Origin of the sequence: Marinobacter guineae, from assembly GCF_002744735.1 — a bacterium.
In the GTDB taxonomy this organism is placed as follows: domain Bacteria; phylum Pseudomonadota; class Gammaproteobacteria; order Pseudomonadales; family Oleiphilaceae; genus Marinobacter; species Marinobacter guineae.
In genome coordinates this window covers 1,090,646-1,148,316 of sequence record NZ_KZ319340.1, presented here as the reverse complement: position 1 = coordinate 1,148,316, position 57,671 = coordinate 1,090,646, and the positions used below count along the sequence as shown (strand labels likewise).

The 57,671-nt window shown below is 58.8% G+C and carries 50 protein-coding genes (1 of these 50 cut by a window edge); 25 read left to right on the top strand and 25 right to left on the bottom strand.

The genetic code is table 11. The features are described from left to right. Both CLH62_RS13240 and coaD read left to right on the top strand, forming a co-directional pair. Window positions 1-310, top strand: partial view of a GMC family oxidoreductase gene (locus tag CLH62_RS13240; protein WP_099618605.1) — the final stretch only. 1,283 nt of this gene lie to the left of the window's left edge; 310 of the gene's 1,593 nt are visible here — the last part of the coding sequence; the start codon falls outside the window, past its left edge; its stop codon occupies window positions 308-310. 262 nt (window positions 311-572) lie between these two features. Beyond that, a complete protein-coding gene (gene coaD, locus CLH62_RS13235; protein WP_099618604.1) occupies window positions 573-1,055 on the top strand; it encodes a pantetheine-phosphate adenylyltransferase in 483 nt (160 codons plus the stop codon). Between the two features lie 51 nt (window positions 1,056-1,106). Here coaD and CLH62_RS13230 read toward each other — a convergent pair whose 3' ends face one another. The 5 genes from CLH62_RS13230 to CLH62_RS13210 all read right to left on the bottom strand — a co-directional run bounded on the left by CLH62_RS13230 (window position 1,107) and on the right by CLH62_RS13210 (window position 7,195). Beyond that, entirely contained in the window at window positions 1,107-2,402 is a 1,296-nt protein-coding gene (locus CLH62_RS13230) for a DUF945 family protein (protein ID WP_228152843.1), read from the bottom strand. Window positions 2,403-2,417: 15 nt separating this feature from the next. Next, a complete protein-coding gene (ppk1, locus tag CLH62_RS13225; RefSeq protein ID WP_099618603.1) occupies window positions 2,418-4,559 on the bottom strand; it encodes a polyphosphate kinase 1 in 2,142 nt (713 codons plus the stop codon). Between the two features lie 67 nt (window positions 4,560-4,626). Beyond that, complete coding sequence (gene hemB / locus CLH62_RS13220) at window positions 4,627-5,643, bottom strand: porphobilinogen synthase (protein ID WP_099618602.1); 1,017 nt, start codon at window positions 5,641-5,643, stop codon at window positions 4,627-4,629. 141 nt (window positions 5,644-5,784) lie between these two features. Next, window positions 5,785-6,813, bottom strand: coding sequence for a lipase secretion chaperone (locus CLH62_RS13215; protein WP_099618601.1), 1,029 nt, complete (start codon window positions 6,811-6,813; stop codon window positions 5,785-5,787). A gap of 160 nt (window positions 6,814-6,973) precedes the next feature. Continuing rightward, window positions 6,974-7,195, bottom strand: coding sequence for a hypothetical protein (locus tag CLH62_RS13210; protein WP_099618600.1), 222 nt, complete (start codon window positions 7,193-7,195; stop codon window positions 6,974-6,976). A 272-nt stretch (window positions 7,196-7,467) separates the two neighbouring features. Between CLH62_RS13210 and CLH62_RS13205 the strand changes: the two genes are divergently transcribed. The 4 genes from CLH62_RS13205 to panP all read left to right on the top strand — a co-directional run bounded on the left by CLH62_RS13205 (window position 7,468) and on the right by panP (window position 12,251). After that, window positions 7,468-8,100, top strand: a complete 633-nt coding sequence (locus tag CLH62_RS13205; RefSeq protein ID WP_099618599.1) for a TetR/AcrR family transcriptional regulator — start codon at window positions 7,468-7,470, stop codon at window positions 8,098-8,100. Window positions 8,101-8,102: 2 nt separating this feature from the next. Continuing rightward, window positions 8,103-9,803, top strand: coding sequence for an isovaleryl-CoA dehydrogenase (locus CLH62_RS13200; RefSeq protein ID WP_099618598.1), 1,701 nt, complete (start codon window positions 8,103-8,105; stop codon window positions 9,801-9,803). A 232-nt stretch (window positions 9,804-10,035) separates the two neighbouring features. After that, the gene (locus CLH62_RS13195; RefSeq protein ID WP_099618597.1) at window positions 10,036-10,380 is read left to right on the top strand and encodes a DUF503 domain-containing protein; all 345 of its coding nucleotides are present in this window, start codon (window positions 10,036-10,038) and stop codon (window positions 10,378-10,380) included. A gap of 194 nt (window positions 10,381-10,574) precedes the next feature. After that, on the top strand, window positions 10,575-12,251 hold the full coding sequence (panP, locus tag CLH62_RS13190) for a pyridoxal-dependent aspartate 1-decarboxylase PanP (protein WP_099618596.1): 1,677 nt from the start codon (window positions 10,575-10,577) through the stop codon (window positions 12,249-12,251). Between the two features lie 171 nt (window positions 12,252-12,422). Here the strand turns inward: panP and CLH62_RS13185 are convergent, their stop codons facing one another. Together CLH62_RS13185 and CLH62_RS13180 are read right to left on the bottom strand one after the other, a co-directional pair. Then, entirely contained in the window at window positions 12,423-12,689 is a 267-nt protein-coding gene (locus CLH62_RS13185) for a hypothetical protein (protein ID WP_099618595.1), read from the bottom strand. A gap of 96 nt (window positions 12,690-12,785) precedes the next feature. Next, window positions 12,786-14,345, bottom strand: a complete 1,560-nt coding sequence (locus CLH62_RS13180; protein ID WP_099618594.1) for an inorganic phosphate transporter — start codon at window positions 14,343-14,345, stop codon at window positions 12,786-12,788. Window positions 14,346-14,554: 209 nt separating this feature from the next. Between CLH62_RS13180 and CLH62_RS13175 the strand changes: the two genes are divergently transcribed. The 3 genes from CLH62_RS13175 to CLH62_RS13165 all read left to right on the top strand — a co-directional run bounded on the left by CLH62_RS13175 (window position 14,555) and on the right by CLH62_RS13165 (window position 18,855). Then, window positions 14,555-15,670 carry a GGDEF domain-containing protein gene (locus CLH62_RS13175; protein WP_099618593.1) on the top strand — a complete coding sequence of 372 codons (1,116 nt, stop codon included), beginning with the start codon at window positions 14,555-14,557 and terminating at the stop codon, window positions 15,668-15,670. 81 nt (window positions 15,671-15,751) lie between these two features. Next, a complete protein-coding gene (locus CLH62_RS13170; protein ID WP_099618592.1) occupies window positions 15,752-16,198 on the top strand; it encodes a flavodoxin in 447 nt (148 codons plus the stop codon). A gap of 98 nt (window positions 16,199-16,296) precedes the next feature. After that, window positions 16,297-18,855: an EAL domain-containing protein gene (locus CLH62_RS13165; RefSeq protein ID WP_099618591.1), complete on the top strand. Its 2,559-nt coding sequence runs from the start codon at window positions 16,297-16,299 to the stop codon at window positions 18,853-18,855. Window positions 18,856-18,863: 8 nt separating this feature from the next. Here the strand turns inward: CLH62_RS13165 and CLH62_RS13160 are convergent, their stop codons facing one another. The 3 genes from CLH62_RS13160 to CLH62_RS13150 all read right to left on the bottom strand — a co-directional run bounded on the left by CLH62_RS13160 (window position 18,864) and on the right by CLH62_RS13150 (window position 21,234). Next, complete coding sequence (locus tag CLH62_RS13160; RefSeq protein ID WP_099618590.1) at window positions 18,864-19,718, bottom strand: acyl-CoA thioesterase; 855 nt, start codon at window positions 19,716-19,718, stop codon at window positions 18,864-18,866. A gap of 131 nt (window positions 19,719-19,849) precedes the next feature. Next, the gene (locus CLH62_RS13155; RefSeq protein WP_099618589.1) at window positions 19,850-21,004 is read right to left on the bottom strand and encodes an NAD(P)/FAD-dependent oxidoreductase; all 1,155 of its coding nucleotides are present in this window, start codon (window positions 21,002-21,004) and stop codon (window positions 19,850-19,852) included. 62 nt (window positions 21,005-21,066) lie between these two features. Continuing rightward, window positions 21,067-21,234, bottom strand: a complete 168-nt coding sequence (locus CLH62_RS13150) for a rubredoxin (RefSeq protein ID WP_048496576.1) — start codon at window positions 21,232-21,234, stop codon at window positions 21,067-21,069. A gap of 266 nt (window positions 21,235-21,500) precedes the next feature. Between CLH62_RS13150 and CLH62_RS13145 the strand changes: the two genes are divergently transcribed. From CLH62_RS13145 to phoR, 5 genes are all read left to right on the top strand, one after another. Beyond that, window positions 21,501-22,058 carry a hypoxanthine-guanine phosphoribosyltransferase gene (locus CLH62_RS13145; protein WP_099618588.1) on the top strand — a complete coding sequence of 186 codons (558 nt, stop codon included), beginning with the start codon at window positions 21,501-21,503 and terminating at the stop codon, window positions 22,056-22,058. Next, window positions 22,039-22,623 (top strand): chorismate--pyruvate lyase family protein, encoded by a 585-nt coding sequence (locus tag CLH62_RS13140; protein ID WP_099618587.1) that lies wholly within the window; start codon window positions 22,039-22,041, stop codon window positions 22,621-22,623. Before CLH62_RS13145 ends, CLH62_RS13140 begins: the two co-directional genes overlap by 20 nt. A 69-nt stretch (window positions 22,624-22,692) precedes the next feature. Beyond that, complete coding sequence (ubiA, locus tag CLH62_RS13135) at window positions 22,693-23,580, top strand: 4-hydroxybenzoate octaprenyltransferase (protein ID WP_099618586.1); 888 nt, start codon at window positions 22,693-22,695, stop codon at window positions 23,578-23,580. 76 nt (window positions 23,581-23,656) lie between these two features. After that, the gene (gene phoB, locus CLH62_RS13130) at window positions 23,657-24,349 is read left to right on the top strand and encodes a phosphate regulon transcriptional regulator PhoB (protein WP_099618585.1); all 693 of its coding nucleotides are present in this window, start codon (window positions 23,657-23,659) and stop codon (window positions 24,347-24,349) included. Between the two features lie 53 nt (window positions 24,350-24,402). Beyond that, complete coding sequence (phoR, locus tag CLH62_RS13125; RefSeq protein ID WP_099618584.1) at window positions 24,403-25,722, top strand: phosphate regulon sensor histidine kinase PhoR; 1,320 nt, start codon at window positions 24,403-24,405, stop codon at window positions 25,720-25,722. Here the strand turns inward: phoR and CLH62_RS13120 are convergent. Further along, the gene (locus CLH62_RS13120) at window positions 25,719-26,600 is read right to left on the bottom strand and encodes a response regulator (protein WP_099618583.1); all 882 of its coding nucleotides are present in this window, start codon (window positions 26,598-26,600) and stop codon (window positions 25,719-25,721) included. The genes phoR and CLH62_RS13120 overlap by 4 nt on opposite strands. A gap of 258 nt (window positions 26,601-26,858) precedes the next feature. Between CLH62_RS13120 and CLH62_RS13115 the strand changes: the two genes are divergently transcribed. The 3 genes from CLH62_RS13115 to CLH62_RS13105 all read left to right on the top strand — a co-directional run bounded on the left by CLH62_RS13115 (window position 26,859) and on the right by CLH62_RS13105 (window position 29,897). Further along, window positions 26,859-28,109, top strand: a complete 1,251-nt coding sequence (locus CLH62_RS13115) for a lytic murein transglycosylase (protein ID WP_099618582.1) — start codon at window positions 26,859-26,861, stop codon at window positions 28,107-28,109. 61 nt (window positions 28,110-28,170) lie between these two features. Next, complete coding sequence (locus CLH62_RS13110) at window positions 28,171-29,199, top strand: metal-dependent hydrolase (protein WP_099618581.1); 1,029 nt, start codon at window positions 28,171-28,173, stop codon at window positions 29,197-29,199. Between the two features lie 5 nt (window positions 29,200-29,204). Then, window positions 29,205-29,897, top strand: a complete 693-nt coding sequence (locus CLH62_RS13105; protein ID WP_099618874.1) for a pseudouridine synthase — start codon at window positions 29,205-29,207, stop codon at window positions 29,895-29,897. 2 nt (window positions 29,898-29,899) lie between these two features. On the opposite strand, the gene CLH62_RS13100 is transcribed toward CLH62_RS13105, so the two are convergent. The 3 genes from CLH62_RS13100 to ilvD form a co-directional block, all read right to left on the bottom strand. Then, a complete protein-coding gene (locus CLH62_RS13100) occupies window positions 29,900-30,379 on the bottom strand; it encodes an asparaginase domain-containing protein (RefSeq protein ID WP_099618580.1) in 480 nt (159 codons plus the stop codon). 18 nt (window positions 30,380-30,397) lie between these two features. Further along, window positions 30,398-31,351: a D-alanyl-D-alanine endopeptidase gene (gene pbpG, locus CLH62_RS13095; protein ID WP_228152842.1), complete on the bottom strand. Its 954-nt coding sequence runs from the start codon at window positions 31,349-31,351 to the stop codon at window positions 30,398-30,400. Window positions 31,352-31,440: 89 nt separating this feature from the next. Then, complete coding sequence (gene ilvD, locus CLH62_RS13090; RefSeq protein WP_099618579.1) at window positions 31,441-33,129, bottom strand: dihydroxy-acid dehydratase; 1,689 nt, start codon at window positions 33,127-33,129, stop codon at window positions 31,441-31,443. A 303-nt stretch (window positions 33,130-33,432) separates the two neighbouring features. Here ilvD and CLH62_RS13085 point away from each other — a divergent pair, with 303 nt between their 5' ends. Beyond that, window positions 33,433-35,850 carry a phosphoketolase family protein gene (locus CLH62_RS13085; RefSeq protein ID WP_099618578.1) on the top strand — a complete coding sequence of 806 codons (2,418 nt, stop codon included), beginning with the start codon at window positions 33,433-33,435 and terminating at the stop codon, window positions 35,848-35,850. Here CLH62_RS13085 and CLH62_RS13080 read toward each other — a convergent pair. The 5 genes from CLH62_RS13080 to ald form a co-directional block, all read right to left on the bottom strand. Beyond that, entirely contained in the window at window positions 35,831-38,557 is a 2,727-nt protein-coding gene (locus CLH62_RS13080) for a cation-translocating P-type ATPase (protein WP_099618577.1), read from the bottom strand. The genes CLH62_RS13085 and CLH62_RS13080 overlap by 20 nt on opposite strands. Window positions 38,558-38,665: 108 nt before the next feature. Continuing rightward, window positions 38,666-40,411 (bottom strand): alkaline phosphatase D family protein, encoded by a 1,746-nt coding sequence (locus tag CLH62_RS13075; RefSeq protein WP_099618576.1) that lies wholly within the window; start codon window positions 40,409-40,411, stop codon window positions 38,666-38,668. 222 nt (window positions 40,412-40,633) lie between these two features. Continuing rightward, window positions 40,634-41,245 carry a Yip1 family protein gene (locus CLH62_RS13070; RefSeq protein ID WP_099618575.1) on the bottom strand — a complete coding sequence of 204 codons (612 nt, stop codon included), beginning with the start codon at window positions 41,243-41,245 and terminating at the stop codon, window positions 40,634-40,636. A 185-nt stretch (window positions 41,246-41,430) separates the two neighbouring features. After that, a complete protein-coding gene (locus CLH62_RS13065; protein WP_099618574.1) occupies window positions 41,431-42,003 on the bottom strand; it encodes a glutathione S-transferase N-terminal domain-containing protein in 573 nt (190 codons plus the stop codon). A 22-nt stretch (window positions 42,004-42,025) separates the two neighbouring features. Continuing rightward, the gene (gene ald, locus CLH62_RS13060; RefSeq protein WP_099618573.1) at window positions 42,026-43,144 is read right to left on the bottom strand and encodes an alanine dehydrogenase; all 1,119 of its coding nucleotides are present in this window, start codon (window positions 43,142-43,144) and stop codon (window positions 42,026-42,028) included. Between the two features lie 156 nt (window positions 43,145-43,300). On the opposite strand from ald, the gene CLH62_RS13055 reads away from it, so the two are divergent. Then, window positions 43,301-44,104, top strand: a complete 804-nt coding sequence (locus CLH62_RS13055) for a dienelactone hydrolase family protein (protein WP_170005800.1) — start codon at window positions 43,301-43,303, stop codon at window positions 44,102-44,104. 122 nt (window positions 44,105-44,226) lie between these two features. Here the strand turns inward: CLH62_RS13055 and CLH62_RS13050 are convergent, their stop codons facing one another. The 5 genes from CLH62_RS13050 to cysZ all read right to left on the bottom strand — a co-directional run bounded on the left by CLH62_RS13050 (window position 44,227) and on the right by cysZ (window position 51,277). Further along, a complete protein-coding gene (locus CLH62_RS13050) occupies window positions 44,227-44,433 on the bottom strand; it encodes a cold-shock protein (RefSeq protein WP_044389091.1) in 207 nt (68 codons plus the stop codon). Window positions 44,434-44,671: 238 nt separating this feature from the next. After that, on the bottom strand, window positions 44,672-45,052 hold the full coding sequence (crcB, locus tag CLH62_RS13045) for a fluoride efflux transporter CrcB (protein ID WP_099618571.1): 381 nt from the start codon (window positions 45,050-45,052) through the stop codon (window positions 44,672-44,674). A gap of 17 nt (window positions 45,053-45,069) precedes the next feature. Beyond that, a complete protein-coding gene (locus tag CLH62_RS13040) occupies window positions 45,070-47,520 on the bottom strand; it encodes an acyl-CoA dehydrogenase (protein ID WP_099618570.1) in 2,451 nt (816 codons plus the stop codon). A gap of 129 nt (window positions 47,521-47,649) precedes the next feature. Further along, window positions 47,650-50,511 (bottom strand): RNA polymerase-associated protein RapA, encoded by a 2,862-nt coding sequence (gene rapA / locus CLH62_RS13035; protein WP_099618569.1) that lies wholly within the window; start codon window positions 50,509-50,511, stop codon window positions 47,650-47,652. A gap of 16 nt (window positions 50,512-50,527) precedes the next feature. Then, entirely contained in the window at window positions 50,528-51,277 is a 750-nt protein-coding gene (gene cysZ / locus CLH62_RS13030; RefSeq protein WP_099618872.1) for a sulfate transporter CysZ, read from the bottom strand. Between the two features lie 97 nt (window positions 51,278-51,374). Between cysZ and CLH62_RS13025 the strand changes: the two genes are divergently transcribed. Continuing rightward, window positions 51,375-51,779, top strand: a complete 405-nt coding sequence (locus CLH62_RS13025) for a VanZ family protein (protein ID WP_099618871.1) — start codon at window positions 51,375-51,377, stop codon at window positions 51,777-51,779. Between the two features lie 449 nt (window positions 51,780-52,228). On the opposite strand, the gene CLH62_RS13020 is transcribed toward CLH62_RS13025, so the two are convergent. Next, on the bottom strand, window positions 52,229-52,882 hold the full coding sequence (locus CLH62_RS13020; protein WP_099618568.1) for a class I SAM-dependent methyltransferase: 654 nt from the start codon (window positions 52,880-52,882) through the stop codon (window positions 52,229-52,231). A 133-nt stretch (window positions 52,883-53,015) separates the two neighbouring features. On the opposite strand from CLH62_RS13020, the gene mnmH reads away from it, so the two are divergent. From mnmH to CLH62_RS12995, 5 genes are all read left to right on the top strand, one after another. Continuing rightward, on the top strand, window positions 53,016-54,119 hold the full coding sequence (gene mnmH, locus CLH62_RS13015; RefSeq protein ID WP_099618567.1) for a tRNA 2-selenouridine(34) synthase MnmH: 1,104 nt from the start codon (window positions 53,016-53,018) through the stop codon (window positions 54,117-54,119). Window positions 54,120-54,263: 144 nt separating this feature from the next. After that, window positions 54,264-55,097: a mechanosensitive ion channel family protein gene (locus CLH62_RS13010; protein ID WP_099618566.1), complete on the top strand. Its 834-nt coding sequence runs from the start codon at window positions 54,264-54,266 to the stop codon at window positions 55,095-55,097. A 161-nt stretch (window positions 55,098-55,258) separates the two neighbouring features. Beyond that, on the top strand, window positions 55,259-55,816 hold the full coding sequence (locus tag CLH62_RS13005; RefSeq protein ID WP_099618565.1) for an aminoacyl-tRNA deacylase: 558 nt from the start codon (window positions 55,259-55,261) through the stop codon (window positions 55,814-55,816). A gap of 84 nt (window positions 55,817-55,900) precedes the next feature. After that, window positions 55,901-57,196: an FAD-dependent monooxygenase gene (locus CLH62_RS13000; RefSeq protein ID WP_099618564.1), complete on the top strand. Its 1,296-nt coding sequence runs from the start codon at window positions 55,901-55,903 to the stop codon at window positions 57,194-57,196. A gap of 41 nt (window positions 57,197-57,237) precedes the next feature. Continuing rightward, the gene (locus tag CLH62_RS12995; RefSeq protein WP_099618563.1) at window positions 57,238-57,603 is read left to right on the top strand and encodes a histidine triad nucleotide-binding protein; all 366 of its coding nucleotides are present in this window, start codon (window positions 57,238-57,240) and stop codon (window positions 57,601-57,603) included. Window positions 57,604-57,671: the final 68 nt, after the last annotated feature.

Sequence of the window (57,671 nt, the reverse complement as noted above, 5' to 3'; positions counted from 1 at the left end):
AGTCCGCCTGATGCACCTGGATTCCAACTGGTACCACACCCTGGCCGATGCCAAAGCCGCCATCAACCGACTCCCCATGGAACCCCACCGCGTCCGTCTGTTCACCGCCCACCAGATGGGTGGTTGCGGTATGGGCATCAACCCTGAGAACTCCGTAGTCAACAGCTTCGGCGAACACCACCATGTCAGCAACCTCAGCGTCCACGACGCCTCGGTTTTCCCGACCAGCATCGGCGCCAATCCGCAGTTGTCGGTGTATGCGCTTTCGGCACGAAACAGCTCACGCCTGGCAAACAAACTGGTCAACTAACGACCACTCCATCCAGATCGGGGCGGCCTGCAACTGCGCACGCCGGGTCGATCGGGTGGGGCTTTCCGGAAATGTGCGGAGCCATGGATGGCGGAGCCAAGCGCACATGGATGTGCTCGTAGCGGTTTCCGGAAAGCCCCACCCGGTTGGCCCCGCCCCGAGGTTAATTCACCCACTGCAAAGTCCCGGAATCCCCCTCCGGCAACTACAGAACAACCAGGAATGCTGATATGATTGCAGCCAGCGAAGAAAGGAGCTGTGCATGTCCAAAGTCATCTACCCGGGCACCTTCGACCCCATCACCAACGGCCACACCGACCTCATTGAGCGGGCCGGCCGAATGTTTGATGAAATCGTCGTCGCCATCGCCTACAACCCCAAGAAACAGCCACTTCTGAACCTCGAAGAACGCTGCGAGCTGGTTCGCCAGGCAACGGCGCATATCCCCAATGTCAGCGTTACCGGCTTCAGCAACCTGCTGGCAGACTTTGTCCGTGAACAGGGCGCCACCGTGATCCTGCGGGGCCTGCGCGCCGTCTCCGATTTCGAGTATGAGTTCCAGCTGGCAGACATGAACCGCCGGCTTGCCCCGGAAGTGGAAAGCGTATTCCTGACACCCGCAAACCACCTGTCCTACATCTCCTCTACCCTGATCCGGGAAATCGCATCCCTGGGCGGCGATGTGTCGGAATTCGTCGATCCCGCGGTAGAGGCGGCCCTGAAACGGAAGTTTGACCGGGCCTGAAGACACAAAAAAGCCCCGATCACGGGGCTTTTTCTGATCCTGACCGATGATTCAAAGCAAAGGGGGCAACGGAATTTCCACGCCGTTCACATCAACCACCAGGTCCTTCATCTGCGCGTCCAGCACGAGTCTGTCACCCTCCTGAACCAGTAAGCCCTGCTTGATCAGGGGCGCCAGTTGCAGCTGCAGCTCCGGATATTTCTCTGCCAGGGCCAGGGGCAGGCTCAGATTCATTTCGCCGGCCAGGCGCTGCATCACCATCAGCATCTCGGCCTTCTGATCCGCCGTCAGCTCCGGATGGGAGATCTGGGCACTTCCTGTTACCGTGCCTTCCGGCGTTGTTATATACAACTCCGGAAAACCCACGGAAAAGCCGGACGCAGCCAAATTCCGTACGGCGGTATTCATCTGCCCCATGGCAGCCATCTGCTGCTCAAACTGCTCCTCACCGCCCGAGGCCTGAGTAACGGCCAGTGCCTGCATCGCCGACAGGCTTTCTGTCAGGGCACTCCAGGCCGCCACTTCCAGCCCCTCCAGCGCGAACACCAGCCGTTGGGGGCCATAAGCGTCATCGGAAAACGTGATATCGGCAACCTCGAAGGCCACACGCGAATCCAGCCGCTCACCCTCGCTAACGGCCTCACTGCTGCTCTGAACAGAAATGCCGCTCAGAGTAACCGACTGCTCCTGATCGGGCGTGACAGACACAGACTCAACCACAACCTCGCCAGAGCCGGTCCAGACCTCACCGGAAAGGTGGTTCATGGTCTGCTCCATCCGGAAGTCACTGACACGGACATCCAGCTCAGGACCAGACAATATCAGCGCGGGCCAAACTACCAGAGCCTCTGCCTGGGTGCCCGCGTCACTGATCTCGATTCTTGCCAGGCCGCCGCTGGTGGCCAGAGACTCGCCTGTTGCGGCGTCAGTGACAGACATACCCGGCACTTCCAGCTCAAGGGTCGCAGTACCCCAGAGCCGAGTCTCCAGGGTCAACCTTGGATTTTCCTCGGGAAACCAGTCCATACCCGGTGCAGACCAACCGTCGGCCGGCTCAAAGTCCATCAGGCTGCCTGTCACTCCATGGGTCACATCCGCACGGAAAGCCACCCGATTGGACTCGCCGGTTTCAGGATTCAACAGGCTTACGGAGCCCCTCAGTTCTGAACCGAGAAGGCCCCGGCGATACGCTTCTGTCTCCAGCTTCAGGAATGGCTGAGCACTGTTGGCCTCTGCCGTAGCCTGCTGCCACTGCTGTTCGGTGACATAACCCACCACCCACGGCAGTCCACCGGCCACAACCAGCACGCCGGCACCAGCAATCATCCATTTGGCATTCAAAAGCATTCTCCGTCTGGGAAATCAGTTTTTTCCGGTCAATCGCTCCAACAGCACCAGCTGGGCTGCCAAACGTTCATCACCCTCGGCGGGCTGGTTCTGGATGTAACTGCCGTCCGGTTGCAACACCCAGGACTGGCAGTTATCGGCCAGGTAGGTATCCAGGTCTTCACGAACACGGGCCGCCAGGGCCGGGTCATCCAGGGGAAACGCGGTTTCCACACGGCTCAGCAGATTACGCTCCATCCCATCGGCGCTCGAGCAGTAAACATCGGGCCGGCCGTTGTTGCCGAAGTAATACACCCGGGTGTGTTCGAGGAAGCGACCAATGATGGATCTTACCCGAATGTTATCGGAAAGGCCCGGCACCTCCGGGCGCAGACAACAGATGCCACGGATGATCAGATCAATCTTCACGCCCGCCTGAGAGGCCCGGTAGAGGGCCTTGATCATCCGGATCTCGGTCAGGGCATTGAACTTGATAATAATCCGGCCTTTCTCGCCATAGTCGGCTTCACGCTCGATCAGGCTGAGCAAACGGGAGTGCAGGGTAAACGGAGAATGAAACAGCTTCTTGATCTTCAGGGCTTTACCCATGCCTGTCAGCTGCTGGAACAGCTTGTTGACATCATCGCTGATGGATTCGTCACAGGTCATGAAACTGTAATCGGTGTACAACCGGGCGTTGCCAGCGTGATAGTTGCCCGTGCCCAGGTGCACGTAGCGCCGCAGACGCCCTTCTTCCCGGCGTACGATCAGGATCATCTTGGCGTGAGTCTTGTAGCCAACAACGCCATAGACCACGATCACTCCGGCTTCCTGAAGCCGGCTCGCCAGCTCAAGGTTTTCGGCCTCACTGAACCGGGCCCGCAATTCGATCACTGCGGTCACTTCCTTGCCACGCCTGGCCGCATCCGCCAATGCTTCCACAAGCTCGGAGTCCGCCCCGGTCCGGTAAAGCGTCTGGCGAATCGCCAGCACCTGGGGATCCTTGGCAGCCTGGCGCAGCAAATCCACCACCGGGCTGAAGTTCTCGAAGGGGTGATGCAAAAGAATTGGCTGCTTGCGGATGGAGTCAAACATCGAATCCTTGCTTCGGATCTGCTTGGGAATCGATGGCGAGAAGCCGGAATAGGTCAGGTCCGGCCGATCTACCAGACCACCAACGGCCATCAGCCGGGTCAGATTCACCGGGCCATGGACCTGGTACAGATCCCGTTCGGTGAGGCCAAACTCGGTCAGCAGGAATTGAACCAGCTCCTGGGGGCAGTTGTCCGCCACTTCCAGGCGCACGCCGTCGCCGAAACGGCGGCTCAACAACTCGCCTCGCAAGGCCGAAGCCAGGTCTTCCAGATCGTCTTCAAGCTCAAGGTCGGCGTTACGGGTGAGCCTGAACTGATAGCAGCCTTTTACTTCCATGCCCGGGAACAGTTCGTCGGTATGGGCGTGGATCATGGAGGACAGAAATACCAGGTTCTCTCCACCGTCACACACATCATCCGGCAGTCGCACCAGGCGCGGTAGTGACCGGGGCGCAGGCACGATCGCCATCCCGGTTTCACGGCCAAAAGCATCTTTGCCATCCAGCTCAACAATGAAATTCAGGCTCTTGTTCACCAGCCGGGGAAACGGGTGCGAGGGATCCAGCCCGATGGGGCTGACAACCGGCAGAATTTCCTCCTCAAAATAGTTGCGAACCCATTCGGCCTGCTGTGGGGTCCACTCCCGGCGCCGCACGAAATGGATGTTCTGCTGCTCCATCTCGGGAATCAGGACGTTATTAAGGATGTCGTACTGTTCGCGAATGTAGTCATGGGCAACACGGCTGATTTCCGCCAGCGCCTGGTCCGGCATCATGCCATCGGCGCCGATTGTCTCGCGGCCGTATTTCATCTGCTGACGCAACCCGGCAACACGGATCTCGAAGAACTCGTCCATGTTGCTGCTGAATATACAGCAGAAGATCAGGCGATTGATCAGAGGATGCGTCGTATCAAGGGCCTGCTTGAGCACCCGGTAGTTGAACTGCAGCTGGCTCAGTTCACGGTTGAAGTAGTTTTCATTGGCGTCCAGGTTGACCTCTTCGCCCACCGGAGGAACTTCCACTGGCGCAGGCACACTCAGCTCTCCACCCGTTGTCTGATTCTTGGCCGTTTCCGTTGTCATGTTTCCTCGGTTCCAGTCTTGTTCGCCGCCGTGGCATTGCACGCCGGCGATTGGTTTGTATCGGTTGTCAGCCTTGTGGTTCCCGCATCAGGCGGGCCGCACGCACGGCAAAATAGGTCAGGATACCGTCGGCTCCCGCGCGACGCATGGCCATCAGGCTTTCCATCATCACCGCGTCGCCGTCCAGCCAGCCATTCTGTGCCGCTGCCATGTGCATGGCATATTCACCACTGACCTGGTAAACAAAAGTGGGCACCTGCAGTTCCGTTTTCACCCGGTACACGATATCCAGGTATGGCATACCGGGCTTGATCATCACCATGTCGGCGCCTTCGGAAAGATCCATGGCCACTTCGTGCAACGCCTCGTCGCTGTTGGCCGGATCCATCTGATACGTGGACTTGTTGCCCTTACCAAGATTGGCCGCCGAACCCACCGCATCGCGGAACGGCCCGTAATAGCTGGAGGCATACTTGGCGGAATAGGCCATGATTCGGGTGTTCACATGGCCCGCGTTTTCCAGGGCCTCCCGAATGGCACCAACCCGGCCGTCCATCATGTCCGAGGGCGCAACCACATCGGCACCGGCGTCGGCATGGGAAAGCGCCTGATTAACCAGCGCTTCTACGGTCACATCGTTGAGTACATAACCCTCGTTATCAATAATGCCGTCCTGGCCGTGGGTGGTAAACGGGTCCAGCGCCACATCAGTGATCACACCCAGTTCCGGCTGCGCTTTTTTCAGGGCCCTGACAGCCCGCTGGGCCAGGCCGTCCGCATCCCAGGCGCCGGAACCGGACAGGTTCTTGTTCTCAGCGGGCACCACCGGAAACAGGGCCACGGCAGGAATTCCCAGCGCTACCAGCTCCGCAGCCTGCTCAACCAGAAGATCAATACTCAAGCGCTCAACCCCCGGCATGGATGGCACCTGCTCGCGCTGGCCCTCACCTTCCAGTACGAAAACCGGATAAATGAGATTGTCCGGTGTCAGCTGGTTTTCCCGAACCAGGCGGCGGGAAAAATCGTTGGCCCGGTTGCGGCGCAGGCGAGTAGCTGGGAAAACTCGGGGAGTCGGAATCGGCACGGACAACCTCCTGGATGGCTGAACAAAAAGTCTGATGGATAATCCCGGCGCCGGTCCGGCGCCCTTTGCCTCATCATACACGGCCAGCGACGCTGGTTGCAGACTCCCTCAGCAGGATAATCCTATTTGATGACAGGGCGATTACCGGATTGAATCCAGTGCCTCGGCACGGATTCGTTCGGTTTCGTTGAAGTGGCGGGCCCTGAGGCGATCCAGCGCCTCCTCCCGCTCCTGCGCCGCCAACCCGGACGACATCAGGCGGTCCCGTTCCACGGAGTACGCTTGCCAACGCAGGCTCCACTCCTGTTGTTCCTTTTCAAGCTGTGCCAGCCGGTCCGCCGCTTCAGCTCCGAAAGCCTCCTGGCGCCAGGCCCGAAGCGCCCGGGGATCGTCTGCCAGCTGCTGGCGCACCTGTTCATACTCTGCGAATTGACGGGTTTCCTTCCTGGCCTCGCGGAGCGGTTCCGGCAAGGATGATTCCGCCTTGCGAAGAGCCTCGACTTTCTCTTCAGCCGTCAGGCTCTCGTCCCGGGTAATTCGGCGCTTTTCCATCTGAAAACGGTCTACGGCTTCATCATCTGCGAAAAAGGCCTCCGCAGTAGCAGCGTCCAGCCAGGTTCGGCGCAGAGCATGGATCTCCGCTATTCGTCGCTGCACCTCATCCGGGCCAAGGCCTTTCACATCTCCATAGGTCTGTTCAAGTTCCGAAACGGCCAGTTTGTAATCGAGATAAGCGCCGAGGGTTGCCAGGGCCTGAGATCTCGCAGGCTCTTCGAGCCCTGCAAGGGCGGACTCAATGCGGGCCACCAGCTGTCCCAGTGATTCCTCTCCAAGGGCAGAAAGGAAATACTCGAACATCTGGCGCAAATGCGGGGTGGGTATCAGGTTGCCTAACCGGTCCGTTATGGCCCATCCGTCCGGAACAGACGTACCTGTCAGTGAAGCAGGCAGAATTTCCGGAACCGTTACAGCCGACGACCCGCCAACCAGCTTCGAGGGGGCGACCTGCTTTCCGGAAGACCGTTGTCCCGGAACCACGACCGCTTCACTTTCGCTGAAAGAATCGGCGGGGGGCGTGGCTTCCCGTGAGTCAGTGGCGAACAGCCAGAATGCTGCGACAACTGCTATGATCACCGGAAACATAACGAAAAATCGGATAAAGGACTTCATGGCCAAGGGCGGATCCGGAATTATCGGGTGATTGGCGCCTTGCCCCGGTTAACAGGACAGGATGGTATTGAGCGAGGATAAACCAGGCTGGCTGACCATAACGAGACCGGCATCAAAAACAGAGCCGGGGCGAACCCACCCCGGCCTGTACGGCCAGCGTTCAGAGGGATCGGTTGTTGAAACCGACGTCCACTTTGCGCGGGGAATCAGAACGGAAAGTGGTATCGACTTCCTGTATCTTGCCGCCGTGGTTCAGAAACGCATCAATGTCTGCCTGCAACTGTGCGCGAATCCGTGCACGGCCGGCAATGGAATGGTTGTCGTCACTGTCGCTGGCCCAGCTTCCGGCCTGCTCCAGGTTGCTTTCGTCGAATTCACTCATGACCTTTTCTCCATCAACGAAAACAGATGGTCGAGTACTGCACCCGCACAGGGAGCCTCACTCCGTGTCGACGAACGACCGCCTGCGGCTTCGTCTTGGCGTCTTTATAATCTGCTTTTTGTGACCACGCCATTTACTGGCAACGCCTTTTTTGTAATTTTTTGTAACTACCCATAAGATCATGAATATTATGGTTTAATTTGATCTCTATTTAGAGTCAGCAGAATTGACACAAAGAATGAATAATGATTCACTGCTTATAGGGAGCCGGAATGGCCTATCGAGAAACGGAGAAAATGCGCCAGCGTAAGGCCGAGGCGCGAAAACGGATTGTGGAATGCACCTACCAGTGCGTTGAAGAGGGTGGATTCCGAAGCGCAAGAGTTACTCGTATCGCGGGCCTTGCCGGCGTCGCTACCGGAACCATTTACCGGCACTTCGAGTCCAGGGAAGACCTGTTTGCGGAAATATTCCGGCTGGCCACCCAGCGCGAAGTCGACAAGGTTTCCGAAGCACTGGCCACCTCCGGAAACGCGGCCGAAAGACTGGAGCGGGCTCTGAGACAATTCGCCGAACGGGCTCTCAGGGGTCCAATGATGGCCTGGTCCCTGATCGCGGAGCCGGTGGACCCGAAAGTGGAAGAGGAACGACTGGCGTACCGGAAAGCCTACGCCAAGCTGTTTGAGAAAGCGGTCCGGGATGGCATTGCAGAAGGTTGCATACCGGATCAGGACGCACGCCAGAGCAGTACCTGCCTGGTCGGCGCAATCGCAGAAAGCCTGGTTGGCCCACTGTCACCAACCCAGACCAGCCAGTCGGCCTGCGCAACAACTGACGACAACGACTCGCTGGTCGATTCCATCATCCGCTTTTGCATGCAGGGGTTGACCGGCATCAGGAGGTAGCAATGAGTGCGCGGCAACCCCGGCCCGACATGCCGTCAACCGACCAGGACGATCGCTACCTGGCCACCACCCACGAGGTCTTCAACCAGCCACCGGTGCTGGAGAACTACAACCTGTTCCAGCAGGACATCGCTCTCCAGGAAGCCGCTCTCCGCGAAGGTGCCAAAAGTGCAACCGCAGACCTCAAAGCCTTCGGCGCCCTGGCAGGCGCCGCAGAAACCATCGACCTGGGCTTCCGCGCCAACGCCAACAAGCCGACATTCAACACCCATGACCGTTTCGGCCACCGTGTAGACGAAGTGGATTTTCACCCGGCCTACCACGAGCTGATGCGCATTGCCTTCGATAACGGCCTGCACAGCAGCCCCTGGAGCCAGCCCGGCCAGGGCGCTCACGTAACCCGCGCCGCCAAATACTACATGCACTCCCAGGTGGAAGCGGCCCATTGCTGCCCGGTGACCATGACCTTTGCCGCCATCCCGTCCATCCGGAAACAGCCGGAACTGGCCGCCGACTGGGAAGCACGGATCCTGGCCAACGACTACGACCCCCGAAATCTGCCGGACAGCCAGAAAAGCTCCGTCACCATCGGCATGGCCATGACCGAGAAACAGGGCGGCAGCGATGTCCGGGCCAACAGCACCAAAGCCTACCCGGTGGCTGCCAAGGGCGCCGGCCAGGCGTACGAACTGGCGGGCCACAAATGGTTCGTCTCTGCCCCCATGTGCGACGCCTTCCTGGTACTTGCCCAGACGCAGGGCGGCCTGTCCTGCTTTCTGATGCCCCGCTGGCGCCCGGACGGCACCAAGAACCCCTGGCAGGTCCAGCGCCTGAAGAACAAGATGGGCAACATCGCCAACGCCTCCAGCGAAGCCGAACTGCGCGGCGCCCTGGCCTGGATGGTGGGCGAGGAAGGCCGCGGCGTGCCCACCATCATCGAAATGGTGGCCATGACCCGCTTCGACTGCATGATCGGCAGCTCCGCCGGCATGCGCCAGGCCGTAGCCCAGGCTACCCACCACTGCCGCCACCGCAGTGCTTTCGGCGCACGACTGATCGAACAACCGCTAATGCAGAACGTCCTGGCCGACCTGGCCCTGGAAAGCGAAGCCGCACTGGCCTACACCATGCGGATTGCCCGTGCCCTCGACAACCAGGACCGGGAACACGAACGGCTCCTGGCCCGCCTGGCCACCCCAGTCGGCAAATACTGGATCTGCAAACGCACCCCCAACCATGCCTACGAAGCCATGGAATGCATCGGCGGCAGCGGCGTGATGGAAGACTGCATCATGCCCCGCCTGTTCCGCGAATCCCCGGTCAACGCCATCTGGGAAGGCAGCGGCAACGTTCAGTGCCTGGACACCCTGCGCGCCCTGCAAAAAGAACCCGAAACCCTCGACGCCTTCTTCCGGGAAGCCGCCGAAGCCAAAGGCGCCGACCGCCGGTTCGACCAGTTCCTGGCCCAGCTCCAGCACGACTTCGCCGACATCAGCGATTTCCAGTACCGGGCCCGCAACCTGGTCGACCGGATGGCCCTGGTCATGCAGGCCTCATTGCTGATCCGCCACTCCGACAAAGCCGTGACAGACGCCTTCTGCGCCACCCGTCTGCAATCCGGCGGCGGCATGAACTATGGCAACCTGCCGTCAGGCACTGATCCGGTCGCCATTCTCAAACGGGCAACGCCTGTAGTAGGCTAAAGGCGTGCCGTTGGTTATTTTTTGCCAACGGCAGACCAAAGCATCCAGATCTATCGGATTACGCCTTTGGCTAATCCGACCTACGGTTAGCTGATAACTTGGCGAGACGGTGGGGTTTCGCCTTCCAAAAATGTGCGGAGCCATGGATGGCGGAGCCCAAGCGCCCCATGGATGGGCCGAAGGAGCGTTTTTTGGAAGGCGAAATCCCACCGGCTCCTGCACGGAACCAATCATGTCAGAAGCATTGAGAAAATTGCTTAGGGAAGGCAATACGCCTCAACAAACGGTGATCACGCCCCACGTAGGCGTCCTGACCCTGCACTTCCAGCTCTACGGCTGCGAAGACCTCAAAGCCAAACGCAAAGTCTTCACCGCCCTCAAGGCCATCTGGGGCAAAGAACCCGACCTGGCCGTGGCAGAAACCGCCGACCAGGAAGCCCTGGACTGCGCCACCTGGACCATCGCAGCCCTGGGCACCTCCTCCCAGCAAATCACCCAACGCCTCGACCAGATCGAAAAAGCCATCGAAGAACGCGTGGATGCTGCCATACTGGATATCCACCGGGAAATACTCTGACCGGAACGCAACAGCCCGAGCCGGGGTCATGTAGCGTAACCTGTCGCCAGGCCGTATACTACGCCCCCTCAGGGATGCCAGTGCGCCTGCCAGCGGCAGGTGACCCGTAACCAATGCCGGACATAAATGCCGGCCGTATCCGCAGGGCATCCGGAACCGGCCCTTCGGATGACCACTGAATGTGAGTGGCGCCTATGACCGGAAAGAAAAAATCCGCCCAGGCCTCAGTTGAGGCCATGTATCGCGTATTCACGGTGCCCGAAGCGCCGGAATCAACGCTGAGCCGGATTGACCAGAATATCTCCCGCAACCTTGCCGGCTTCCTGCAGGAGCACATCGTTGCGGTTGAGCGTGACCTTTCGGATGTGGAGAAAGACTTCTCCGATTACACCATCCCGGAAAAGCCCGTTTTCGTGTCTGAACAGGCCCAGTTCCTTCTCGACAAACTGGTGGCCAACTCCGTTCACACCGCATCCCCGGCTTTTATCGGGCACATGACCTCAGCGCTGCCCTATTTCATGCTGCCGCTGTCCAAAATCATGATTGCCCTGAACCAGAACCTGGTGAAAACCGAAACCTCCAAGGCGTTTACCCCCATGGAGCGCCAGGTACTGGGCATGATTCACCGCCTGGTGTACCAGGAGGACGGTGCTTTCTACCGCAAATGGATGCACGACCCCCGCCACGCTTTGGGCGCGATGTGCTCCGGCGGCACCGTTGCCAACCTGACCGCTCTCTGGGTAGCTCGTAACCGGGCCTTCCCCGCCGAGGGCAGCTTCCGGGGTCTGCACCAGGAAGGCCTGTTTCGGGCTCTGAAATACTATGGCTACGAAGGCGCTGCCATTGTGGTCTCCCGTCGCGGCCATTATTCCCTGCGCAAGGCCGCCGATGTGCTTGGTCTGGGCCGGGAATCCCTGATTCCGGTTGATACCGACGACGAGAATCGAATCAATACCGACGCCCTGCGGGACAAATGCCTGGAGCTCCAGCGCCAGAAAATCAAGGTGATGGCCATCTGCGGTGTCGCCGGCACCACCGAAACCGGCAACGTGGACCCGCTGGACGGTATGGCCGACATCGCCCGGGAATTCGGCGCCCATTTCCACGTCGACGCCGCCTGGGGTGGCCCAACCCTGTTCTCCCGCACCTACAAGCACCTGCTGCGAGGCATCGAGAAGGCCGATTCCGTCACCTTCGACGCCCACAAACAGCTTTACGTGCCCATGGGTGTGGGCCTGGTGGTGTTCCGAGACCCAAGCCTGGCCAGTGCCGTCGAGCACCACGCCCAGTACATTATCCGGAAAGGCTCCCGGGACCTGGGCAGCACCACCCTCGAAGGCTCCCGGCCCGGGATGTCCATGCTGATCCATTCCGGCCTCAAGATCCTGGCCCGGGAAGGCTACGAAATCCTGATCGACCAAGGCATCGACAAGGCCAAGAACTTTGCGGAAATGATCGAGGCGGATTCGGACTTCGAACTGATCACCCGGCCGGAGCTGAACATTCTCACCTACCGCTATTGCCCGGAGAACGTCCAGCAGGCCCTGGAAATTGCCGATCCACTGCAGGCAGAAAAGCTCAACACCTGCCTCAACCGGATCACCAAATTCATCCAGAAAACCCAGCGGGAACGGGGTAAGGCGTTCGTCTCACGGACCCGACTCGAGCCGGCCCGTTATTTCCATTTCCCATGCATCGTCTTCCGAGTGGTATTGGCAAACCCGCTGACGACGAAGGAAATTCTGGCAGACATACTAACGGAACAGCGGGAGCTGTCACGGGATGAAGGAATCGCGGATGAGATCAACATTCTGCACCAGATGGCGGATGCTGTATTGAAACAGACCACTCCAAACGCGAAACAGGCCTGAAGGCAATTCCTAAAATCTGATGAGCCAGTAGGGTGGGCGTTTCGAAAACTGTGCGGAGCCAGGGATGGCGGAGCCCAAGCGTCACAGGGATGTGCCGCAAGGAGCGTGTTTTCGAAACGCCCACCCTACTGGCTCTTCCCCAAGGCCTGAGTCTCCGAGTTCAACTCGACCTCAGTAAAGCGCCTCTTCATCATCCAGAACATCGTGGATGATATCCAGGAACATGCGATCCGCCTCACTCCAGTTCTCCGGAATCCGGATGTTCGTGTTGGCACTGATTTCCCGGGCGATGATCTCATCGGCATTCGGGTCGCTACGGTGCTTCCGGGCAATCTCCATGGATTTTACCGCAATGGTGGGATCACTCAGCACCTTCTTGATGAACACCCGAAGCTCATCAATCATCCTCGCCTGACGGCCCTCACTCGACGTACTCATACTTCACTCCCCGGACAAATGGATGCTCGGGGGCGAACACCCCCGTAATATCTCCATAGTATGGCCAAACTGGCCAGTTACAACCAGCCCAAGGTCTCAGATCAGCAGGCCCCGCAGGGTAAAGAACAGGATAGCCGCCATGATCGCGGACGCTGGCACGGTGATAATCCAGGCCGCAGCAATCCGCACCAGGTGGGAGCGTTTGACCATCTCTTCCCGGTAAATCTTTTTCAGCCGCTTGCGTTCGGATTTGGACAGCGGCACCTGCTTTTTCTTCTTGGCCTGCTTCAGCAGGTTTTCCATTTCCTCGACGGAGGCATTGCGGAAGTCATCAAGGAACGGTTTGAGACGCTCCTGCTCTTCGGGGGCATGATGTTCCATGATCTTGTGCAGCTGGGTCGCGTAATTGGATTTAAGGTATTCCCGAAGGAATCCAACGCCAAATACGCCCCCAATCGCAATGTGGGTGGAGCTGACAGGCAGGCCCAACTGGGAGGCAAGGATAACCGTGAGCGCGGCGGACAGAGCGATACAGAAGGCCCGGGTCTTGTCCAGTTCGGTAATTTCGCTACCAACCGTTTTGATCAGGCGCGGGCCAAACAGCATCAGGCCAACAGCAAGGCCCAAGGCACCAACCATCATGACCCACAGGGGAATGCTGGCCGAGGTAATCACCGTTCCGGCGGACAGGGCATCGTTAATGGCCGCCAGCGGACCGATGGCGTTGGCCACGTCGTTGGCACCATGGGCAAAGCTCAGCAGCGCAGCAGCGAAGATCAGGGGCCAGGTAAACAGTGTGTTCACTCCGGCCGAGCTGTTCTCCATGGTTGATGCCAGTCGCCCCACCACCGTGCGCATCACGAAAAACACCACAGCCGCTGCCACAAGCCCGATCAGGGTAGCTTCAAGGAAATCTACCTTAACGATCTTCTTGACGCCTTTAATCATCAGGTAGGTACCAAAAGCCCAGGCCATAATGGCTACCAGCCAGGGCACGAAGGTGCGCGCCGCCGGGACGACGTCCTTGCGATACAGTACCGTCTTCTTGATCGCGAACAGAAACAGGGCCGCCAGAGCACCACCCAGTACAGGGGAGATGACCCAGCTGGCAGCAATCTTGCCCATCACAGCCCAATCGGCAATGCCCCAGCCACCGGCGGCGATGCCGGCACCGAGAACGCCACCAACGATCGAATGGGTAGTGGAGACAGGTGCGCCCATCCAGGTCGCCAGGTTCAGCCAGAGAGCACCGGCCAGCAGGGCCGCTGTCATCAGCCAGACAAAAGCCCGGCCATCTTCGAGGTTGGAGGGATCGATGATGCCGCCCTTGATGGTGGACACCACATCACCCCCGGCAATAATCGCACCGCCCGCTTCAAAAACAGCAGCAATAACAACCGCCGCGCCCAGTGAAAGGGCCCCGGAGCCAACCGCCGGACCCACGTTGTTTGCGACGTCGTTGGCCCCTATGTTGATCGCCATGTAACCGCCAATGACCGCCGCAGCCATCAGCAACATGCTGTTCGGCATTCCCTGGCTGAATGATCCGACGGTCAACCATACTCCTAGCAGGAAAAGCAGGCTGATGCCGACCCTGTATCGTTCCGTGGTAGGGCTGGTAAGAAGGGTATCCAGGAATCCGCTCGAACGGGCCATAACAGGTCAGGTCTCGTTTGGTCTGTGAAAGTTGCTCGCAGGCTCTGCCGCGGCGCAACTATAAAATCTTTGACACGAAATTGAAATAAAACGGTCACATTTCACACAGGCTAAACACATCACAGACGGGACTGCAAAATTTCACTAACTTCACTCATAATCCGGGCTAAAAGCGTCAAAATTACAAAAACACCAAAAATAAGGCTTTCATGTCCCAACCAAACTCCTCTAGCCAGATCGCCGCCGACGAGCGGGAAGACGCTCAGGCGTCGCGCCTGCTGACCTGGCTCTCCGCAACCGCCATCGCCTTTCTCGTCGGAATCGGTGCCAAGGCCTGGCTCGCCGACCACACAACCCACGCCTGGGTGCTCTGGTCGTTTATCGGGCTGATCGGCCTGAACATGCTGTATTTTGCCAAAACCAGAAACCGGAACAGGCAAAAAGGGGGGCTGATTGTCATTGTCGGCCTGCTGTTCACCTATCTGATCGCCTCTGGTGGCGAGAGCAATACCGGCCCCCTCTGGTTCTATGTATTTCCGCCCCTGCTGTTTTACCTCACCGATCTGAAAACCGGCACGGCGGTTCTGCTGTTTTGCTACCTCATTGCAGCTGTAGTCTTCCAGTTTCCCGGCCTTCCAATGGTGGCCGCGGAATACAGCATGGATTTCAAGATCCGCTTCTTTGCCACCCTTACCTTCGAATCAATTTTCTGTTTTGTCCTTGAAGCCAGTCGCCTCAAGGCCCGCAATGAGCTGGTGATACTGGCCGAAACCCACGAGCACGCGGCGAGAACCGATGAGCTCACCGGGCTGTCCAACCGCCGGGACATGCAAGACCGCCTGGCTATGGAGTTTTCCCGCTACCAGCGCTCGGGGCACCACTTCTCCGTTGCCCTGATAGATCTTGACCTGTTCAAGGCTATCAACGATCAGTACGGGCACAATGTCGGTGACGAAGTACTGCGCGAATTTTCTGAGCTGATGAAAACCGTGATTCGGCAAACCGATGTGGCGGCCCGGTGGGGGGGCGAAGAATTTCTGGTGCTCCTCCCCGACACCTCCCTGCTCCAGGCACTGACCCTGGCAGAAAGGCTTCGCTCCAAGGTAGCCAGACAGCCGTTTCGGTTCCGGGGACAGAACCTGCCGGTCACCATGAGCGCTGGCGTCTGTTCTATTGCTATGGCCGGATCCCTGGATGCCCTGCTCAAACAAGCCGATGTAAACCTCTACACTGCAAAGGAATCCGGCCGCAACCGGATCGCGCCACGGGTACGCAGTCAGGAGACTGACCCGCCCGGTGCCCCTCCAGTTAAGCCGCACAGTTGAGCCCGTCAAACGCGCCCGTTATGATCGTGCGCCACCGTGGGACCGTATGGTCTGAACCCAGTAAATTGAACAGGTGAACCAATGACAGCCATTCGTATTCTGGTGGGCAGCGTCTACGGCGGCGCGCTGCTGACAGCCCGAGCCATCAAGAAGGATCTGGAAACCGGGGGGCATCAGGTTACCGTGCTGGAGAATCCGGCGCTGGAAGACATCACTTCAAACCTCGACCCGCTTCTGGTTTGCACATCCACCACCGGACAGGGCGAGTTGCCACCAAACCTGCTGCCATTCTATCTGGATTTGCGGGATCAGCTGCCACAGCAACCGGGCCGACCCTTCGGCGTGATCGTTCTGGGCGACAGCTCCTATGGAGATACCTTTTGCGGAGCCGGCGAACTGATGGAGGAGGCACTGAACGAGACGTCCGCTCGCAAGATCGGTGATACCCTGCGCATTGACGCCCTGGAAACCATGGAACCTGAAGCAGACGCACTGCCTTGGGCCCGGGAGTGGCTTAGCCAGATCTGACCGGTTACACAAATTTGCCAAACAGGCCCTGCCACCGACTTGAGCCGTTATAGGCGACACGCCATACTCGGAAAGACAATGATAAAAAGCGGTATACCGTGGCATCAACAAAATGGCTCCGTTTGCTGATAGCACTGACTCTGCTCTCAGGCCTGCCAGCCCCTTCACAAGGGGCTGAGACATCGTATATCCCGCAGATTGAGTACCTTCGCGCCGGCCCCGATAGCACCCTCACAGCTGCTGAAGCGCTGGCGTCCGACGACTGGCAAACCCTAAAAGAGGAAAGCCCGAATTTCGGCTATATCAGGGACACGGTCTGGCTCCGGTTTTCTGTTAGCAGCCCGGCAACGATCAACCTCCTGGAAGTTCGCTACTCCCAGCTCGACAGGCTCACGTTCTATCTCCTGGAAAACGGCCGAATCGCCACCCGGGTAGTCACCGGGGACCAGTTTCCCTTTGAGCAACGACCTATACTGCACCGTCATTTTCTGTTTCCGTTTGAACAGAGCATCGCCAGTGAGTACCGGATTCTGCTGGAAGTAAGCACCCAGGGAGCCATGCAGATACCCCTCAAGCTCTGGAACGCGCAGGCATTCTTCGAGTACACCTCGACCGAAGACCAGCTGCATGCGCTGTATTACGGCATCCTGATTACCGTTATCTTCTTTAATCTTTTTATATTTTCCGCTCTGCGGGAGCCGGTTTATCTGCTCTACGTACTCTCGACCCTTGGCTACCTGCTGCTGATCGGCAGTCTAAACGGCACAACCTTCCAGCTTATCTGGCCAGACAGCCCCGCCATACATAACCAGATGATGCTGCTTTCAGTGCCGTTCGCGATGTTGTTCACCCTACTGTTCTCCCGCTCCTTCCTGAAGCTGAAGAAAACCGGACCCACTCTGGATCGGCTGGTCGTTCTCACCATTACCCTGAATGCTGCCGTTGCCGCTATCACCTTCTTTGTCGATTACAGCACCGGGAGCCGCCTGACCGTGGCACTGGCTATACCCAGCTGCCTGCTGCTCACCGCCCTTGGCCCGTTGCAATGGGCCAAGGGCAATCCCCAGGCCAGTTACTACACTCTGGCCTGGGGCGCATTGACGATTGGCAGCGCCATCACCGCGGCCAACAAATACGGACTGCTACCCAATACCTTTCTGACCACCTACGGGATGCAGATTGGTTCGGCTCTGGAAGCCATCCTGCTCACACTCGCATTGGCGGCACGGCTGTACCAGCAACGACAGGAGAAAGTGGAGGCTCGGGAGGCAGAACTCAGGGCCATGGCAGCGCGACGCTCCGCCGAGCTCAAGCTGATGGACCACGCCCTGCATAACCCGCTGACCAGTCTTCCCAACCGCATCAGTTTTGAGATGATGCTGAACGACCTGATGATGCGCAGCCCGGATAGGCGCTATGGCGTTGCGATCATTCACCTGAACAATCTGCAGTCTGTTACCAAGACTCTGGGCCACCACAACAGCGACCGCATTCTGGAACTGGCGTCGAAACACTACAATGCAGTTATCCGGGAGCTGCCGGGCGCCATGCCAGTGGAACAGAGTGATCAGCGCAACTTTTTCCTGGCCTCACTGGACCCACAAACCTTTGCGTTTATCGTCGATGCAGATGCCACCGGCTCAGCTCCCAGGTCAATTCTCAAAGGTCTGGACGGCATCCGGTACCCTATCGATTATCTTGGCATGCAGGTGCCTCTGGATCCTCGACTGGGTGTGGCGATTTTCCCGGAGCATGGCATGGATGCGAACACGCTGATCCGCCGGGCGGTTATTGCGGAGGGCTCGGACTCGGCCCGGGAACGGGGCATCGCCTATTACAAGCCGGCACGGGATTCCTACAGCGCTGACCGGCTTACTATGGTCTCGGAGCTGCGGCAGGCACTGGAAAATGATGGGCTGGCGCTTTTCATGCAGCCCAAACAGTGCCTGAAAACCAGCCGAATTGTGGGCATGGAGGCACTGATCCGCTGGCCAGGGAGGCCCCAGCCGATTCGCGCTGACGAGATTGTCAGTCTTGCGGAGCAGACGGGGCTGATCAAACCTCTGACCCGGTGGGTGCTTGAGCAGTCTCTGGCCCTGCGCTCGCAGCTGCTGGACCGGGGCTGGTCCCTGACGATTTCCGTGAACATTTCTCCGAACAATCTGCGGGAACCGGATTTCCCGATTTTCGTGCAACGGTTAATGAACAGCTATCACGGCCATCAGGGTGCGATCATTTTTGAGGTCACGGAAACCTCGATGATGCAGGACCCGGGCAACTCCCTGAAAGCCCTGAACTCCCTGAATGCCACGGGCATTCCGGTTTCCATTGACGATTTCGGATCCGGTTACTCTTCGCTCTCCTACATCAAGCAGTTACCGGCCAGCGAGGTAAAGATCGACCGGTCGCTGGTCACGGATCTTGCCACCGAGGCCGAAGACCGGGTGATTGTGCAGACCACCATCGATATGTGCCACAGCCTTGGCTATCGGGTGGTGGCCGAAGGCGTGGAGGATCATGGTACAGTGGATCTGCTGCGGGATATGGGGTGTGACATGATCCAGGGTTACCTGCTCACGCCACCACTTCCTTTTGACGAACTGCTGGCCTGGCTAGGCCGAAACCACCAGCAACCGGACGAGCGCAAACTCGGTTGACAATCTTGTCAACGTTGGCGGATCAGTGCCTCTTGTGTGGTGGAAGCCACCAGCACGCCTTCCTCATTGAAAAAGTTGCCGCGATTGAAACCGCGGCCCGCCGAGGCGCTCGGGCTGTCCTTGTCGTAGAGCAGCCATTCATCCATCCGGAAATCCCGATGGAACCAGATGGCGTGATCAAGACTGGCCACCTGCAGACCTTTGCTCATGAAGGTCAGCCCGTGGGGATTCAGGGAGGTACCGAGAAACTGAAAATCGGATGCGTAGGTCAGCAGGCAGCGGTGCAGCACGGGATCATCCGGCAACGGCCCCTGGGCGCGAAACCAGCTCTGCTTGTGGGGCGGACGTTTTTCCGGCTTTAACGGATTCACCGGGTTAACGGGCCGGATCTCGATCGGGCGATCACGGGTCAGGGTTTCGCGCAGTCTTTCCGGCACCTGGGGCGCCAGGATCTTACCCCATTCCTGTTCTGAACGAAGTGATTCCGGGCCCGGCGCCTCCGGCATCTTCAGCTGATGCTCAAAGCCCTCTTCAGCGACCTGGAACGACATGGAGCCGGTCAGGATTTCCTTGCCATCCTGGCGGGCAATCACCCGGCGAACGGAGAAACTGCCACCATCCCGTACCCGCTGGACTTCGTAATCGATGGGCATGCTGTGATTGCCGGGACGCAGAAAATAGGCATGCAGGGAATGACACAGTCGACCCTCAACGGTGCGGCTGGCAGCCATCAAAGCCTGGCCAAGAACCTGTCCGCCAAAGACGTTGGGAAAGCCCAGATCCTCGCTGTCGCCCTGAAAATGATCGTCGCCGATAGGTGAAAGGTCCAGCAACTCCACCAGCTTCTTGGTTACCTCAAGCATGCCTGCTCCTGTGATTTCGTTAGCACACGACGGAGTTTTCTACCGCAAGCGGGGAGATTTCGCAACGAAAAGCCACGAACGGCAGGCAAAACCGGCCCCATGGAACGGGGCCGTTCAGTCATTTCCGAGGGCTACCCGTGTATCGGCGGCACTTCCCGGGACAATGCCTGTTTCTCCACAGCAAAGCGGCCAGTAACGGCAAACCCCAGGACTTCACCATCCGGACTCTTGAACAGCGCCTTGACGTTCGTGCCGTCCTGCTCCACATCCCAACTACCCTGGGCATCCGGAGCCGGCGGACAGACAGCAGTGGGGCAACAGGGTGTCTTGATCATCACCGGCATCGTGCCATAGCTCACCTCGGTTCGCTCGCCAGTCAGCGTCTTGGCGAGGGCCCGGGCACAGGCCATCAGGGGCAACACGTAAAGCAGCACGTGACCGTCCACCTCGGCGCAGTCTCCGAGGGCGTAGACGTCCGGCGCCGAGGTTTCCAGGGCACGGTTAACGGTAATGCCACGACCGGTGTCAATGCCGGCCGCCCCGGCCAGCCCGATCCGGGGCCGCAAGCCCACGGCAGACAACACCAGATCAGCGTCCAGCGTCTCGCCATTGGCCAGGCTCAGGGCGACGCCACTGCCTTTCTGCTCGATCCGGTCCACCACGGTGCCGAGGTGGAAACCGACGCCCAGGTTTTCCAGCTCCTGCTGAACGGCATTGGCGGCCACTTCCGGCAACAGGCCAGGCATAACCACCTCCGATGGCGCGATCACGTCCACTTCGTAGCCGCCGTTGCGCAGATCATTGGCGAACTCACAACCGATCAGGCCGGCACCCATAATCGCCACCCGCTTGCCGTCGCCAAGGGCCTTGCGAAACTCGCGGTAGTCCATCAGGTCATTGATGGAGAATACGTGTTCCTGACCATTCCCCTCCAGGCTCAGCCGAATGACATCGGCGCCCCAGGCCAGAACCAGCTTGCTGTAGGCGAGGCGCTCGTCGCCGAGCACCAGCTCATGTGCCCGGGTATCAATTCCGGTAACGGTGCTGAATGCCCTGATCTGCACATTCAACTGCTCCGACATGGCATCGGTTGCGCCCTGGGCCAGACCCTCGGCATCCTTACCTTTGGTAAGGCCGGTGGAGAGCATGGGCTTGGAGTAGCTCACGCCGTCATCGGCAGTTACCATGATTACCGGGGTCTCTTTGTCCAGCTTACGAATCTCCCGCGCCAGCGAGTAGCCGGACAACCCGGTACCAACGATAACGATGGGGGCCTGCTCAATCATAGCCGTGTTCCTCTTAAACACTCTGCGCAAATCAACATACTGCGTAACCAGGCTGCGGGGTATCAGCTGATCTCGATCATCTCAAAGTCTTCCTTGCCGACACCGCAATCTGGGCAGACCCAGTCTTCCGGTACGTCTTCCCACTTGGTGCCGGGTTCAATGCCATCTTCGGGCCAACCTTCCGCCTCATCGTAAATCAGACCGCAAACCACACACTGCCACTTCTTCATCAGATTTCTCCCAGCTCAATTAGGGCGCAATGATAATTGTCAGACAATCATGCACGCAAGTGTTTTATCCTGTTAACAGATACGAACCACTGTCGAATCAGGCCATCATACCCACCGCCCCGGAATTGACCAATGCCAATGACGACGGACTACACCCGGGTTTTCTGCCAATAGCCACAAATACAGACCCGCGGAACAAGGAGCGCCCCTCCCTTCCGGCGACCCTCTCCGGTATAATCGCCCGTTTTACGACAGGACCGACCGATATGACCGATACCGTCGACGAAATGAACCAGGTTATGGCCGAAGCCGACTGCCTGGTCGACGAACAGCAGGCACAGACTGCAATTGGCAAACTCGCCGACGATATTACTGAGCGCCTGAAAGACAGCAACCCCCTGTTATTCTGCGTCATGAACGGCGGGCTGATCCTTACCGGGCAGCTGCTGCCCCGGCTCCGGTTCCCGGTCCAGGCCGAGTACCTGCACGCCACTCGCTACCGCCAGGAAACCACTGGTGGCATTCTGGAGTGGAAGCTTCGGCCAGAAGCTGACATGAATGACCGCACCATCCTGATTGTGGACGACATTCTGGATGAAGGCACTACCTTGTGTGCCATTGCCGATTACTGCCAGGCCCACGGTGCCCGGGAAGTCCTCACCGCCGTACTGGTGGACAAGAAGCACGACCGGAAAGCACGGCCTGATCTGAAGGCGGATTTCACCGGGCTGGAAGTGGAAGACCGTTTCCTGTTCGGTTACGGCATGGATTACAAGGGATACTGGCGCAACGCTCCGGGCATCTATGCAGTCAAGGGTCTCTGATATCAAAAACCAACTGGGGGAGTTCAACAGCCACCTGACCATCCCCCCAACGGACTGGTATCGCTCTCTCACAGCGGCTGGGCTGCGCAATCCCTCGGTGCACGGCGACGCCCGGTACTGGTTGCAGGTGGAAGGCTCGTTTACCCGGGCCCTGCAGAAACAATGCACCCGGTCATTCCATGTCGAAGTCCGGCAGGAGGGCTTCGGGCCGCCAAGCCTGGAGGAGTCCCGGCGCCTCGGGATCCCGCTACGGCAACACGCGTGGATTCGGGAAGTCCGACTGTGTGGTGACGGTGAGCCCTGGGTGCTGGCGCGGACCGTCATTCCTCTGAACTGCCTGGAAGGTGAGGGGCGTCGCCTGTTGCATCTGGGCAACAAGCCCCTGGGAGCTTATCTGTTCACCAGCCCGCACTGGGAACGGGGCCCACTGGAAACCGGCCTCTGCAATCCGGTTACCGCAGGCCAGCCGGAACTGGCGCGGCGCTCCCTGTTCAGCGGCCATCACAGTTCCCTGCTGGTGGGCGAATACTTCCTGCCTGCGCTGTTTAGCCGGAACACGCTTTAACCGGCCTCCTGCCACTGGCTATAATCCCTGCTCCTGCTGAATTCGACGAACACCAGACGGACGCGCCCCATGTTGCTTGATGCCGTGCCAGATCATATCCAGAGCCGGCTGGCCGACTACGCCAGACTGCTCAGAATCGACCGCCCAATCGGAACCCTGCTCCTGCTCTGGCCCACCTATTGGGCCCTGTGGCTGGCCGGCGAAGGCAGCCCCGGACTGGGTAATGTTGTGATTTTCACGCTGGGGGTGTTCTTCATGCGCGCCGCCGGTTGCGCGATCAACGACTTTGCCGATCGGGACTGGGACAAGCACGTCAAACGCACCAAAGACAGGCCGCTTACCGCCGGGCGAGTCAAGCCCTGGGAAGCCGTGGCACTGTTTGCTGGTTTGTGCCTCGTCTCCTTTCTGATGGTGCTGCTGTTCACCAACCCGCTAACCCTGTATCTGTCCTTCGGCGGCGCTGCGCTGGCGTTCATTTACCCGTTCATGAAGCGTTATACCCATCTGCCCCAACTGTTTCTCGGGGCTGCGTTTTCCTGGGCGATTCCCATGGCCTGGGCTGCCGAGGCGGGCGAACTCAGCCAGCTTACCTGGCTGCTGTTCACCGCCAACGTGCTCTGGACGGTGGCCTACGACACCTTCTATGCCATGGTAGACCGGGACGACGACCTGAAAGTGGGCATCAAATCCACCGCTATCCTGTTCGGTGATGCCGACCGGGCCATTATCGGCATGCTGCAAGCCATGGTGGTGTTGATTCTGCTTCTGGTGGGCCACCGGGCGGAGCTGGGCACCTTTTATTATCTGGGCGTGGTGGCCATGGCCTGCCTGTTTGTTTATCACCAGTTTCTGGCGCGGGAACGGGAACGTGAGGGCTGCTTCAAGGCGTTTCTCAATAACAACTGGGCCGGGTTTGCGGTTTTTTCAGGGCTGGTGATAGATCTCGCGATTGGCTGAGCCTGTCATATACTTGTAACACTTGGGCGTTGTAATGAGGCAGCAATAAACCAAGGTCTGACACAGGTTAAAGCTCATGACTGGAAAAACTGTCCTGATCGTCGATGACGAGGCGGCAATCCGCGAGATGATCGCCGTAGCCCTCGAAATGGCGGATTATGACTATCTGGAGGCAGCGGATGCCCGGGAAGCCCATGCCCTGATTGTCGACAAACACCCGGATCTCGTGCTCCTCGACTGGATGCTCCCCGGCACCAGTGGCGTTGAGCTGGCCCGGCGCCTGAAAAAAGAGGAGGCGACCGCCGATATTCCCATTATCATGCTTACCGCCAAGGTGGAGGAAGACAACAAGATTCAGGGGCTGGAGGTCGGTGCCGATGATTACATCACCAAACCGTTCAGCCCGAGGGAACTGGTTGCCCGCCTGAAAGCGGTGCTGCGGCGCGCGACACCACCCGGCGTGGACAGCCCCATTGAAGTGGAAGGTCTGACCCTGGACCCGGTTGGCCACCGGGTCACTACCACCGAGGGCGCCCTCACCATGGGCCCGACCGAGTATCGGCTGCTGCAATTCTTCATGACCCACCAGGAACGGGTATATACTCGCTCCCAGCTTCTGGACCAGGTCTGGGGCGGTAATGTCTATGTCGAGGAGCGAACGGTTGATGTTCACATCCGCCGGCTGCGCAAGGCCCTCGGCGAAGACTACGACCATCTGATCCAGACGGTTCGGGGAACCGGTTACCGCTTCTCGACCAAAGCCGCGTAAGTAACTCCGGCCAGCTGAGCGTCAGCCCCGGATCGGACACAAGGCAGTTTTTGATGCAACACAACTGGTCTCGGTACCTGCGCTATATCCTCGGCGGGCTGCTCGGCTCAACTCTGGTCGGCCTCTACTTTGGTGAGCCTGTTTACGGACTCACTTTCGGATTGGTCATCTACCTCTGGTGGACACTTGTTCAGGCCCGGCGCCTTTACAAGTGGCTTGCCAACCCCAGCGCGGCCGACGAGGCGCCCCAGAGTGTCGGCCTGTGGGGCGACATCTTCGATAATCTGCACAGACTTCACAAGAATCACCTGAGAACCCAGGACCGCCTGAGGGCCCAGATTAACCGGGTGCAGGAATCCACCAACGCCATGCGCGATGGTGTGATAATGACGGACTCCCGGGGCGCCATGGAATGGTGGAACGGATCGGCCGAATACCTGCTGGGATTCCGGCGCAATACCGACCACGGCCAGTACATCCACAACCTGATTCGAACACCGGCCTTCAAGGCCTACTTTGATTCCCGGGATTACCGGGAGCCGTTGGAGATCCATTCACCCGCCAGACCCCACATCCACCTGCAAATCCAGATCAGTCTGTTTGGTGACGACGACCGCCTGATCGTTGCCAAGGATGTCACCCGCCTGTATCAGCTGGAGCAAATGCGCCGGGACTTCGTTGGCAACGTTTCCCACGAAATGCGGACACCGCTGACGGTGATCAGCGGATACCTGGAAACGCTGGTCGACAACGCCGGCGATCTGCCGCCGAAGTGGCGCCGGGCCATCAACACCATGGCCGCCCAGTCGTCCCGGATGGAAGCGCTGATTACCGACCTGATCCTGCTGTCGAAGATTGAAACCGGCGAACAGACGTTGAATGATACCCTCACGGACGTGGACCAACTGATCAGCCAGATCAGCCACGATGCGCGGGCACTCAGTGGTGAAAAGCAGCATGAAATCACGGTTCAGATCAGTGACCACCGATTGCTTAAAGGAGATGAGAGCCAGCTGCGTAGCGCCTTCTCCAACCTGATTTTCAATGCCGTGAAGTACACACCCGCCGGGGGCAAAATTAACGTATCCTGGTCCGCCAACCGGGAAGGCGCCCATCTGTCCGTAAAAGACACAGGAATCGGCATTGATCCCGTGCACATCCCGCGCCTGACGGAACGCTTTTACCGGGCTGATCCGAGCCGACACAAGGACACCGGCGGTACCGGTCTTGGCCTGGCGATCGTGAAACACGTTCTGCTGAACCATGATGGCAATCTGGAAATACGCAGTCGCATTGGCGATGGCAGCGAATTCATCTGCCACTTCCCCCGGGACAGGCTGGTCGAGCGAATACCGGAGAAGGATCGAAACTAACGGCCCGCCCGGAAGCGGGCGATAAACCGGGACAGGTCCTCCAGCTTCTTCGGATCCTCGTCGACAAAACGGATAGTCACGCTGACGAAGTCGGTGTCCTGGCGCTTGTCCACCGCCTGTAACTGATGCACATAGCCATTCAGCCGGGCCATTTGCCCCTCACCGGTCTCGATATCCACCACCGCCTGATCAAGAATGCCAGGAAATATCTGATCCCGTTTGGCGATCACCCGGACTTCCGTCAAGTTGATGTCCTTGACCACGGACTTCAGGGTACTGTCGGCAAAGCGGACGGAGGCAAGGCTCATCCCTCCCCGTGACGGAGCCTGCTTTGGCGTCGCCGAACTGGCTGCCATCAAGGGCGACGACGGGGCTGACCGCTCCGGAGTCTCCGGCGCAGGCGCCGACTCCGAATTGCGAGTCAGCAACTCCGCGGATTCCTTGAAGGCATCCGCCGGACTAGCCATGGACTTGCCGGTATGATCCATGGCGTCCTTCAGTTTGCGACCCATGACTTTGATGATTTTCTTGCTCAGGCCATCCGGGCTGAACGGCTTGCCAAGGTATTCGGAAACGCCTCCCTTTACCGCTTCAATTACATGATCCTTGTCGCCTCGGCTGGTGATCATGATAAACGGCACTTTCTCGTACTGGGGCTGCTGCCGCATCCACTGCAACAGCTCCAAGCCGGACATTTCGGGCATTTCCCAGTCGCACAGCACCAGATCAAACGCCGTTCTGGACATCAGTGACTGGGCCCGACGGCCATTCTGGGCATCGGTTGTCTCTATTACCGGAAAGCGCTGACGCACTGTTCGCTTGACCAGATCACGTACAAAGCTGGCGTCATCCACCACCAGCGCTTTCAGCATCACCATAATTCAGACCCTTGGCTATTCACTTCCCGGTTCTCTCAGCCGGGTTCTTTCACCCCGGTTCCCGCGTCCAACTATAGAACAAAGGCCGACGCCGGCAACCTGCCTGCAACAAAAAAACGACAAATGCGGTTTTCCGGGAACCGGCAGGTTAAACAATTGTCACTCCTCCCGACCCCGGACAATGTTTCTCCCGCGCGAAAACGCGCTACCATGGGGTTCGGAATTTTCACACCATCATTACCCTGATAGAGGTTCTGTGTGCTGACCACACCTGCAAGGATTCTGCGCTCTCGCCGCCTTACCCGCGGCTTACTGGTTTCCGGTTTTTTATCACTCCTGTCACTGCCCACCATCGCCCAGGACAGCGCCGCGTCAGCGCCCGCCGGTTTTGCTGAGTGCAAGGCCCGACTGCAGGAACAGGCCATTGCCGCCGGGGTCAGCAGCGAGACCGCCAGCGAGGTGATGGCCAGAGCTGAGCATCTGGAACGGGTCATTGAACTGGATCGCCGGCAACCGGAATTCACCACCACGTTTGCTGATTATCTGAACCGACGGGTTAACGATGCCCGGATAAGCCAGGGCCGTGAACTCCTGAAGGAGCACCAGGAACTGCTGGCCCGCGTTACCCGGGAAACCGGCGTGCCGGCGCCCTATCTCCTTGCCTTCTGGGGACTGGAAACCAACTTCGGCAGCTATTTCGGCAAAATGCCGGTTCCAAGCTCCCTGACCACTCTGGCCTGCGATCCCCGTCGAAGCACCTTCTTCACCCAACAGTTGATAGCCGCCCTGCGCATCATCGATGAAGGCGCGATTCCAGCGGACCAGATGGAAGGTTCCTGGGCCGGTGCCATGGGCCATGTGCAATTCATGCCCACGGTGTTTCTGCAGCACGCCGTGGATGCCGACGGTGACGGGCGCCGGGATCTCTGGAACAGCCTACCGGATGCCATGATGTCCGCCGGCAAGTTCCTGCAGTCCATGAACTGGAACGGCGACTACCGCTGGGGCCGGGAAGTACTTCTGCCCGACAACTTCGACTACTCCCTGGCGGACGGACGGCGGCTGCCCCTGGAACAGTGGCGGGAGATGGGCGTTACCGATGCTTTCGGCAACCCACTGGCCCGGGAACCCATTGATGCCGCCCTGGTAGTACCCGCCGGGCACCAGGGCCCGGCCTTTCTCGCCTACGACAACTTCCGGGTGATCATGGGCTGGAACCGTTCGGAATTCTACGCCATCGCGGTTGGTCACCTGGCCGATCGAATTGCCGGAGCCGGAATGCTGCAGAATCCGCCGCCTGAGGATGCGCCGGCAATGTCCCGGGACAACATCATCAGCCTGCAGGAGGCGCTGCTGGAGCGAGGCTATGATGTTGGCAAACCGGATGGCATCATGGGGCCCGCAACCCGCTCTGCCATCCGTCAGTTCCAGGCCGCCAATGGACTGATAGCCGACGGATATCCCGGTGAGACGGTGCTGACCAGGCTGGACGTTCTGGTTATCCAGTGATCCAGTACCCGAGCATCAGCCTACTTCTGCAGGTCACTGTTTAAGGCGAGACTGAACCGATATGGATTCCATCACCCAGGCGGCGCTCGGTGCCACCTTGGCCGGCGCCGTTGCCGGCAAGACTCTTGGCCGCTCGGCGCTGCTCACCGGCGCGTTGCTGGGAACCCTGCCCGACCTGGATGTGGTGATCGACTACGGAACCGCTGTCGCCAACTTTACCCAGCACCGGGGCTTCAGCCACTCTCTGTTTGTTCTCGCCCCCCTTGCGACAATACTGGCCTGGTTGCTCTGGCGCTGGAAACCACAACTCAGCTTCCAGCGTTGGCTCGCCCTCACCGGACTGATTCTGATCACACACCCGCTACTGGATGCTTTCACCACCTACGGCACCCAACTGTTCTGGCCAGTAGGCCGGCCAGTGGCCATCAACAGCATCTTTATCATCGACCCGCTTTACACTCTGCCATTACTGGCAGGGTGCATTGCTTTTCTGATGCGCCCGCCAGCTAAAACGGCGATTCTGGCCGGGCTGGCGCTCTCAACCCTTTACCTGGGCTGGAGTGTGGCAGCGCAACAGATCATCACCCAACGGGTCCAGCCGGCACTGGCCGAGGCTGGGCTGGCAAGTCCGGACCTGATGGTGCAGCCCATGCCCTTTAATACCTTGCTGTGGCGGGCTACCGCGATTGAAGGCGACCAGCGGGTTGAGATAGTCACTGGCTTTCTTGATGGCGGCGCACCCCTGAACCTCCAGTATTTCCCACGTCGGCGGGATCTTGCCAGGGCCGTTGAGCATCTGCCGGAGGCCCAGCGGCTGGAGTGGTTTACCGGCGGCTTTCTCGCCTACAGCCAGTCAGGCGGCCGGATCATGGCGACAGATATACGGCTCGGCATACCCGGCGCCCACCCTTTTACCTTCGTGCTGGCGACAGAAAACGGCAGCAACATCGAACCCACTGCGAGCTTTCGCACGCCACGGCCTGACGTCAATACGGAAGCCCTTGGCCTGCTGTGGTCCCGGATGACCGGAAAAACCCCAGTGCTGTGCCTGGCCAGCCTGAGAGCGCCCGCACCGGGAGAGCATTGCTGATCACCATGCGACTGGACCAGTTTGTTGCCACCAGCTCCGGGCTTTCCCGCAAAGAGGCCAAACGGGCCATTGCCCGGGGCGAAGTGACGGTTAACGGCAAAACCCGCACTTCTGCCAACACTCAGCTGGCAAGGGAGGCACAAGTAGCCCTGGTGGGCAAGCCACTGGCTTTACCGGGCGAACGCTATCTGATGATGAACAAGCCGGCAGGTGTGATAAGCGCGACGACCGACAGCGACCATCCAACGGCACTGGATCTGCTGCCAGCAGAGCTGACCGGAAATCTCCACATTGCCGGTCGTCTGGATGCCGACACCACCGGATTACTGTTGCTGACTACCGACGGCCAATGGTCTCATCGGGTCACCTCACCACGAACGGATTGCCCGAAAACCTACCGGGTAACACTGAGTGAGGCACTAACCTCCATGGCCGTTCAGGAGCTGGAGCAGGGCGTGCATCTGCGCAATGATCCAAAACCCACCAGACCGGCCCAGGTAGCCATTCTGGGTGAGAAGGTTATCGACCTGACAATTTCGGAAGGACGCTACCATCAGATCAAGCGCATGCTGGCGGCGGTTGGTAATCGTGTAGAGGCCCTGCACCGACTGCAGATCGGCCCTGTTCTGTTGGACCCGGCCCTCGAGCCCGGCGGTTACCGGGAGCTGACCAGCGCAGAGAAAAACAGTCTCGGTTAAGCTCAGGTGCGCTCGAAACGCTGGGCTTTCAGATTCTTCCGGACGGCACCGGCCTCGAACACTTCACCATTCATGGCAATGTAGACACCGGGCGGCAGCAGTTGCACCGCCGCCCAGGCAAAACCGACATTGAAAACTGCGTCGGTCCGGCGCATGCGAGCTGGCTGCATGGCACCGGTCAGCACAATCGCCTTGTCCTTCAGGTCAGCCAACACCGACGCGGTATCGGCCATGGTGTCGGTGCCGTGGGTTATGATGATACGGTCACAGTCGCATTCTGTCGCAGCTTCCAGCACCAGCTGCCGATCCGCGTCGTTCATTTCCAGGCTGTCCTTGCGCATCAATTCCCGCAGACGATAACCCTCATGGATGTTGGACTCGGACAAAAGCTCCGGCAGCAGGGTATGGCCCACCTCGAACTCGCTGTTGGCGTCGAAGTAAACCTTGTCGATGGTGCCGCCGGTGGTGAAGATCTGGATCATACCGTGATTCCTCGAAGGTCAGTTCACACTGACCGTATTGTTGCCAGCGGTCGCATAGGACGCGTTCCTTTCCCGTTCGTAACGCCTCGCGGCTGCCGCCACCGACCCTCGGGCCCCAGTGTCCAGCCAGCGTTTGATCCGCCCGGCATCGCCCATGGGCGACCGTGTTCCCAGGGAGTCCAGCAAAACGGTGACCACTTTCTTACCATTCATTTGCGAAATCATCACCAGACACCGCCCGGCTTCGGAGAGATAGCCGGTCTTGCTCAGGGCAACGCCCCAGCTGTCCCTGTGCACCAGAGCATTGGTATTGCCGAACGACAGGCTGTAACGGGGGTTCCGGAACCTGGCCCGGAAGTATTCGGTAGTGGTGTATTCCCGGATCTCAGGATAAGCCGCTGCCGCATTCACCAGCTTGACCAGATCCGACGCGGTGGAAACATTGTCGGCTGACAGCCCGGTCGGGTCCACAAAATGGGTGCCGGCCATGCCCAGCTCCCGGGCCTTGGCGTTCATCGACTCGATGAACGCATCAAAACCGCCCGGGTGACTGCGGGCCAGAGTGTAGGCCGCAAAATTCTCCGACGACATCAGCGCGATCCGCAAAACGTCTGAACGGCGCATCTGCGAGTCAATGCGGATCCGGCTGTAGGCGTTGGCGGCCGCGGGGGTATGGCGCTTGTGAAAAGTCAGCCATTCATCCAGAGACTCCCCGGATTCGAGAACCACCAGTGCCGTCATCACCTTGGTCACAGAGGCAATGGGCACCGAACGATTCGCGTTCTTGCCAAATACCAGCTCATTTTCACCGGCAACCGCAACTGCCGCATTAACAGACGCCAGGTTGGGACCCGCCTCCTGCTTCTCGGCGGTGGATGTATTCGGGGAAGAATCCTGCTGATGGGCCGGTAAAGCCAGGGGCACCAGGGCCAGCAAAAACACCCAACAAATGGCCATGCTCCGGTTATGCATGCGTCAAAGCCTCTTCTCTTGTTTTCTATCCGGGCAGAAACTGCCGCACCAGGGCGGAATTGTACCAGCGATTTGCCAGCATCATCAGCTCATGGCAGATCGGTAATGGCGCCTTTGGACGCCGAACTCACCGTACGGGCATATTTCGCCAGCACGCCCCGTGTGAACCGCGGCGCCGGCTCCCGCCATGCTTGCCGGCGCTGTTCCAGCTCTTGATCTGACACATCCAGCTCGATCCGGTTGCTGACGGCATCGATGGTGATGGTGTCACCATCTTCCACCAGCGCAATGGGACCACCCTCTGCTGCCTCGGGGGTGATATGGCCGACCACGAACCCGTGGCTGCCGCCGGAGAAACGCCCGTCGGTGATCAGCGCCACCTCGCTGCCCAACCCCTTGCCCATGATTGCCGACGTGGGGCTGAGCATTTCCCGCATGCCCGGACCACCCTTGGGACCTTCATAGCGGATAACCAGCACATCACCGGCCACCACCGTGCCGTCAAGAATCCGCTCCTGGGCCTCTTCCTCGGAATGGAACACCCGGGCCCGGCCTGTGAAGTGGGTGCCTTCCTTGCCGGTGATCTTGGCTACCGCCCCGGTCGGCGCCAGGTTTCCGAACAGAATGCGCAGATGACTGTCCGCCTTGATCGGGTTGTCGAAGGCATGAATGATGTCCTGCCCTTCCGGATAAGGCGCAACGTCTGCCAGATTTTCCGCCAGCGTCTGGCCGGTGACCGTCAGACAGTCACCATGGAGCAACCCGCGATCCAGCAGCATCTTCATCAGGGGCTGAATACCGCCGATCGCCACCAGTTCCGACATCATGTAATGCCCGCTGGGGCGAAGATCCGCCAGCACCGGCACCTGCTTGCCAATTTCCACGAAATCTTCCAGTTCAAGATCCACACCCACCGTGCTCGCCATGGCCAGAAGATGCAGAACCGCGTTAGTGGAGCCGCCCAGAGCAATAACCACAGTGATCGCATTCTCGAAGGCTTTCCTGGTCATGATGTCACTGGGCTTGATGTCTTTCTCCAGCAGATTCAGAACCGCTGCGCCTGCGCCCCGGCAATCCGCCGCCTTGGTATCGGAAACCGCGTTCTGTGCAGAGCTGCCAGGCAGACTCATCCCCATGGCCTCAATGGCTGATGCCATGGTATTGGCGGTGTACATGCCACCACAGGAACCCGGCCCGGGAATGGCGGTCTCTTCAATCTGTTTAACCTCGATCAGATCCAGATCCCCCCGGGCGTGGGCTCCGACCGCCTCGAACACCGAGATGATATCGGTGTGATTCTCACCGGGCATGATCGTCCCGCCATAGACAAACACAGAAGGCCGGTTCAGACGCGCCAGCCCCATCATGCAGCCGGGCATATTCTTGTCACAGCCACCGATCGCCACCAGGCCATCAAAACCTTCACAGCCAGCCACGGTTTCAATGGAATCCGCGATCACCTCCCGGGATACCAGGGAATACTTCATGCCCTCGGTACCGTTGGCAATGCCATCGGAGACCGTGATCGTGTTGAAGATCAGGGACTTTCCGCCAGCCTCATCAGCTCCAGCGGCAGATTCCTCGGCCAACTGGTTGATGTGCATATTGCAGGGCGTCAGGTTGCTCCATGTTGAGGCGATACCGATCTGGGGCTTCCTGAAATCCTCATCGGTAAACCCCACCGCCCGCAGCATGGCGCGACTGGCGGATTTGCCAATGCCGTCCACCACGGGCGAAGAATAACGACGGCGTTTATCCTGAGTCGTGTCCTGAGTCACGGGAGTCTCCTATGTTAGTGCCAGTTTTCTTCAGACTCGCAGAAACAGCCGTCATCGGCAACGGGCAACCGGCATGACCGCACGCAGGCGAGGGGAAGGCCTTGCCAAAATACGCTGTAAATACCTCCCTGTACGCTCGGCTCCGCCATCCATGGCTCCGCACGATTTTGGCAAGGCCTTCCCCTCGCCTGCTCCTCCGTGCATCGGCGCCAAAAAGATGTATTTCCGAATGACCTGCATCAATAGCTGCCTTCAGAGGTGGTTTTACAATCCTCTGACACACTGGAGCCATGGAGACACAACATGCCATCACCAATTCCACCAGCACCGGTGGATAACACCGCTTCGGACTGCCCGGATTACCGGCGCTGGTGCGACGGTTATGGCGTTGTCCATCATGGAGAGGAAACCCGACAGCGGGTACGGGTCCTCGCAGAGCACCTTGTCGCCGCCGGACATCAGCCCGATGCGGCAGCGGTCTATTGCCAGCTTGCGGACCTGGACCGTCTGACCAGTGCCGGGCTGTGGCTGGTGGTGCATATGACCTATGCCCGGCGGGTGGATGTCTCCGGGCAACCACTGGCCTCCCAGGATTTCAAGACCAACCCGGAAGGCCATACCGGCGGCGCCCTGAATATGGTGCCCGCCTATGCTGCCTATCTGGCACTGAACAACCTGACCGGGCGCACCCGAAGCTGGCTGATGGGTCAGGGCCACTGCGTGGCCGCGGTGGAAGCCCTGAATGTGCTTACCGGCAACCTGCACCCGGAACAGAAGGAGCGCTATCGCGGCCCGGACGGACTCTCGGCTCTGGTGGCCGATTTCTACAGCTACCGGCAGAACCCGGATGGAACCATGGCTGCGCCCCTGGGGAGCCATGTTAATCCGCACACGGCCGGCGGCATTCTGGAAGGCGGCTACCTGGGATTCGCCGAGCTTCAGTATGCCCACATGCCGCTACCCGGAGAGTCTCTGGTCGCGTTCCTGTCTGACGGTGCCGCCGAAGAACAGAAGGGCAGCGACTGGATTCCCCGCTGGTGGCGGGCAGAGGACTGCGGCGCCGTAATGCCGGTGATGATTGCCAATGGCCGTCGCATTGAGCAGCGCACCGAGCTGGGGACCCGCGCTGGCCTTGAGCGCTTTGAGGCGCACCTGGAACACCGCGGCTTCGTGCCCTTCCGGTTTGATGGCCGGGACCCTGCTGCGTTTGTATGCGCCATCTACGAGATGGAACAGGCACTTGCCGCCAATGGCGAGGCGGCGCTGAGAGGTGAAAGTGGCTACCCGGTTCGGGTGCCCTACGGCATCGCGGAAACGGTCAAGGGCTACGGGTTTTACGGGGCCGGCAGCAATGCCGCCCACAACCTGCCGCTTCCAGGAAACCCCCGTATGGATGCCCGTGCCCGGGAGTTGTTCAATGAACACGCGGCCCGTTTATGGGTGGCACCGGATGAACTTCAAAACTGCATGACCCGGCTGAATCAGCACCCACAGCAGGTCCGCCCGCTGGAACGGGATCACGCCCTGGCAACCCGCAACCCGCCGGACCCGGTGATTCCAAAGCTGCCAGCCGACACGGATCGCACCTCTCCCATGAAGGCGGTGGATGACTTTTTCCGGGCGCTGGTGGCAGAGAATCCTGGCCTCAGAGCCAGAGTGGGCAACCCGGACGAGCTGGCGAGCAACCGGCTTGGCGGTGTGCTGGAGGATCTGAAACACCGGGTCAACGATCCGGAAAATGATCAGGAGTCGGTTCACGGCCAGATCATCACCGCCCTCAACGAGGAGGCTGTGGTGTCCGCCTGTCTGGCCAACAAGGCCGGGCTGAACCTGGTAGCCAGTTACGAAGCCTTCTGTGTGAAAATGCTCGGGGCCATTCGCCAGGAACTGATCTTTGCCCGGCACCAGAAAGAGGTTGGTCGGCCCCCGCGCTGGCTTGGCCTGCCCGTGATCGCGACGTCCCACACCTGGGAAAACGGCAAGAACGAGCAATCCCATCAGGACACCACCTTCTGCGAGAGCCTGTTGGGGGAAATGAACGACGTTTCGCGGGTTCTGTTTCCCGCGGACTACAACAGCACACTCGCCTCACTGCCATCGGTGTTCAGCGAGCGGGGCAGAATAAGCTGCATGGTGATCCCGAAGCGGGAACGGCCCTGCGTCTTTGACACCCGGGAAGCCGACTTGCTGGCCAGGCACGGCGCCCTGGTGGTGGACGAGGACACTTCTGCCGGCGAGCCGCTGCTCCTGATGGCCAACGGCGCCTACCAGTTGTCTGAAGCTATACGGGCTTGCGAGCGCCTTCGGGAAACCGGCACACCGTTCAGGCTGGTCTACATTCAGGAGCCCGGGCGGTTCCGCCAGCCACGGGACACCATGGAAGCCCGGACCTGCCTATCTGAATTTGAACGCGAGCGGTTATTCCCCCACCGCATTCATTGCCGGGTCGCCCTTACCCACATGCGCCCGGAAGTATTCCGCGGGCATCTGTATCCCCTGTTCCCTGAGCCTTCGCGAACACGTGTTCTTGGCTACATCAACCGGGGCGGCACCTTGAATGAGGCAGGCATGCTGTTCGCCAATGGCTGCTCCTGGGGCCATACCCTGGCCGCCTGCGCCAGCGTTATGGACAAGCCGCCCGGTGAGTGGCTGTCCAGTGCCGAACTGGCTGCAGTGGAAGGCCGGGGGGACCCTGCCGTGATTACCCGGGGCCTGCCCTGAGCAGGCGTTTTCTCAACGCGGTCTCAAGCTCCAGAATCACCAGAAGAGCTACGCCGGATCCGGCTGCAAAGGCAAGCATATCGAGGCTCAACGCCTCGCTGCCAAAGGTACGGTTGAACCACGGCAGATAGGTGAACAGCAATTGCAATGCAATCACGGCTGCCACTGCCAGTAACACAATCGGCGTGCCCAGAACACCGCGCAGGGTAATCGAGGCGCTGTCCAGGTACCGCACCGCAAACAGGTAAAACATCTCCATGGCCACCAGTGTGTTGACCGCCAGAGTGCGGGCCGTGGTTTCACTGCCATAATGGTGCATGGCCCAGTACCAGGCCGCGAAGATGCCCACAAGGAAAAGCAGCGAAACAAAGGCCACCCGCCAGACTACGAACCCCCGAAGCAGGGATTCATCCCGGGCCCGGGGCGGATGCTTCATGACATCCGGCTCCGCCGGCTCGAACGCCAGGGTCATGGCCAGAACAACAGAGCTGACCATGTTGACCCAGAGAATCTGCAGGGCGGAGATCGGCAGGGTCAACCCCAGAAGCAGGGCGGTGATCAGGCTGATGGATTCGCCACCATTGATCGGCAGCATGAAGGCAATGCCTTTTTTCAGGTTGGTGTAAACGGTCCTGCCCTCGCGCACGGCTGCGGCAATGCTGGCAAAGTTATCATCCAGCAACACCACCGAAGATGCCTCCCGGGCCGCTTCGGACCCCTTGACTCCCATGGCAATTCCCACATCCGCCCGTTTCAGAGCAGGCGCGTCATTTACTCCGTCGCCGGTCATGGCAACCACACCATGTAAGGCCTGAAGTGCTTTCACCAGTCTCAGCTTGTGTTCAGGACTGGTGCGGGCGAAAACATCCACGTCGCCTACAAGGTCACGTAGCTGATCATCATCGAGATGGTCCAGTTCCTTGCCTGTCAGCACCCGCTTGGTATTTTTCAGCCCCAGCTTCCGGGCAATCGCCCCGGCTGTTACCCCATGGTCTCCGGTGATCATCTTGACCCGGATTCCAGCGTCGTGGCAGTCGGCTATGGCCCGGATTGCCTCCTGCCGGGGCGGATCCAGTAATCCGACCAGACCGAGCAGCTCCGCGCCCTCCTCCAGATCTTCGATGGCCAGCTCCGTGAAACCCTGCTCCGCAGGTTTACGGGCCAGAGCGAGCACCCTGAGCCCCTCGGATGCCATCTCGGTAATCACCTGATCCCAAAACGCCCGGTTCAGGGCCGTGGTCTCACCGGACTCGGCAACCTCGCTGGCACACATCTCGAGAATACGTTCCGGCGCACCCTTGAGGTAGATAACACTGTGGCCATGATGATCGTGGTTCAGTGTGGCCATAAAGCGATTCTGGGTATCGAAGGGGATTTCGTCTTTCCGGGGCCAGTGGGTGGCTCCGCTTTCCACATCAAATCCGGCTTTACGGGCAAACACCGAGAGCGCGGCTTCCATCGGATCGCCATTGATACGGACCCGGCCGGAATCGTGGTGCACATGGGCGTCGTTGCACAGCGCCGCTGCCCGTGCCAGCTCGCCCAGCTGGGGCGACTCCGCCAACTGGCCGCTGTCACCGTTCACCGCGCCATCAAAATCGTACCCTTCCCCGGTCACCTCCAGCCGGGCACCAGACAACACTGCCCGGGTTACCATCATTTCGTTACGGGTCAGGGTTCCCGTTTTATCAGAGCAGATCACCGAGACGGCGCCGAGCGTCTCGATCACCGGCATTCGCCGGACCACCGCTTTTCGGCGGGCCATCTGGCGTACGCCGATAGCCAGGGTAATGGTGAGGATCGCGGGCAGGCCTTCGGGAATGGCTGCAACCGTAAGCCCCACCACGGCCATGAACAGTTCCCGGAACGGTAAGCCGCTGAACCAAAGTCCGCCAAAGAAAATCGCAATGCCGGCAACGATGACAATAATGGACAAAATACGGGCGAACTTGTCCATCTGTTCCAGCAATGGTGTTTTCAGGGTTGTGGTCTGGGCGAGCAACCCGGATATGCGGCCGATTTCAGTATCGGCCCCGGTTCGGACCACGATGCCCCTACCGGTCCCGGTGGCAACCATGGTGCCCGAGAAAGCCATACCGGCCTGGTCCCCAAGCGCAGCATCCGAAGTAACCGCCTCAGTCGATTTATCGACAGCCTCGGATTCGCCGGTGAGAATGGCTTCGTCGATTTTCAGGTTGTGGGACTTTTCCAGACGAAGGTCGGCGGGAACCCGGTCGCCAGGCTCCAGCAGAACGGTGTCACCCGGAACCAGCCCGGCTGCGTCGATCTGGTGCTGGCCATCGGCCCTTACCACCCGGGCCTTGGGAGCCAGCATGTGGCGGATGGCCGACAAAGCCTGCTCGGCTTTTCCCTCCTGGATAAAGCCCACCAGGGTCTGAAGAACGACGACCGCCATGATCACCCCGGCGTCTACCCAGTGGCCGAGGCTGGCCGTAATCACGGCAGCCATCGCCAGCACATAGATCAGAAAATTCCTGAGCTGCCGGCCCAGCCGGGCCCACGGCCCCTTTGCGCGGGCTTCTGGCAGGGCATTGGGACCATACTGGGTCAGGCGATTCTGAGCTTCCTCGGCAGACAGGGGAGCCCTTGCCTCCAGTTGTTCCCTGACGGACACCGGCCCAAGAACATGCCATTCTGTGGTCTGCTGGTGCGGCTCGCCGTTGTTCCGCTCTTCGGACTCTGCCATGCCGTCATTTCTCCCTGTCCCCGTGATACCACCATTAAACCCCGGGACGGACCCGGGGTGGCTTGCGCTGCATCAAGGACAGGATAGCTAACGGTAAGGGCTGTTTCTTTACCCCGTGGCTACGTTTTCAACGGTGCGATTGCCCTGCCCTGGCAATACCCTGCGGGATGAGGTTCGCGAAGCATCAATCTGATAACCCCGTGACTTGATGGTATCCACGAAATACCAGTCCGCCCTCGCCTCTTCCGGGGTAAAGGACACCACCATATAACCCCGCTGATTCACGTTCAGGTAATCCAGATCATCCACCAGAAGACCGATGGCCTGTTCCGCGCCCTGAATCATTTCGTTGGGTATGCCCAGATACTCTTCGAGGCCCGGTGAGGTGACAGAGGAAGTGGCGAATTCCACACCAATCTGATCACCGTTCCTGTCTTTCAGGTTATTGGCCCAGGCGTTGTGGGTATCACCGGCCAGCACCACCAGATTCTTGTCGAGGGCCTTGACGGTACCCAGCACCACTTCCCGCTCGTATTGATAGCCGTCCCAGGCATCAAGATTGTAGGGCGCAACCGTGGTAATCCGCGCCAGCTCCGTGGCAGTCAGGCTCGGATCACCCTGCAAAGCCCGGGCCTTGAGCTGGGCGAGCTCAGCCAGATTCGCCGGCAACCCTTCAAACTGTTCGGTCGCAATCGCCACCAGCAGTTCGGCGGGCAGATTCATCCTGCCCATCAGTACCTGCTGGCCCAGCACCTGCCAGGTGGCACTGGAATAATTCAGGGAAGCCTGCAGCCAGAGCAGCTGCTCAGCACCAAGCAGAGTGCGGTTCTGGCTGCCCACATCGGCAGTAAACCGGGCTGCATCCAGTCCTTCTCCAGTGAAGTAATCCATGTAGTCCAGTTGCTGATCCCGGCCGATGATGCGGGTATCCAACATATGCAGGTCCACAAGATTTCCGAACCGGAAAGTACGGAAAATAGCCTCGTCGCTGCCCTCAATCACCGGACGGATTGGCATCCATTCAAAATAGGCCTTCAGGGCACTGAGTTTGCGCTCGGCAAAATCCCCTTCCCCGTCATCGTGATTCTCGGCACCTTCCTTCCAGGTGTCGTTGGCCACTTCATGGTCATCCCAGACCACTATGAACGGCACCCTGGCGTGCAGGAACTGAAGATCCTCGTCAGCCCGATAGATGGCATAGCGCCGTCGGTAATCCGCCAGTTCAATCAGTTCCAGGTTGTTGTTTTCCGGAAAGGTTCGGCCCAGTGCGGCGGCATCACCGGCCGCGTAACTGCTGCTCTCGGAGCTGTATTCGTAAATGTAGTCACCCAGATGCACCACCGCATCGAGATCGCTCTGCTTGCTGACCTCACGGTACACATTGAAGTAACCGGCCGGATAATTGGAACAGGACACCACTGCCAGGCGCACAGACTCGACACTACCTTCCGGCAGGGTTCGGGTCATGCCGACCGGGGAGCCACTGTCGGTGGTCTTGAAACGGTAATAGTAGGTCTGCCCGGGCGCCAACCCCCGGACATCCACCTTGACGGTAAAGTCATGGGCCTTTGCTGCTTCTGCCGTACCTGAATGGACAAGGTACTCAAAGGCCTCATCTGTGGCCACTTCCCATGCCACCCCAACCGGGCGATCCTGGCCCTTCTCTGGCACGGCGCGAGTCCACAACACGACGCCGTCGGCAAGTGGGTCACCACTTGCCACACCGTGGGTGAAACTGATGGTCCGCTCATCGGAGCTGTCCAGCACACAGCCGGCCAGGCCGGTAGAAATCACAACCGCACCCATGCCCATGGCCGATGCTTTCAGAAAATCCCTTCGTGTCAGTCGTTTCATTGTAATGTCATCCCCTGCGTTCGTCCTTTGCAGCATCGGCTTCTTGCGGTCCGCGCCGTTACTACTCCAACAGAAGAACCTAGTCGGGCTTCGTTAAGAACGCATTGCCAAATTACGACAGAGGGATGGCAAATCGCGACAATCACCGCGGATAAGCCCAAACCAAGGAAAAGGGGAGCATTCAGCTCCCCTTTTCCTTGTTATGACTTGATTACAGCGAATCTATCCGCTGATGAAGACCGGCCCTACACCGAGGTTCCAGATAATCACTGAACCAACCCGGGTGGAAACCAGAATGACCAGGGCTACGGTGAGCAATGCGCCGACGTACATAACCGCCCGCTCCTTTTCGATACCCATGACAATCGGAAGACCGTTATACATGAGCCAGGCGCCATAGGCGGCCGCGATAAGGAACACGATAGCGTTGAACCAGGGGACCGGATACAGCAGAGCAAAGCCTGCCAGGAACAGCGGTGTACAGGAATAGGCCGCCAGCGCAATTGCATTGGAGGGCACGTGCTCCTCCTTGGCGCCGTAGGTTTTCGCCATCCAGTTGATGGCAAAACCCAGGGCAAATACACCAATGAGCATCGCCAGATAGGTCAGCACACTGAGTTGCAACGCGCTGATTTCCGTCAGCTTGATCAAGCGCTCATTACCCACCGTCCAGCCAAAATATGCCGTCGAGATGTAGGCGCAGATTGGTGCAATAGCTGCCAGAACAACGACATAGGCAACATAGACCCGGCGTGGCGTTTCATGTTCTTTTTGAATGGAAGACCACTCTTCATCAGGATGGGTGAAGAGACCGAACGCGTGTGACAGGAGCATGGACAACCCCCCTTTTTTCTGTTGTTGGTATTGTGAAATACGGAATCCGGAAACTGTCGGATCAGCAACCGTTTCTTGAAATTAACTATAGTCAAGAATGGAAGAGTGGAAAGGGGAACCGGTCAAAAAGTGTTCGTAATCCTGAATTCAAATAAGTGCGACCGGCAAGAACCGGCCGCCAGTCATCAGGAATTGCGGGGGTCGGTCTCGGCGACCCAGGGATAGTCCTTGCGGCTGTCGCGGAACGCCAGGAGGCTTTCCACGCCTGTGAAATCCACAAGATCACGGAAATCCAGCCAGTCCACCATGCAATAGAGGCAGATCGCCGGGTAATTCCAGGTCTCGAACTGACCATCTTCCACCATCGCCGCCAGAGTACGCAGCGTGGTCATGATCCGCTCACGCTGGAGGTTGTAGAACATCAGGTCCTGGCTGGTATCAATCCCCGAACGCTCTGACAGCAGCATGGTAACCGCAGAATCATTGGCACCGTCGATCATGGTCAGCTGGTTCTGTTGATCCCAGGTCAGCGGATCCCTGCCCTGCTTGGCACTGATGTAGCGGGCGATTATCCGGGAATCGTAGATTTCCTGGCCTTCGTCTTCGAGAACCGGGATTTTCAGGGTCGGGTTGTTACGTCTTAATTCGTCCCTGTCTTCACCATAGATGTCGAGATTCAGAAATTCATAGCGCTCTTCATCCAGCAGAATCCGGATGCGCCTGACGTAAGGCGAGGTGGTGGAGCCGATCAGTTTCATGGTTTCTCCGAGTGTTTCCCGCTCAGGATCCCAACAGGGATTCAGGGTTTGTGTATGGGTGCCCGGTAGCTTCCGCCACTTCCCTGTAGGTCACCTTGCCTGCAGCTACATTGAGCCCGGCCCTCAGGTGCGGATCTTCCTTCATTGCCCGGTCCGGGCCCTTGTTGGCCAGCGCCGCTACGAACGGCAGGGTCACATTATTCAGGGCCAGTGTCGACGTACGCGCCACGGCACCGGGCATATTAGCCACGCAGTAATGTACCACACCATCAACAATATACGTGGGATCATCGTGGGTTGTTGCCCTGGAGGTTTCGGCACAGCCTCCCTGATCAATGGCCACATCCACGATCACGCTACCTTCCGGCATTCGCCGGATCATGTCCCGGGTTATAAGCTTCGGTGCCGAGGCACCGGGAATAAGAACACTGCCAATAACCAGATCCGATTCCGTCACCGCCTGATCCAGGGTCTGGGCGGTAGAAAACAGAGTGGTTATCCGGTTGCCATAGAGATGATCCAGATGCCGCAACACCTCCATGTTGCGGTCCAGCACCGTGACCTGGGCACCGAGCCCGACGGCCATGGCCACGGCATTCTGGCCAACCACGCCTCCACCTACGACCGCTACCCGTGCGGGGCTGACCCCGGGCACGCCACCCAGCAGTACACCCCGCCCTCCCATGGCCTTTTCCAGGCAGTGGGCCCCGGCCTGAATCGACATCCGGCCAGCCACTTCCGACATGGGGGCCAGCAAGGGTAAATGGCCGGCGTGGTCGGTTACGGTTTCATAGGCAATGCAGGTGGCGCCGGATTTCACCAGATCATCGGTTTGTGGCTTGTCCGGGGCCAGATGAAGGTAGGTGAACAGCGTGTGATCCGGTCGCAGCATCGCCCGTTCTTCGGCCTGGGGCTCCTTCACCTTGACGATCAGTTCCGCCGTATCGAAGACCTCCTTTCCGGTATCCAGAATCCTGGCCCCGGCCTGTCGGTAATCGTCATCTGAAAATCCGATCGCAATGCCGGCCCCGGTCTCGACAAAAACCTCATGGTCATGGCCACAAAGTTCATGAACCGCAGCCGGCGTCATGCCAACCCGGTATTCACGATTCTTGACTTCCTTCGGCACACCGATTTTCATGCACTGCCTCCAAAGCATCCGCCAATTTGTGAATGTCTGCATGAAGTGTAGTCAAAAGGACCTATACTGGTTTGGCAACTGATTGCATCGGTTTACCGGTTCCAGGCGTAAAACCCTGGACAAAAACAATCCGACCCCCAAGGAGCAGGAGACATCATGATTACTCTGAGAAAAGCGGCTGCAGCCGCAACCCTGTCACTTACTCTCACAAGCACTCAGGCATTGGCAGAAATGCAGACCAAAACCATCGAATACAAGGTCGGTGATACCACCTTCACCGGTTACATGGCCTGGGACGATGAGTTCGAGCAGAAACGCCCCGGTGTTCTGGTGGTTCACGAATGGTGGGGCCATAACGAGTTCGCCCGTGAGCAGGCAGAGAGGCTTGCTGCGGCAGGCTACACTGCGTTTGCCCTGGACATGTATGGCTCCGGCAAACATGCGGACCATCCGGATACCGCCCAGAAGTTCATGCAGGAAGCCACCAAGGACATGGATCAGGTCAAAGCCCGCTTCATGAAAGCGATGGAGATCCTGCAGAGCCATGAAAGCGTTGATGGTTCACGAATTGCCGCCCAGGGCTATTGCTTTGGCGGCGCTGTCGTTCTGAACATGGCCAGGATGGGCGTGGATCTGGATGGCGTTGTCAGCCTTCATGGCGCTCTTGGCAGCCCGATAACCGCCGAGCCCGGCATGGTGAAGGCACGGGTTCAAGTGTACACCGGTGGTGCCGACAAGATGGTTCCCTCCGAGCAGGTCGCAACTCTGGTCAAGGAAATGCAGGACGCGCAAGTCGACCTCACGCTGGTGACTTTCCCCGGGGTACTGCACTCGTTCACCAATCCTGGCGCAGACAAGGTCGCCGAAGAATTTGGCCTGCCGATTGGCTATGATGAAGAGGCCGCCACCCGCTCCTGGGAGGGCTCCATGCGGTTTTATGAGGAGATTTTCGCCCAGTAACGTACCGGCGTAACATTTGAAGCCTGGAACCCGGCGATTTCGCCGGGTTTTTCGTGGGCTCGTCCACAAAAAAAGGCAGCCGAAGCTGCCTTTTTGGCGGTTATTCCAGAATCCATCAAGGATTACAGGGGAACAACATTCTCCGCCTGAGGGCCTTTCTGGCCCTGGGTAACGGTGAACTCAACCTGCTGGCCTTCTGCCAGAGTTTTGAAACCGCTGCCCTGAATAGCGCTGTAGTGAACAAAAACGTCCGGGCCGCCTTCACGAGTGATAAAGCCAAAGCCCTTTGCTTCGTTGAAGAACTTAACAGTACCGGTAGTAGTAGACATACTTAAACTTCCTGAAATCAATCATATTATCTGCCGCCACACACCTTCGTGGTGCAAGGTCGACGTTTTACGGAAATACAGAACTCGCGGAATCAAAAACAGGACGGTCACTACTAACTGCGGAGTACGTCTTATTCATGAAATGCTTTACTGAATCTTTCCTACGTTTTTAACTCTACTCCTGAATCCGGGGCTTGCCAAGGGTATTTTCAAGAAAAAATGTAGGTAGTGATACCCATCAGCCCTTCACCAGGCCGAAGGTATAAATTCCCAATGCAGTCATAAGGATGGAGCCGACAACGTGAGCCAGAATGCCGGTAATGGCCATGGCCCATTTGCCTTCCTGGATGGCGGCAAACATCTCGAGGGAGAAGGTAGAAAACGTGGTCAACGCGCCACATAGCCCGGTAATGGCAAACAACCGCCACTCCGGTGCCAGCGTGCTGCCATGACTGAAATAACCGATCAGCAGCCCGATTAGCCAGCCGCCGCTGAGGTTGGCTGCCAGCGTTCCGTAAGGAATTGCATGATAGGTGGTATTGAGCCACAACCCCAGGGCCCAACGAAGGTTGGCGCCGATCACGGCGCCAACACTCACTGCAAGAAAAGACAACCACATGTCAGAGCAGCCTCCGATCAGGCAGGGTTGTGGTCAATCACAGACTCCTTGTTGTGCGCAAAGGCATCAAACGGGAAGTCGTCCACGGTCAGCATTTCCAGCACCACGGTTTCATACTGGCGCATGAAGTCCGCCTCTTCTTTGGTGTAAACGCCTGCCTCAAGGGCCGCTTCAAACCGCTCTTCGGGATGCAGTGCCGTCATTGGGAGTTCACCCTTGGCGTAGGCCTTGGTGACCTTCCGGTAGAGCTGCTCGGCCTTGTCATAGTCTTTCAACAGACCGTTATACCGGGCAACCGGGTTCTCCACGGTACCTTCGCCGTCGGTGGTCCATACACTGGCGATCAGCTTGTTGCGAATCGGCGTATCGGTTGAGATGGCGCGTGCCAGTTTACGGGTCAGTTCGTCCTGGGGGCCACCCCAGCGGCGACCGAGCGGCATGGTAACGGCACGCAACACCAACGCCACGGCGCGGTTGGGCAGGTTCTGCAGGAACTCATCCAGCGCGTTTTCAGTGCGATGCATCAGCAGGCCCAGGCTGTACTCCATGACTTCCTTCTCGCCCTCCACCGGCTGAGTCTCATGCCAGTTCTTGAGCACCATGGATGCGAGGTACAGATTGGACAGCATATCGCCCAGGCGCGCGGAAATCAGCTCGCGCATTTTCAGCTCGCTGCCCAGGGTGGTCATGGCTGCATCGGAGCACAGGCCGAACGCCGCACTGAAACGGGCAACCGCCTGAGCGTACTTCCGGCTGGCACTGTCGAACGGGACATCCGCCAGGCCAAGGCCCAGCGCCTGGGTGAAGGCGCGGGCAGCGTTGCCGAAGATCAGGCCGGCATGGCCGAAGAAGGCGTCGTCAAAGGCGTTGATGTCATCGTTATCTTTAGCCGCCAGCTCCTTGAGTACATACGGATGGCAGCGGATCGCACCCTGGCCGAAGATCATCAGGCTGCGGGTCATGATGTTGGCACCCTCAACGGTAATCGAAACCGCGGCGCCGCTGTAACCGATGCCCAGATAGTTACGGGGGCCGAGGGTTACCGTCTTGCCACCGTGAACATCCATGGCATCGGTGAGGATGCCACGCTGGAACTCGGTCAGATGATATTTGAGGATCGCAGACGGCACCGCCGGCTTCTCTCCCTTGTCGATCATGTTGGCGGTATGGTTAACCGCCGCCTGGGAGATATAGGTCTTGGCGGCAATCCGGGCCAAAGGCTCCTGCACGCCTTCCATATCGGCAACCGGTGTATTGAACTGGCGACGGATCCGGGTAAAGCCACCCGCGGTGCCGACCGCGTAGGCAGCCGCACCAGCCGCCCCGGAGGGCAAGGTGATACAGCGGCCAACCGACAGGCATTCAACCAGCATGCGCCAGCCCTGGCCCGCCATATCCACACCACCGATGATGTAATCCAGCGGAATAAACACGTCCTTGCCCTTGATCGGTCCGTTCAGGAACGGACTGCCGATGGGGCAATGGCGGCGACCGATCTCCATGCCCTTGGTGTCCCGCGGGATCAGGGCACAGGTAATACCGTAGTCTTCGGTCTCGCCCAGCAAGCCGTCCGGGTCAAACATCCGGAATGCCAGGCCGACAACCGTGGCGATGGGAGCGAGGGTAATCCAGCGCTTCTCGAAATTGAGCCGGATACCGACCACTTCCTTGCCATCCACTTCCTGCTTGCAGACGATGCCGGTATCCGGCAGCGAGGTTGCGTCTGACCCGGCACGGGGGCCGGTCAGTCCGAAACAGGGAATCTCGCGGCCATCGGCCAGGCGTGGAAGGTAGTGATTCTTCTGTTCGTCCGTTCCGTATTTGACCAGCAATTCACCCGGGCCGAGGGAGTTGGGTACACCCACGGAAACCATCAGTGATTCGTTTGCAGCAAGCTTCTGCAAAACGGCTGTCTGGGCCTTGGCCGAGAACTCCAGGCCACCGAATTCCTTCGGGATAATCATGCCGAAGAACTTTTCCTTCTTGAGGAAGTCCCACAGCTCCTTCGGCAAGTCTGCACGCTCAACCGCCACGTCCCAGGCGTTGCACATGGAGATGGCCTGGGTGCACTGATTGTCCACGAAAGCCTGTTCTTCCTCGCTCAGACCGGTATTTCGGTTGATCAGCAGGCTATGCCAGTCCGGACGCCCGGTGAATAGCTCGCCATCCCAGCCTACGGTACCGGCCTCCAGAGCCACTTTTTCGGTATCCGAAACCTTGGGCGCGACTTTCTTGAACATGGCAAAGATGCGGGGCGTCAGCCAGCTCTGGCGAAAGCCCGGCAGACCTGCCGCCGCGGTTGCCGCGGCACCGATAAACAGCACCAGCGCCAGCCAGCCAGAGGCGAAAATCAGTGAGAGCAAACCGGTCACCGCCATCACACCAATGGCGGACATTGCACCGGACTCGCGCCGCATCACAATCAATAGGCCGGCCAGTGCCACTACAAACAGAATGAAAGTCATCATAGGTTCTCTCTGTCATCCATGGTTCTGAAGTGTAAAAACTACAATTTGTTACGTTGACGGTACCGCATCAGATGAAGGCTGGCCAGCTAATGCCGCACAGTCAGCCAGTTACAGCCGTCACACTCCGGCTTACGCAGTCACAATCACCCGGATGCCTTCCAGCGCGAGGCTGGCATGGCCAATGGCATCCCGGGCCGCCTCGAACTGGTCCCGGAAATAGTTGATTTCCTCTTCACGAATCGCCGGATTCACCTTCTGTAGGGCTTCCAGCCTGCGAATCTCCGGTTCAAAGGTGGCAGCCAACTGGTCAAGGGCCTGCGATTTCAGGGGCTCCAGATGCGGCTCGGACAAACGTTCCACATGATCCACCATGGTTTCAACCTGGGGCCGAATCTGCGGCACGATGGCCTGGGCCGTGCGCCGGCGGATATTTGAACACAGATCGTTTAACCGATCATGGGGCAACGCACCGGATAACTCCTTGCCGTTCACGTCCACCAGTAGTCGCAGCGGCGAAACCGGAAGATAGCGGGTCAGCTGCAGGGCATCCGGGGCGGGACAGTGCACTGTAAACAACGCCTCCATCAGCAGGGTACCCGCCGGCAGAGCTTTCACTGACAGACTGGCCAGGGCCGCCTTGCCCAGACCGGAACTGGTGACCGAATCCATCACCCCGGTCACCATCGGGTGTTCCCAGCTCATAAAGGCCAGATCTTCCCGTTCGAGGGCATTCTGGCGGTCCCAGGTCACCGTTATGCCGTCTTCGGGCAACTCGGCCACGTGACCGGCCTGATATTGCTCACCCGGGCGGAGAATATCGGAATGATCAGCATGGTCTTCCACATCCACACCAAGAATGTCGAAGGCCTCCATCATGTAGTCACGAACCCGGACCTCGCTTTCCTCTTCCTCAATAGCGGTGATCAGATCTTCAGCCACATCCCGGCGGCAGGAATTGAGTTCAATCAGCGCATCACGGCCGTTCTGGAGCAGCGTTTTCAGACGCCGGGATTCTTCAGCCGAGGCCCTGACCAGCTCATCAGTGGCATCGATGTCACCATCGATGGCCTTCCACCATTGCTCCTGAACGGTCTCCTGCACCGCCACACCAACCGCGCAGCTTTCCGCAAACGCGTTCAGACCTTCGTGGAACCACCGGAACTGGACTTCCTGACTGGTCCCTTGCAGATAAGGAATATGAATATCAATGGCTTCGGTCTGTCCGATCCGGTCCAGGCGCCCGATGCGCTGTTCGAGCAGATCCGGGTTGGCAGGCAGATCAAACAGAACCAGATGATGGGCGAACTGGAAGTTCCGGCCCTCGCTGCCGATTTCGGAACAGATCAGCGCCTGGGCGCCCTGGTCACTATCCGCAAAATAGGCCGCGGCCCGGTCGCGCTCCAGAAGGCTCAGATGCTCATGGAATGCAGCACTGCGGATACCGGCACGAAGCTGGAGATAGTGCTCAAGGGCCATGGCGGTTTCGGCGCGGGCACAGATGACAACGACCTTGGCAGGGCGCAGGCCGGCCAGTTTTTTCTCCAGCCAGGCCACACGGGGATCCTCCGCCAGCCATTGCTCCTCAGGCACCAGCTCCTCTGGCGCCAGCCCCTGTAGACCGGAGACCTGTCCCTCGTACATGTCAGGATACGGCAATGGCACAGGGGTCGGACGACGCTCGGGGAACCCCTGAATCGCTGCCCGGGTATTACGGAACAGCACCCGGCCGGTGCCGTGACGATCCAGCAGGGCGTCGATCACGGACTGGCGGGGGTCATCACCAGCCAGTAACTGGTCCAGTTCCTCCCCTAACCAGGCCTGCAGCAGTTTTCGATCGTCTGCACTGATATCGGAACTTTCATCCTGCAGCCGGCGTACCACGCTATTGATGACTTCGTACTGCTGTTCTTCCTCCCGGAATGTCTCCAGGTCGTGGAACCGCGCCGGGTCCAGCAACCGCAGTCGGGCAAAGTGACTGGCCACACCGACCTGTTCGGGAGTCGCTGTCAGCAGCAACAGGCCACGACTGACCGCCGAGAGTTCTTCCACAATCTGGTATTCGGGGCTGGTTTGCTCCGGGCTCCAGGCCAGATGGTGGGCCTCGTCCACAATCATCAGGTCCCAGTCTGCCCGGAGGGCATCCTTACGGGCCTGCTGGCTGTTCACCAGGAAATCGAGACTGCAAAGCACCAACTGGTCGCTCTCAAAGGGGTTGACCGAATCATCGCCGCCGAAGATATGGTTCACCAGCGCATCAACATCGCTTTGCTCATCTTTCAGGGCGTCATAACGGCTCTGGTCGACGATCGAGAAGCGCAGATTAAAACGCCGGAGCATTTCCACCAGCCACTGATGGGTAAGGGAGTCCGGCACTACGATGAGTGCGCGCTTTGCCCGCCCGGTATGAAGCTGGTAATGCAGGATCAGGCCTGCTTCGATGGTTTTGCCGAGGCCCACCTCGTCTGCCAGCATAACCCTCGGCGCATGACGCTTTGCCACCTCATGGGCGATATAGATCTGGTGCGGCAGATGCTGGGTTCGGGCACCGATCAGCCCCTGGGCCGGCGACGCACGCAGGCGATTCATATGCTGGAGGGTGGCGAACCTCAGGCGAAAGGCACCGTTACGGTCAAACTGGCCAGCGAACAGGCGCTGGTGCGGAGCTGAGAAATTGACTGAACCGGCCAGTTTCACTTCCGAGATTTCGTGCAGGTCAGCGCCGTCATCCGCGTGATACATGAGTACGCCGCCGAGATCCTCTACCGCGCGAACGATGTAACGCTCACCCTCAAAAGTCTCAATTTCCTCTCCGATCTGGTAAATGATGCGGGAAAGCGGCGCATTATCAATCGCGTAGGTGCGCTCCTCATCGGCGGCGGGGAATCCCAGGGTGACCCTTCGGCCCGAGATGTCCGTGACAATACCCAACCCCAAGCTGGTGTCACTGTGGCTGACCCAACGCTGACCAATAACAAATTCCGATGTATCCAAGAAACCTCCAGACCGATTAATTTCTGGTCGCGCCGTTTTCACGCACCCAGTAAGCCGTAGCCCCACACACCGCCGCCGGCACCACAAACAGGTTCAGAACCGGCACCATGGCCGCCAATGCCACTGGCAGACCAAAGCCGAATGCCGACAACCGCGTATCACCCAGCAAACGGCGCAACGCCGGGAAACTGACCTTGTGGTTGTCTGCGGGATAGTCCACATACTGCAACGCCATCATCCAGCTATTGAAAAGAAACCACAGAACCGCTGCAACCAGATTAACAACCGGGATCAGACCGATGACAAGCAGTCCGATGGCACGGGGCAGGTAGTAGAGAATTTTCTGTACCTCGCGCCACAGCGCGCGTGGGATATCCTTGATGATCGTTGCCCAGCTGTCGTCGGTGTTGACCTCCTGACCAGTCAGGTGTTTTTCGGTCAGCTCGGCCAGATATCCATAGAATGGGGAGCCAATCAGATTGGCAACGATCACAAAGCCATACGCCAGCATCAGCAGAATGACAGCGCCATAAAGAATCCAGAACAGCCAGTCCAATGCCTGGAGCCAGGCCCAGTCCGGCAGCCAGCCCATAGCGGCGGCAATCAGGCCCGCAAAAAGCTCTCCCAGAAAGAAGAACAACACGCCGAAAAGCAGGATATTGATGACAAGTGGAATAACGACAAACAGACGCAAGCCGGGCTGACGAATCAGGCGGAAACCTTCACCCAGATAGCCCAGTCCACGAAAAAAATTACCTTTGAGCATCGCTGGCAGGACCTCCGCTTCCATGACAATGACGGGGCGCAAAGCATATCATGTTGCCAACATTCCCACAGCCCAGGAACTCTCAGGGACTTCCCCGATGGAAACACTGAAACAACAATTGACCAGCCTGCTGAACTATCGCGCTCTGTGGCGAGTAGCCTTTGTGATATCCGTGCTGGCCATCGGGTTCCTGGCGACAACGAATAATCCGTACCCGGTGCCCTCGTCATCCAACGACAAGGTTAACCACCTGGTCGCCTTCGTTGAGCTCACCATCCTGACCCGTCTCGCCTGGCCGGATCTTCGGGCCATCTGGTATGCACCGGCACTGCTGGCCTTTGGTCTGGGCATTGAGGTCATTCAGGCGAACCTGCCGTACCGGGAGTTTTCCCTGGCCGACCTGGTCGCAGACGGCGCCGGAATCGCCATAGGACTCCTCCCCTGGCCCGGCATCCCGAAGGCAGGAAAACCGGACCTGAGAAATTCGCCCGAATCGTTGTGAGATATTTCCTACAAGCACGTGCGATCTTGCAGTGACGTGACGTACGCGGGGGCATTCGCTGATACTCAGAAAAACCTAAACTATTGATAATAATATCTTTTTGTTTTTAGCCCTCCTGGATCCAGTTACAGCGCACGCACAATTCACACGATTGTCAAAATTCAACTGATATAGTCCTTACATCAAGGATGACAGGGAAAGGGATAACGCACTGGATGCACCCCGGCAAGGAATGCAGGGAGAGGCAAGGACACAGGGACGCCTCGCTTAAGGGATAATTATGCGGATAGCCGGCTCGGATGCCGGCACCACGGAGTGGCTCAGGGATCTCGCAACATGGCTGTTGCCCAATGCGCATGGATGCGCCGACCTATTCCGACAAAGGGTGACCTCAGGGTTGCCCTTTATTTTTGTGGGCCAAACTGCTTTGCGCCAGCCCCCTTGCGCACTCACTCCCCGGCCAGATAAATCCGCACCCGGTTAAACTCCTCGAATTCGTTCAGATCCGGCCAGGTTCGGGCTTCAACAGTAGTCTGCTCACGGTACGCGTTATCGCCCAGAACCTTCATTCGTGAATCCGCCAGCAGCACCCTGGGCGCTGCCTTGCGAAACACCTGCAGCAATGGCCGGTTCTCCGGGTCGTAGAGCACATCCGCCGCGGTCACCACATCCAGCCCATCGGGTCGACTCTCCCAGTCATTGCACAGGGTAATTGAAACGCCATTGAGTTCAGCATTGGCCTGGGCCGCATTGAGGGCGGCAGGGTCGACGTCACAGGCAATCACTTCGCTGGCACCGGCAAGAGCTGCGGCGACGGCCACGATGCCGGAGCCTGAACCAAAATCCAGAACCCGCTTGCCCGCCACCCACTGGGGATTGTCCAGAATCCAGCTGGCAAGCACCTGGCCGCTGGCCCAACAGAACGACCAATAGGCCGGTTCGGCAACGACGGCCTGGGCTTCCTCATGGGACAGCGGACCCTCAAGTACCATCGGGTCGAACAGATAAAGAGCAATCCGCTGACAGCCGGCAGGACGTGAAACCGCAACCCGGCCTTGGGTGAGAGTTTTACGCAAATGCTGATTCAGGCATTCCACTGACATGTGCAATCGAGCCCCGATCTAAAAAAAGGGGTCATTGTAACGGTGTCCCGGGCCGGAAACAGGGCCCGGCAAGCAGAAAACTCACGTTTCCGCTATACTGCCGCCTTCATCTGACAACCGGTTAAACGCTGAAATGGCAAGCAGACCCGACACCGACGACTACCTTTCCCTGTTCCTCAATGACGTGCCCCTCATGGACGTCCGGGCACCGGTGGAGTTCGCCCGGGGCAGCTTTCCGAATGCGGAAAATGCGCCCCTGATGAATGATGAGGAGCGCCATAGGGTTGGCATCTGTTACAAGGATAAAGGCCAGGACAAGGCCATTGAACTGGGGCATCAACTGGTCTCGGGCGACATCAAGGCCCAGCGCATTGAAGCCTGGAAACGCTTTGTCGCCCGCCACCCTGAGGGCTACCTGTTCTGCTTCCGGGGCGGCCTGCGCTCCCGGCTTACCCAGCAATGGATCCGCGATGCCGGCATTGACTACCCACTGGTACAAGGCGGGTACAAGGCCCTGCGCCGCTTCCTGATCGACAACCTGGAAGCCCGGATTGAATCCGGCGAATTCCGAATCCTCAGCGGTCGCACTGGAACCGGCAAGACCCGGGTTCTCAAGCAGCTCCCCAACCCAGTGGACCTTGAAGGCCTGGCCAACCACCGAGGCTCCAGTTTCGGGCGGCAAGTTACGCCGCAACCCTCCCAGATTGACTTTGAGAACCGGCTCGCCGTCGCCATGCTCAAGGCCCATCATCTCGTTGGCGGCCCTGTCTACCTGGAAGACGAGAGCCGCATGGTCGGTCGCTGTGCGCTGCCCGAATCGCTCAGGGCAAGGATGGCCGAATCACCCCTGATGACCCTTGAGCAACCGCTGGAAGAGCGCATTACCATCATCCGCCAAGACTATGTTGAGGGTATGTTCGCGGATTACGTCAACCGGGATGGCGCCGAGGCCGGCTGGCTGAACTTCCGGGACTACCTGCTCAGCGCCCTTGACCGCATTCGTAAACGACTGGGGGGCGAGCGACACAAGCAGCTTCGCAACCTGATGGAGCAGGCGCTTACCGAACAGGAAGCCAGTGGCCGGACAGAGACCCACAATGCCTGGATTCAGGCGTTGCTGCAGGATTACTACGACCCCATGTATGACTACCAACTGAGCCAGAAAGAGGGGCGAATTCTTGTCCGCGGGGGCCCGGAAGCAATTCTGGACTGGGCCAGAAACGCCTCTGCTGCGTAAGCAATTACCCCAGAAAAAATTCCGTTGCGATATACGCCTGTCAGATTTGTTTGCTATAACCAGATGTAACCAATTACGACTGTCCCTGGATTTTCTCAACTAATCCAACACTATTGAAAGACACCAACGAACCAGGAGCCCACGATGGAAGACCTACTCGGAGCCGAAGGCCGCGCTTCAGAGCTTATTGATCAGGCGATGACCCTGATTATGACTTATGCACCGAAAGTGGTGCTGGCCATCATCACCCTGGTGGTCGGCCTCTGGCTTATCACCCGGTTTGTCGGCGTACTCGACAACAAACTGGGCAAAAAAGATCCAACACTTAACAAATTCCTCTGCGGCCTGATCGGCGCGATCCTCAAGATTCTGCTGTTCATTTCTGTTGCTTCCATGGTCGGCATTGCCACGACCTCCTTCATTGCCATCATTGGTGCTGCCGGTCTGGCGGTGGGTCTAGCCCTTCAGGGAAGTCTCGGAAATTTCGCCGGCGGCGTGCTGATCCTGATCTTCAAACCGTTCAAGGTCGGCGACACCATCGAAGCCGAGGGATTTCTCGGCGCCGTGCGGGAAATAACCATTCTCTACACGATTGTCGACACCTTCGATAATCGCCGCATCGTTATTCCCAACGGCAGTCTTTCCAACGCCACACTGGTCAACGTCAGCTACTACGACACCCGCCGTTGCGACATGACCTTTGGCATCGCCTATGGCGATGATATCGACAAGGCCCGGGCTGTGATCAAGCAGCTCCTGGACGAGGACGAACGGGTACTGCCTGAGCCGGAGCCGAGAATTTCGGTGGGTTCCCTGGGCGACAACTCGGTCAACATCATCGTCCGGCCCTGGACCAAGACCGACGATCTCTGGCCGGTTTACTGGGACATGCACGAGCGGGTTAAGAAAGCCTTTGACAAGGAAGGCCTCACGATCCCGTTCCCGCAACGGGATGTTCATCTCTACAAGAGCGAGTGAACCGGTTCGCATTGATACATCCGGTTACTCGCAAACTGCGCAACCTCAACTAAGCTGACCATTAATGGCGGGGTTTTCTGACCCCGCCAGGCCATCGGGGCCAGGCAAACCAATATTCGCAGGCTCCGTAACGCTGTCATTGCTGGTAGGAGGTTGTCACTATGCCGGTACAGCAGTTGAAGGAATTCCTCGAAGAGGCAGGTGTGGAATACATGTGCCTCTCTCACCCTCCTGCGTTTACCGCCCAGGAACTGGCCCACCACGTAAAGATTGCCGGCGACCGCGTCGTCAAAACAGTGATTATCGAACTGGATGGCAAAATGGCCATGCTGGTAATGCCGGCTACCTGGCGCATCCGTTGGGACAGGCTGTCCCGGATCCTCGATACCGACTTTCTTGACCTTGCCGATGAACAGGAATTCCAGGACCGCTTTCCGGATTGTGAAGTGGGCGCCATGCCACCGTTTGGCAATTTGTTCGGCATGACCGTTTACTGCGCCGAGGCTCTGACAGAACAGACCGAATTGGCTTTCGCGGCCGGCAGCCACACCGAATCGGTTCACATGAAAACATCGGATTTTCTCACCATGGTTCAGCCAATGGTCCTGAACCAGGGGTTTACCAAACCGGGAACCCAGAAGCCCGCATGGCTGATCAAAAATCGCCGCCGGCCTGACGACGCCGCGAAACAACGGATATCCGGCATGGCAGGATACTGACACTTTAATTATGCCGGCTTGATCCCGATCTCTTGTCTGACCGCCGTCATCGCGTAAACTGAAGGCATCAGACAGGAAACCGATATGACTCAAGCCTTTGATATTGTGGTTGTTGGCGCCGGCATGGTCGGTGCTGCCCTGGCCACCGGCCTCGGCCAGAGTGGCTTCAGTGTCGCCGTTGTTGATCGGGCTCTCCCGCCCGCCTTCGACCCGCAAGCCAGCCCGGATATCCGGGTATCCGCCCTGAGCGCCGGAAGTGAGCGCTATCTTCGCGGCCTCGGTGCGTGGAGCAACATCCTTGATATGCGGGCAACGCCCTACCAGCGGCTTGCCGTGTGGGATGAAACCCGGTCTCCACTTCAGAACCTCGTGCCCCGGAAACTGAGTGAAGTTGAATTCGACGCAACGGAGCTGGGCGCACAGCATCTGGGCCATATTGTCGAGAACTCGGTAACCCAGCAGGCGCTCTGGCAGACCGCCGAGGCGGAGCCACTGGTTACCCTGATTCACGGACACGTTATTTCAGCACTGGACCAATCGAGTGAATCGGCCACCGTAACTCTGGATGACGGTCGCGAACTCACCGCAGCCCTGGTGATCGGCGCTGATGGTGCCCAGTCCCAGGTCCGGGATTTCGCCGGGATCGGCACCACCAGGAACCAGTACGACCAACAGGCCATGGTGATCTCGGTGCGCTACCAGGGGGCAGTGGAAAACATTACCTGGCAGGGCTTCCACCCCTCCGGCCCCCGGGCCTTCCTGCCGCTGCACAGTGCCGGCCCGGACTACCCGGGTGAAAGCTGGGCCTCACTGGTCTGGTACGATGCGCCCGAAAAACTGGCCCGCCTGAAGGCACTGGTCGACAAAGAATTGATGGCCGAAATCCAGTCGGCCTTCCCTTCGTGCCTGCCGCTACTGACCCATATCGACGCCCGGGCCTCGTTCCCGATCGCCCGGCAGCACGCCAAACATTATTTCGCCGGCAGGGTCGTTCTGGCCGGCGATTCCGCCCACACCATCAATCCGTTGGCGGGCCAGGGCGTCAACCTCGGTTTCCAGGACGCCCAGGCCCTTCAGGATGTTCTCAGGGAAGCCAGGCGAGCAGGCGACGACTTGGCTGACCGGAGATGGCTGAACCAATACGAGCACCAACGCCGCCCGGCCAACCGCCGGATGATGCTGACCATGGATCTGTTCTACCACCTGTTCAGCAATCAGATTCCGCCCGTACACCTGCTCCGGAACCTCGGCCTCAGCGCCGCCCGCGCCCTGCCCTTCGCCCGCAACCGGGTTGCCCGCTATGCCATGGGCATCGATGAAGAACTGCCGGCCATTCTCAAACAGATCACTGCCCGTATTCCAGGCCTGAACCAGCTTTAAAACCAGAAAACGACAATCAGGAAAACCAGAAAGGAGCCACCATGTCAGAGACGATTTTCACCAAGATCATCAACCGGGAAATCCCGGCCGACATTATCTACGAGGACGACATCAGCCTGGCGTTCAATGACATCAATCCCCAGGCGCCAGTGCATTTCCTGGTGATCCCCAAGAAGGCCATTGCAACGATCAACGACATTACCGAAGACGATCGCGAACTGGTGGGGCATCTGTACCTGGTGGCCGCGAAGATTGCCAAGGAGAAGGGGTTTTCGGACGACGGCTATCGGGTTGTCATGAATTGCGGAGAAAATTCCGGGCAGACGGTGTTCCATATCCACCTGCACGTGCTGGCCGGCAAGCCTTTGGGCTGGCCGCCTTACACAGACAGAATGAAACAAGCCTGATAGCAATGGTGTAATCGGCTGGCTGGAGGCCCTGTTCAGAACACGCCCGCAAGTACATCCCTGTAGGG

Excerpts from the sequence above, each read along its gene's own strand:
- coaD (WP_099618604.1), top strand. The coding sequence starts at position 573 with ATGTCCAAAGTCATCTACCCGGGCACCTTCGACCCCATCACCAACGGC.
- CLH62_RS13230 (WP_228152843.1), bottom strand. The coding sequence starts at position 2,402 with ATGCTTTTGAATGCCAAATGGATGATTGCTGGTGCCGGCGTGCTGGTT.
- ppk1 (WP_099618603.1), bottom strand. The coding sequence starts at position 4,559 with ATGACAACGGAAACGGCCAAGAATCAGACAACGGGTGGAGAGCTGAGT.
- CLH62_RS13215 (WP_099618601.1), bottom strand. The coding sequence starts at position 6,813 with ATGAAGTCCTTTATCCGATTTTTCGTTATGTTTCCGGTGATCATAGCA.
- CLH62_RS13210 (WP_099618600.1), bottom strand. The coding sequence starts at position 7,195 with ATGAGTGAATTCGACGAAAGCAACCTGGAGCAGGCCGGAAGCTGGGCC.
- CLH62_RS13205 (WP_099618599.1), top strand. The coding sequence starts at position 7,468 with ATGGCCTATCGAGAAACGGAGAAAATGCGCCAGCGTAAGGCCGAGGCG.
- CLH62_RS13200 (WP_099618598.1), top strand. The coding sequence starts at position 8,103 with ATGAGTGCGCGGCAACCCCGGCCCGACATGCCGTCAACCGACCAGGAC.
- CLH62_RS13195 (WP_099618597.1), top strand. The coding sequence starts at position 10,036 with ATGTCAGAAGCATTGAGAAAATTGCTTAGGGAAGGCAATACGCCTCAA.
- panP (WP_099618596.1), top strand. The coding sequence starts at position 10,575 with ATGACCGGAAAGAAAAAATCCGCCCAGGCCTCAGTTGAGGCCATGTAT.
- CLH62_RS13185 (WP_099618595.1), bottom strand. The coding sequence starts at position 12,689 with ATGAGTACGTCGAGTGAGGGCCGTCAGGCGAGGATGATTGATGAGCTT.
- CLH62_RS13180 (WP_099618594.1), bottom strand. The coding sequence starts at position 14,345 with ATGGCCCGTTCGAGCGGATTCCTGGATACCCTTCTTACCAGCCCTACC.
- CLH62_RS13175 (WP_099618593.1), top strand. The coding sequence starts at position 14,555 with ATGTCCCAACCAAACTCCTCTAGCCAGATCGCCGCCGACGAGCGGGAA.
- CLH62_RS13170 (WP_099618592.1), top strand. The coding sequence starts at position 15,752 with ATGACAGCCATTCGTATTCTGGTGGGCAGCGTCTACGGCGGCGCGCTG.
- CLH62_RS13160 (WP_099618590.1), bottom strand. The coding sequence starts at position 19,718 with ATGCTTGAGGTAACCAAGAAGCTGGTGGAGTTGCTGGACCTTTCACCT.
- CLH62_RS13155 (WP_099618589.1), bottom strand. The coding sequence starts at position 21,004 with ATGATTGAGCAGGCCCCCATCGTTATCGTTGGTACCGGGTTGTCCGGC.
- CLH62_RS13150 (WP_048496576.1), bottom strand. The coding sequence starts at position 21,234 with ATGAAGAAGTGGCAGTGTGTGGTTTGCGGTCTGATTTACGATGAGGCG.
- CLH62_RS13145 (WP_099618588.1), top strand. The coding sequence starts at position 21,501 with ATGACCGATACCGTCGACGAAATGAACCAGGTTATGGCCGAAGCCGAC.
- CLH62_RS13140 (WP_099618587.1), top strand. The coding sequence starts at position 22,039 with ATGCAGTCAAGGGTCTCTGATATCAAAAACCAACTGGGGGAGTTCAAC.
- ubiA (WP_099618586.1), top strand. The coding sequence starts at position 22,693 with ATGTTGCTTGATGCCGTGCCAGATCATATCCAGAGCCGGCTGGCCGAC.
- phoB (WP_099618585.1), top strand. The coding sequence starts at position 23,657 with ATGACTGGAAAAACTGTCCTGATCGTCGATGACGAGGCGGCAATCCGC.
- phoR (WP_099618584.1), top strand. The coding sequence starts at position 24,403 with ATGCAACACAACTGGTCTCGGTACCTGCGCTATATCCTCGGCGGGCTG.
- CLH62_RS13120 (WP_099618583.1), bottom strand. The coding sequence starts at position 26,600 with ATGGTGATGCTGAAAGCGCTGGTGGTGGATGACGCCAGCTTTGTACGT.
- CLH62_RS13110 (WP_099618581.1), top strand. The coding sequence starts at position 28,171 with ATGGATTCCATCACCCAGGCGGCGCTCGGTGCCACCTTGGCCGGCGCC.
- CLH62_RS13105 (WP_099618874.1), top strand. The coding sequence starts at position 29,205 with ATGCGACTGGACCAGTTTGTTGCCACCAGCTCCGGGCTTTCCCGCAAA.
- CLH62_RS13100 (WP_099618580.1), bottom strand. The coding sequence starts at position 30,379 with ATGATCCAGATCTTCACCACCGGCGGCACCATCGACAAGGTTTACTTC.
- pbpG (WP_228152842.1), bottom strand. The coding sequence starts at position 31,351 with ATGCATAACCGGAGCATGGCCATTTGTTGGGTGTTTTTGCTGGCCCTG.
- CLH62_RS13085 (WP_099618578.1), top strand. The coding sequence starts at position 33,433 with ATGCCATCACCAATTCCACCAGCACCGGTGGATAACACCGCTTCGGAC.
- CLH62_RS13080 (WP_099618577.1), bottom strand. The coding sequence starts at position 38,557 with ATGGCAGAGTCCGAAGAGCGGAACAACGGCGAGCCGCACCAGCAGACC.
- CLH62_RS13075 (WP_099618576.1), bottom strand. The coding sequence starts at position 40,411 with ATGAAACGACTGACACGAAGGGATTTTCTGAAAGCATCGGCCATGGGC.
- CLH62_RS13070 (WP_099618575.1), bottom strand. The coding sequence starts at position 41,245 with ATGCTCCTGTCACACGCGTTCGGTCTCTTCACCCATCCTGATGAAGAG.
- CLH62_RS13065 (WP_099618574.1), bottom strand. The coding sequence starts at position 42,003 with ATGAAACTGATCGGCTCCACCACCTCGCCTTACGTCAGGCGCATCCGG.
- ald (WP_099618573.1), bottom strand. The coding sequence starts at position 43,144 with ATGAAAATCGGTGTGCCGAAGGAAGTCAAGAATCGTGAATACCGGGTT.
- CLH62_RS13055 (WP_170005800.1), top strand. The coding sequence starts at position 43,301 with ATGATTACTCTGAGAAAAGCGGCTGCAGCCGCAACCCTGTCACTTACT.
- CLH62_RS13050 (WP_044389091.1), bottom strand. The coding sequence starts at position 44,433 with ATGTCTACTACTACCGGTACTGTTAAGTTCTTCAACGAAGCAAAGGGC.
- crcB (WP_099618571.1), bottom strand. The coding sequence starts at position 45,052 with ATGTGGTTGTCTTTTCTTGCAGTGAGTGTTGGCGCCGTGATCGGCGCC.
- CLH62_RS13040 (WP_099618570.1), bottom strand. The coding sequence starts at position 47,520 with ATGATGACTTTCATTCTGTTTGTAGTGGCACTGGCCGGCCTATTGATT.
- cysZ (WP_099618872.1), bottom strand. The coding sequence starts at position 51,277 with ATGCTCAAAGGTAATTTTTTTCGTGGACTGGGCTATCTGGGTGAAGGT.
- CLH62_RS13025 (WP_099618871.1), top strand. The coding sequence starts at position 51,375 with ATGGAAACACTGAAACAACAATTGACCAGCCTGCTGAACTATCGCGCT.
- CLH62_RS13020 (WP_099618568.1), bottom strand. The coding sequence starts at position 52,882 with ATGTCAGTGGAATGCCTGAATCAGCATTTGCGTAAAACTCTCACCCAA.
- mnmH (WP_099618567.1), top strand. The coding sequence starts at position 53,016 with ATGGCAAGCAGACCCGACACCGACGACTACCTTTCCCTGTTCCTCAAT.
- CLH62_RS13010 (WP_099618566.1), top strand. The coding sequence starts at position 54,264 with ATGGAAGACCTACTCGGAGCCGAAGGCCGCGCTTCAGAGCTTATTGAT.
- CLH62_RS13005 (WP_099618565.1), top strand. The coding sequence starts at position 55,259 with ATGCCGGTACAGCAGTTGAAGGAATTCCTCGAAGAGGCAGGTGTGGAA.
- CLH62_RS13000 (WP_099618564.1), top strand. The coding sequence starts at position 55,901 with ATGACTCAAGCCTTTGATATTGTGGTTGTTGGCGCCGGCATGGTCGGT.
- CLH62_RS12995 (WP_099618563.1), top strand. The coding sequence starts at position 57,238 with ATGTCAGAGACGATTTTCACCAAGATCATCAACCGGGAAATCCCGGCC.